The sequence below is a fragment of the Hydrogenophaga sp. genome (assembly GCF_019264445.1).
GTDB lineage: Bacteria > Pseudomonadota > Gammaproteobacteria > Burkholderiales > Burkholderiaceae_C > Hydrogenophaga.
In genome coordinates, this window is record NZ_JAHVAB010000014.1 from 1 (window position 1) to 41541 (window position 41541).

General features: G+C 67.0%; 41 protein-coding genes and 1 pseudogene. 15 read left to right on the forward strand and 27 right to left on the reverse strand.

Annotation, left to right across the window (positions count from 1 at the left end):
* The 8 genes from KXJ60_RS01475 to KXJ60_RS01510 form a co-directional block, all read left to right on the forward strand.
* Positions 1-670: GspL/Epsl periplasmic domain-containing protein (locus KXJ60_RS01475; protein ID WP_291123635.1), on the forward strand; the 670-nt coding region annotated here is incomplete at its 5' end.
* Between the two features lie 2 nt (positions 671-672).
* Positions 673-1203 carry a type II secretion system protein GspM gene (gene gspM / locus KXJ60_RS01480; RefSeq protein ID WP_291123636.1) on the forward strand — a complete coding sequence of 177 codons (531 nt, stop codon included), beginning with the start codon at positions 673-675 and terminating at the stop codon, positions 1201-1203.
* Positions 1200-1994 carry a type II secretion system protein N gene (gene gspN / locus KXJ60_RS01485; protein WP_291123637.1) on the forward strand — a complete coding sequence of 265 codons (795 nt, stop codon included), beginning with the start codon at positions 1200-1202 and terminating at the stop codon, positions 1992-1994. The genes gspM and gspN overlap by 4 nt, the downstream gene beginning before the upstream one ends.
* A gap of 45 nt (positions 1995-2039) precedes the next feature.
* Entirely contained in the window at positions 2040-4235 is a 2196-nt protein-coding gene (gene gspD / locus KXJ60_RS01490; RefSeq protein ID WP_291123638.1) for a type II secretion system secretin GspD, read from the forward strand.
* A 10-nt stretch (positions 4236-4245) separates the two neighbouring features.
* Positions 4246-5688 (forward strand): type II secretion system ATPase GspE, encoded by a 1443-nt coding sequence (gspE, locus tag KXJ60_RS01495; RefSeq protein WP_291123639.1) that lies wholly within the window; start codon positions 4246-4248, stop codon positions 5686-5688.
* A gap of 160 nt (positions 5689-5848) precedes the next feature.
* Complete coding sequence (gene gspF / locus KXJ60_RS01500; RefSeq protein WP_291123640.1) at positions 5849-7078, forward strand: type II secretion system inner membrane protein GspF; 1230 nt, start codon at positions 5849-5851, stop codon at positions 7076-7078.
* A 2-nt stretch (positions 7079-7080) separates the two neighbouring features.
* Complete coding sequence (locus KXJ60_RS01505; protein WP_291123641.1) at positions 7081-7977, forward strand: 5'-nucleotidase; 897 nt, start codon at positions 7081-7083, stop codon at positions 7975-7977.
* A 171-nt stretch (positions 7978-8148) separates the two neighbouring features.
* Positions 8149-9870 (forward strand): ABC transporter ATP-binding protein/permease, encoded by a 1722-nt coding sequence (locus tag KXJ60_RS01510; protein WP_291123674.1) that lies wholly within the window; start codon positions 8149-8151, stop codon positions 9868-9870.
* 102 nt (positions 9871-9972) lie between these two features.
* On the opposite strand, the gene queC is transcribed toward KXJ60_RS01510, so the two are convergent.
* The 13 genes from queC to flgB form a co-directional block, all read right to left on the reverse strand.
* Positions 9973-10725: a 7-cyano-7-deazaguanine synthase QueC gene (gene queC, locus KXJ60_RS01515; RefSeq protein ID WP_291123642.1), complete on the reverse strand. Its 753-nt coding sequence runs from the start codon at positions 10723-10725 to the stop codon at positions 9973-9975.
* A 46-nt stretch (positions 10726-10771) separates the two neighbouring features.
* Positions 10772-11971 (reverse strand): HDOD domain-containing protein, encoded by a 1200-nt coding sequence (locus tag KXJ60_RS01520; RefSeq protein WP_291123643.1) that lies wholly within the window; start codon positions 11969-11971, stop codon positions 10772-10774.
* Positions 11972-11984: 13 nt separating this feature from the next.
* On the reverse strand, positions 11985-13202 hold the full coding sequence (gene flgL, locus KXJ60_RS01525; RefSeq protein ID WP_291123644.1) for a flagellar hook-associated protein FlgL: 1218 nt from the start codon (positions 13200-13202) through the stop codon (positions 11985-11987).
* Positions 13203-13230: 28 nt separating this feature from the next.
* Positions 13231-15144, reverse strand: a complete 1914-nt coding sequence (gene flgK, locus KXJ60_RS01530) for a flagellar hook-associated protein FlgK (protein WP_291123645.1) — start codon at positions 15142-15144, stop codon at positions 13231-13233.
* 12 nt (positions 15145-15156) lie between these two features.
* Positions 15157-16035 carry a flagellar assembly peptidoglycan hydrolase FlgJ gene (gene flgJ, locus KXJ60_RS01535; RefSeq protein WP_291123646.1) on the reverse strand — a complete coding sequence of 293 codons (879 nt, stop codon included), beginning with the start codon at positions 16033-16035 and terminating at the stop codon, positions 15157-15159.
* Between the two features lie 145 nt (positions 16036-16180).
* Positions 16181-17269: a flagellar basal body P-ring protein FlgI gene (locus tag KXJ60_RS01540; RefSeq protein ID WP_291123675.1), complete on the reverse strand. Its 1089-nt coding sequence runs from the start codon at positions 17267-17269 to the stop codon at positions 16181-16183.
* A gap of 90 nt (positions 17270-17359) precedes the next feature.
* Positions 17360-18067, reverse strand: coding sequence for a flagellar basal body L-ring protein FlgH (locus KXJ60_RS01545; RefSeq protein WP_291123647.1), 708 nt, complete (start codon positions 18065-18067; stop codon positions 17360-17362).
* Between the two features lie 110 nt (positions 18068-18177).
* Complete coding sequence (flgG, locus tag KXJ60_RS01550; protein ID WP_291123648.1) at positions 18178-18960, reverse strand: flagellar basal-body rod protein FlgG; 783 nt, start codon at positions 18958-18960, stop codon at positions 18178-18180.
* 25 nt (positions 18961-18985) lie between these two features.
* Positions 18986-19723 carry a flagellar basal-body rod protein FlgF gene (flgF, locus tag KXJ60_RS01555; protein WP_291123649.1) on the reverse strand — a complete coding sequence of 246 codons (738 nt, stop codon included), beginning with the start codon at positions 19721-19723 and terminating at the stop codon, positions 18986-18988.
* A gap of 43 nt (positions 19724-19766) precedes the next feature.
* Positions 19767-20987: a flagellar hook protein FlgE gene (gene flgE, locus KXJ60_RS01560; RefSeq protein WP_291123650.1), complete on the reverse strand. Its 1221-nt coding sequence runs from the start codon at positions 20985-20987 to the stop codon at positions 19767-19769.
* A gap of 56 nt (positions 20988-21043) precedes the next feature.
* Positions 21044-21712, reverse strand: coding sequence for a flagellar hook capping FlgD N-terminal domain-containing protein (locus KXJ60_RS01565; RefSeq protein WP_291123651.1), 669 nt, complete (start codon positions 21710-21712; stop codon positions 21044-21046).
* Between the two features lie 29 nt (positions 21713-21741).
* A complete protein-coding gene (gene flgC, locus KXJ60_RS01570; protein WP_291123652.1) occupies positions 21742-22146 on the reverse strand; it encodes a flagellar basal body rod protein FlgC in 405 nt (134 codons plus the stop codon).
* Positions 22147-22281: 135 nt separating this feature from the next.
* The gene (gene flgB / locus KXJ60_RS01575; protein WP_291123653.1) at positions 22282-22695 is read right to left on the reverse strand and encodes a flagellar basal body rod protein FlgB; all 414 of its coding nucleotides are present in this window, start codon (positions 22693-22695) and stop codon (positions 22282-22284) included.
* A gap of 240 nt (positions 22696-22935) precedes the next feature.
* Here flgB and flgA point away from each other — a divergent pair, with 240 nt between their 5' ends.
* The 5 genes from flgA (at position 22936) to KXJ60_RS01600 (ending at position 25068) form a co-directional block, all read left to right on the forward strand.
* A complete protein-coding gene (flgA, locus tag KXJ60_RS01580) occupies positions 22936-23661 on the forward strand; it encodes a flagellar basal body P-ring formation chaperone FlgA (RefSeq protein ID WP_291123654.1) in 726 nt (241 codons plus the stop codon).
* 131 nt (positions 23662-23792) lie between these two features.
* Positions 23793-24113, forward strand: coding sequence for a flagellar biosynthesis anti-sigma factor FlgM (gene flgM / locus KXJ60_RS01585; RefSeq protein ID WP_291123655.1), 321 nt, complete (start codon positions 23793-23795; stop codon positions 24111-24113).
* A gap of 26 nt (positions 24114-24139) precedes the next feature.
* Positions 24140-24514 carry a hypothetical protein gene (locus KXJ60_RS01590; RefSeq protein WP_291123656.1) on the forward strand — a complete coding sequence of 125 codons (375 nt, stop codon included), beginning with the start codon at positions 24140-24142 and terminating at the stop codon, positions 24512-24514.
* A gap of 148 nt (positions 24515-24662) precedes the next feature.
* Positions 24663-24857 carry a hypothetical protein gene (locus KXJ60_RS01595; RefSeq protein ID WP_291123657.1) on the forward strand — a complete coding sequence of 65 codons (195 nt, stop codon included), beginning with the start codon at positions 24663-24665 and terminating at the stop codon, positions 24855-24857.
* Complete coding sequence (locus tag KXJ60_RS01600) at positions 24844-25068, forward strand: hypothetical protein (protein WP_291123658.1); 225 nt, start codon at positions 24844-24846, stop codon at positions 25066-25068. Before KXJ60_RS01595 ends, KXJ60_RS01600 begins: the two co-directional genes overlap by 14 nt.
* A gap of 67 nt (positions 25069-25135) precedes the next feature.
* Here KXJ60_RS01600 and KXJ60_RS01605 read toward each other — a convergent pair whose 3' ends face one another.
* The 13 genes from KXJ60_RS01605 to flhD form a co-directional block, all read right to left on the reverse strand.
* Positions 25136-26653: a hypothetical protein gene (locus KXJ60_RS01605; protein WP_291123659.1), complete on the reverse strand. Its 1518-nt coding sequence runs from the start codon at positions 26651-26653 to the stop codon at positions 25136-25138.
* A gap of 266 nt (positions 26654-26919) precedes the next feature.
* The gene (locus KXJ60_RS01610; protein WP_291123660.1) at positions 26920-27291 is read right to left on the reverse strand and encodes an ankyrin repeat domain-containing protein; all 372 of its coding nucleotides are present in this window, start codon (positions 27289-27291) and stop codon (positions 26920-26922) included.
* Between the two features lie 97 nt (positions 27292-27388).
* On the reverse strand, positions 27389-28105 hold the full coding sequence (locus KXJ60_RS01615) for an RNA polymerase sigma factor FliA (protein WP_291123661.1): 717 nt from the start codon (positions 28103-28105) through the stop codon (positions 27389-27391).
* Between the two features lie 2 nt (positions 28106-28107).
* Positions 28108-28908, reverse strand: a complete 801-nt coding sequence (locus KXJ60_RS01620) for a hypothetical protein (RefSeq protein ID WP_291123662.1) — start codon at positions 28906-28908, stop codon at positions 28108-28110.
* Positions 28901-30451: a flagellar biosynthesis protein FlhF gene (gene flhF / locus KXJ60_RS01625; RefSeq protein WP_291123663.1), complete on the reverse strand. Its 1551-nt coding sequence runs from the start codon at positions 30449-30451 to the stop codon at positions 28901-28903. Before flhF ends, KXJ60_RS01620 begins: the two co-directional genes overlap by 8 nt.
* Positions 30448-32523 (reverse strand): flagellar biosynthesis protein FlhA, encoded by a 2076-nt coding sequence (flhA, locus tag KXJ60_RS01630; protein ID WP_291123664.1) that lies wholly within the window; start codon positions 32521-32523, stop codon positions 30448-30450. The genes flhF and flhA overlap by 4 nt, the downstream gene beginning before the upstream one ends.
* Positions 32520-33677, reverse strand: a complete 1158-nt coding sequence (flhB, locus tag KXJ60_RS01635) for a flagellar biosynthesis protein FlhB (protein WP_291123665.1) — start codon at positions 33675-33677, stop codon at positions 32520-32522. The genes flhA and flhB overlap by 4 nt, the downstream gene beginning before the upstream one ends.
* Before the next feature lie 234 nt (positions 33678-33911).
* Entirely contained in the window at positions 33912-34538 is a 627-nt protein-coding gene (locus tag KXJ60_RS01640) for a protein phosphatase CheZ (RefSeq protein ID WP_291123666.1), read from the reverse strand.
* A gap of 13 nt (positions 34539-34551) precedes the next feature.
* Entirely contained in the window at positions 34552-34938 is a 387-nt protein-coding gene (gene cheY / locus KXJ60_RS01645; RefSeq protein ID WP_291123667.1) for a chemotaxis response regulator CheY, read from the reverse strand.
* A 48-nt stretch (positions 34939-34986) separates the two neighbouring features.
* Complete coding sequence (gene motB / locus KXJ60_RS01650) at positions 34987-36084, reverse strand: flagellar motor protein MotB (RefSeq protein WP_291123668.1); 1098 nt, start codon at positions 36082-36084, stop codon at positions 34987-34989.
* Positions 36085-36141: 57 nt separating this feature from the next.
* Positions 36142-37002: a flagellar motor stator protein MotA gene (gene motA / locus KXJ60_RS01655; protein WP_291123669.1), complete on the reverse strand. Its 861-nt coding sequence runs from the start codon at positions 37000-37002 to the stop codon at positions 36142-36144.
* 243 nt (positions 37003-37245) lie between these two features.
* The gene (gene flhC, locus KXJ60_RS01660) at positions 37246-37782 is read right to left on the reverse strand and encodes a flagellar transcriptional regulator FlhC (RefSeq protein WP_291123670.1); all 537 of its coding nucleotides are present in this window, start codon (positions 37780-37782) and stop codon (positions 37246-37248) included.
* A gap of 54 nt (positions 37783-37836) precedes the next feature.
* The gene (flhD, locus tag KXJ60_RS01665; protein WP_291123671.1) at positions 37837-38172 is read right to left on the reverse strand and encodes a flagellar transcriptional regulator FlhD; all 336 of its coding nucleotides are present in this window, start codon (positions 38170-38172) and stop codon (positions 37837-37839) included.
* Positions 38173-38677: 505 nt separating this feature from the next.
* Here flhD and KXJ60_RS01670 point away from each other — a divergent pair.
* Positions 38678-39876 (forward strand): annotated as a pseudogene (locus KXJ60_RS01670) (flagellin).
* Positions 39877-40069: 193 nt separating this feature from the next.
* Here KXJ60_RS01670 and KXJ60_RS01675 read toward each other — a convergent pair.
* Complete coding sequence (locus KXJ60_RS01675) at positions 40070-40282, reverse strand: hypothetical protein (RefSeq protein ID WP_291123672.1); 213 nt, start codon at positions 40280-40282, stop codon at positions 40070-40072.
* 16 nt (positions 40283-40298) lie between these two features.
* Here KXJ60_RS01675 and KXJ60_RS01680 point away from each other — a divergent pair, with 16 nt between their 5' ends.
* Positions 40299-41501, forward strand: a complete 1203-nt coding sequence (locus tag KXJ60_RS01680) for a flagellin (RefSeq protein WP_291123673.1) — start codon at positions 40299-40301, stop codon at positions 41499-41501.
* Positions 41502-41541: the final 40 nt, after the last annotated feature.

The window sequence follows — 41541 nt, forward strand, 5'->3', positions numbered from 1 at the left end:
CTCGCCCGGCGAACCGGGCGAGTACGACGTCTGGCTGGCCGACCCGACCGTGGCCGCCCAGGCCGAGCGGGTGTTGCAACAACGGTTCGAGCTGGTGGCCCAGCCCGCCTGGCTCTTGCGCTGCGCCCAGTCCGACTGGAACCTCGCCCAGTTCGACCTCAGCCTCTCGGCGGGCGCCCGGCGCGGCCAACGCCTCAAGCGCAGTTTTCGCCAATGGCGCAACGCGCCCGCCTGGCGACCCGCCCGGTGGGGGCTGGCCGCGCTGGTGGGGGTGCAGCTCGTCGGCCTGAACGCCGCGGCCTGGCACGAACGCAGCGCCCTGGACGCCAAGCAAAAAGCGGTGGTTCAGACGCTGCAGCAGAGTTTTCCGCAAATCACCCTCGTGCTCGATGCGCCGGTGCAGATGCAGCGGGAAGTGGCCCGCCTGCAGCAGGCCAGCGGAGCGCTGTCTGCCGGCGACCTGGAAACCCTGCTCGCCGCCATCGACCAGGCGGCCGCCGGCGATGCGCTGTTGCCCTCTGCGGTGGCCTACAGCACGGGCGAAGGCCGCTTTTCGGGCTGGCGCGCCACCGCAGACCAGCTGCGCGCCCTGCAACAGTCGCTGGAGCGCAGCGGCTGGCGCGTGCGGTTCGACGGCAATGAGCTGGCCCTGCGCCCGCCGGAGTCCTGATCATGGCCACTGCAAGCCCCACCCCTTTTGAAAAACTCACGCTCGCCGTGTCGGTCGCGATGGCGCGCCTGTCCTCGCGCGAGCGCACCGCCGTCACTGTGGCCATCTGGGTGGTGGGCCTGGGCCTCGTGTGGTGGTTCGCGGTGGCGCCGGCCATTGACACGCTGCGCGCTGCCCCGGCGCGCCATGCCCGGCTGGACGCCCAGCTCGGCCAAATGCAACGCCTAGCGGCCACGGCCGAGAGCCTGCGTGGCCAGAACACCGCCCAACCCCCTGGCCGCGACGAGGTGCTGCGCGCGCTCGACACCGCCACCAGCGGACTGGCGGGCACCGGACAGCTCTCCGTGCTGGGGGAGCGCGCCACCCTCACACTGCGCAATACACCGCCCGAGGCCTTGGCCCAGTGGCTCGCCCAGGTGCGCATCAACGCCCGCATGCTGCCGGTGGACAGCCAGATCAACCGGGAACCCGGCAGTCCGGGCTGGAGCGGCACCATCGTGCTCGCAGGGCCCGGACTGGGCAGCACCCCATGAACGCCAACTGGCCCGCCCGACTGGCCTGGCTGAGCGCGGTGCTCGGCCTTCTGGTCGCCCTGATCGTTTTCGCGCCTGCCCGCTGGCTGGCCGACAGCGTGACGTCCGCCACCCGAAACCAGCTGCAACTGGTGAATGCGCGCGGCACCGTCTGGAACGGTCAGGCCGACCTCGTGCTCACCGGCGGCGAAGGCAGCCGCACCCAGACGGCGCTGCCCCAGGGCGTGCAATGGCGCCTGAGGCCACGGCTTGCGTCGGGTGTTCCGGCGCTGGGCTTGCGACTCATGGCGCCGTGCTGCACCCCTGAGCCGGTGGGTCTCACGTTGATCGCCCGACTGGGTGGCGGCGAGGTGCGGGTGGAAGGCACCCGCAGCCAGTGGCCAGCGGAACTGCTCATCGGCCTGGGCACGCCCTGGAACACCCTGCGCGTGGAAGGGCAGCTGGGTCTGCAAACCGCTGGCCTGACGCTGCGCTGGGACCGGGGTCGCGCCAGCCTGCAGGGCGAAGCGGCCATTGAAGCCATGGACGTGGCCTCCCGGCTGTCGCCGCTGCGGCCGCTGGGCAGCTACCGCATGACTCTGCGCGCCGACGCCGATGGCAACACGACCACGCTGGACCTGCAAACCCTCAGCGGTGCGCTCAAATTGCAGGGCGCCGGGCGCTGGGTGGGCGGACGGCTGCGCTTCGAAGGCGCGGCAGAAGCCGCGCCCGAGGCAGAAGCCGCGCTGGGCAACCTGCTCAACATCATGGGCCGCCGGCAGGGCCCACGCTCGCTGCTCAGCATTGGCTAGGCCAGGCGTGCGCCCTTTTTGACCACTTCAAGATACGATCGCCCCATGAAACCGACCCCCCTTTGCGCCACCCCGGGCCGTGCCGCCCACGGCGGCGCACTCACGGCGCTGGCCCTGGCCCTGTGCCTGACCTCGGGCAACGGCATCTCCCAAACCGCACGTGCACCCGCCGGTGCCAGCGAACCTGTGGTGCTGAATTTCGTGGCGGCAGACATCGAATCGGTCGCCCGCACCATGGCCACCATCACGGGGCGCAATGTCGTGGTGGACCCCCGCGTCAAAGGCACCGTCAACCTCGCGACCGAACGCCCGGTCAGCCCCACCGCCGCCCTCAACCAGTTTGCCGCCGTGCTGCGCCTGCAGGGGTTCTCGCTGGTCGACACCGGCGGTCTCTACAAGATCGTGCCCGAGGCCGACGCCAAGCTGCAAGGCAACGTGGTCAGCGCGGGCTCGGTGGCGGCGCTGCCCGCCTCCAACACCGTGGTGACGCAGATCTTCCGCCTCAACCACGAGTCGGCCAACAACCTGGTGCCGGTGTTGCGCCCGCTGATCGGGCCCAACAACACCATCAACGTCAATCCCGGCAACAACTCGCTGGTGATCACCGACTACGCCGACAACCTGCAGCGTATCGGCCGCATCATTGCCACGCTTGACGTGGCGGGCGCCACCGACGTCGAGATCATTCCCCTGAAGCACGCCGTGGCCGTGGACATGGCCGCGCTCGTGGGCCGGCTCATTGACCCGGCCACGGCGGGCGGCACTGCGCAGACGGACCAGTCTTACAAAACCACGCTGGTGGCCGAGCCACGCAGCAACAGCCTGGTGTTGCGCGCCGCAAACCCCGCCCGGCTGGCGCTGGTGCGCTCGCTCGTCGCGCGGCTGGACCAGCCCTCGTCCGACAGCATGAGCGGCAACATCCATGTGGTCTACCTGAAGAACGCGGACGCCACGTCGCTGGCCACCACCCTGCGCGCGGCGCTCGCGGGTGAGTCCACGGGCGGCAGCAGCGGCAGTCTGGGCATCGCCAGCACGAACCGCGTCGCACTGCCCACCGGCGCCACGGCCGCCACCGGCAACAACAGCACCGCCAACGCCGCCACGGCGGCCATCACGCCCAGCGGCTCGCCGTCCACGGGCGGCCAGATCCAGGCCGACCCCGCCACGAACTCGCTCATCATCACCGCGCCCGAGCCACAGTACCGCCAGTTGCGCGCCGTGATCGACCAGCTTGATTCCCGCCGTGCGCAGGTGTACGTCGAGAGCCTGATCGCCGAGGTCAACGCCGAGAAAGCGGCGGAGTTCGGCATTCAGTGGCAAGGCGCGCTGGGCAATTCGGGCGACCGGGTCATTGGCCTGCTGGGCACCAACTTCGGTACTGGTGGCCGCAATATTCTTGACCTCGCACAAGGCAACAGCACGCCGGCCACCGGCCTCAACTTCGGCCTGGCGCGGCGCACCAACGGCGTGTATGTGCTGGGGTTCCTCGCCCGGTTCCTGCAGGAAAACGGCGAGGGAAACATTCTGTCCACCCCCAACCTGCTCACGCTCGACAACGAAGAAGCCAAGATCGTCATTGGCCAGAACGTGCCCTTCGTCACGGGCCAGTTCACCAACACCGGCAGCAACAACGGCTCGGTGAATCCGTTCCAGACGATCGAACGCAAGGACGTGGGCCTGACCCTGCGCGTGAAGCCGCAGATCAGCGAGAACGGCACCATCAAGATGACCATCTTCCAGGAGGTCAGCAACGTGGTGCCCTCCTCGATCAACTCCACCACCGGCCTGATCACCAACAAGCGCACGATCGAATCGAACGTGCTGGTGGAAGACGGCGCGATCGTGGTGCTGGGCGGTCTGCTGCAGGACGAATACGCGGGCAACCAGGAAAAGGTGCCCGGCCTGGGTGACGTGCCGGTGTTCGGCGGCCTGTTCCGCAACGAGACCCGTTCGCGCAAGAAGACCAACCTGATGGTGTTCCTGCGCCCGGTGGTCATGCGCGACGCACGGGACACGAGCAACCTCGCGCTGGACCGCTACGAACTCATGCGCTCGGTGCAGAAGGATTCCCAGCCCAAGCAAAGCGGTGTGCTGGGTGTGAACGAAGCCCCCGTGATGCCGCCGCAGCTGCCACCGCGCACCGCCGTGCCGGGCGATGGCACGGCCCCGGTGCGCTCGCTGGCCGACCCGCAGACCACGCCGCCGGTCAACCCGCCGCCCGTGCCGGCTCCGTTGCGCTGAGGCGGTCGCCGTGAGATACCCGCTGCCCTACGCTTTTGCGCGCGAGCATCACTGGCTCATCGAGGACGACGGCACCACGCTGACGCTGCTGGGCAGCAGCACCCCCGCGGTGGACACCGGCGCACAGACGCGGCGCCTCTCGGCGCTGTCGGAAATCCTGCGCTGCCATGCGGTGAACGACATTCGCTGGGAAAACGGTGAAACGCTGAAGCAGCGCATCAGCGCGGCCTACGCGCAGGGCGAGTCGAGCGCAGCGGCGGTGGTGAGCGAAGTGCAGGGCGACGCCGACCTCTCGCGCATGATGCAGGAGCTGCCCGCCATTGAAGACTTGCTGGAGACGGCCGACGACGCGCCCATCATCCGCATGCTCAACGCGCTGCTCACGCAGGCCGCGCGCGACGGCGCCAGCGACATCCACATCGAGCCCTACGAGCGGCATTCCAGCGTGCGCTTCCGTGTGGACGGCACGCTGCGCGAAGTGGTGCAGCCCAACCGCGCGCTGCACGCGGCGCTGATCTCGCGCCTGAAGATCATGGCCGAGCTCGACATTTCAGAAAAACGCCTGCCGCAGGACGGCCGCATTTCGCTGCGCATCGGCACCCGCGCGGTGGACGTGCGTGTGTCCACGCTGCCCAGCGCCCACGGCGAGCGCGCCGTGCTGCGCCTGCTCGACAAGTCGGAGAGCAAGCTCAGCCTGGAAGCGGTGGGCATGCAGGGCGATGTGCTGGACGCCTTCCGCAAGCTCATCGGCCAACCGCACGGCATCATCCTCGTGACCGGCCCCACCGGCTCGGGCAAGACGACCACGCTCTATGCCGCCCTGCAGCGCCTCGATGCGGGCGCGCAGAACATCATGACGGTGGAAGACCCGATCGAATACGAGCTGCCCGGTGTCGGTCAGACGCAGGTGAATTCGCGCATCGACCTCACCTTTGCCAAGGCCCTGCGCGCCATCCTGCGCCAAGACCCGGACGTGATCATGATCGGCGAGATCCGCGACTTCGAAACCGCGCAAATCGCCATCCAGGCCTCGCTCACCGGCCACCTCGTGCTCGCCACGCTGCACACCAACGACGCGCCCAGCGCCGTCACGCGCCTGACCGACATGGGCGTGGAGCCTTTCCTGCTGAGCTCTTCGCTGTTGGGCGTGCTGGCCCAGCGCCTGGTGCGCAAGCTCTGCCCGCATTGCCGGCGCGAAGACGACAAGCACCAGTGGCATCCGGTGGGCTGCGAGCATTGCAACCACACCGGCTACAAGGGCCGCACCGGCATCTACGAACTCATGGTGGCCGACGACAAGATCCGCGCGCTGATCCACAACCGCGCCGCCGAGAGCAAGGTGTATGTGGCCGCCGAAGCTGCTGGCCTGCGCTCCATGCGCGCCGACGGACAGCGCCTGATCGACATGGGCATCACCTCGCCGGAAGAAGTGATGTCCGTGACCCGGGATTGAGCATGAATCGCCCGCGCGATCTCCCCGGCAAGACGTGTCTCGTGCAGGGCACCAGAGGGTCCGGCTCTGCCGGCCCAAGGGTGCGTCCCCCCTCCCAGCGCCGAAGGCGTGCCAGTGAGGGGGGAAGCCGCGTCAGCGGCGCAGGGGGGAGCCCCTGCTGATGCCTGCCTACACCTTTGAAGCCCTGGATGCCCAGGGCGCCACCCAAAAAGGCCTGATCGACGCCGACACCGCGCGCGCCGCGCGCAGCATGTTGCGCGCGCGGGCGCTGGTGCCGCTGCTGGTGGAGCCAGCCATGGGCGCAACAGGCTCCACGGCGTCGCGGGGCCTCAACATCACGCTCTGGGGCGGTCGCGCATTCAGCGCCACCACGCTGGCGGTGTGGACGCGCCAGCTAGCCGGCCTGGTGTCGGCCGGCCTGCCCCTCGAGCGCGCGCTCGCCGCCCTCACCGAGGAGGCCGAGGACGAGAAACAGCGCAACCTCATGGCCTCGCTGCGCTCCGAGGTCAACGGCGGCTCGCCGTTCGCCCGTGCGCTGGCGCAGCACCCGCGCGAGTTCTCGCCCATCTACACCGGCGTGATCGCCGCCGGCGAGCAAAGCGGCTTGCTGGGCACCGTGCTGGAGCGTCTGGCCGACGACCTCGAAGCGCGCGAAGCGCTCAAGAACAAGATCGTGGCGGCGTCGCTGTACCCGGCCATCGTCACCCTGGTGGCCATCGTCATCGTGGTATTTCTGGTGTCGTACGTGGTGCCGCAGGTGGCCAATGTGTTTGCGGGCAGCAAGCGCGCCCTGCCCTTCCTTACCGTGGTCATGCTCGGCCTGAGCGACTTCGTGCGCAGCTACGGCTGGCTCCTGCTCGGGCTGCTGGCGGCCGGTGCGGGCGCGGTGGTGTTTGCCCGCCGCAACGAAGCGATACGCCTGCGCATGGACGCCGCCTGGCTGCGCCTGCCGCTGGTGGGACGGCTGGCGCGTGGCTACAACGCGGCGCGCTTCTCGGCCACGCTGGCCATGCTGGCGGCAGCGGGCGTGCCCATCTTGCGGGCGCTGCAGACCGCGGCCGAGACGCTCTCCAACCAGGCCATGCGCGCTGACGCGCTGGACACCGTGGTGCTGGTGCGCGAAGGCGCGCCACTGGCTTCGGCGCTGGGCAGCAAGAAGCGCTTTCCGTCGCTCGTGTCCATGTTTGCGCGGCTGGGCGAACAAACCGGCCAGCTGCCCGCCATGCTTGACCGCGCGGCCCGTCAGCTCGGTGAAGAGGTGCAACGCCGCGCCATGCACATGGCCACCATCCTGGAGCCGCTGCTGATCGTCGGCATGGGCCTGGTGGTGATGCTCATCGTGCTGGCGGTGCTGATGCCGATCATTCAGCTCAATCAACTGGTCGGCTGACGATGCCTGTGACGCTTGACGGCAAGCTGGTCGTTGCCATTTCCTCGCGCGCGCTGTTTGACTTCGAGGAAGAGAACCGCCTGTTTGAAACCGGCGACGACCGTGCCTACATGAAGCTGCAGCTGGATCGGCTGGACCAGCCCGCCGCGCCCGGCGTGGCGTTTTCGCTGGTGCACAAGCTGCTGGCCTTCAACGACGCCCAGGCGCAGCGCGTGGAAGTGGTGATTCTGTCCCGCAACGATCCGGTCTCGGGCATGCGCGTGTTCCGCTCGGCGCAGCACTACGGCCTGCCCATTCAGCGCGGCAGTTTCACGCGTGGCCAGCCGCCCTGGCGTTACCTGCGTCCGCTGCGTGCCAACCTGTTCCTCTCCACGCACCTGGCCGACGTGCGCGCCGCGCTCGAAGCCGGTGTGCCCGCTGCGCAGGTGTACCCGCAGTCGGTACACGCCAGCAGCGAACACCCGCACGAAGTGCGCATCGCCTTCGACGGCGACGCGGTGCTGTTCTCGGACGAAGCCGAACGCGTGTACCAGGCGCAAGGGCTCTCGGCCTTCCAGGAGCACGAAGCCACCAAGGCGGCGATGCCGCTGGCCGGCGGTCCCTTCAAGCCCTTGCTGGAGGCGCTGCACCGACTGCAAAGCGAAGGCACGCCGCTCATGCGCGTGCGCACTGCGCTGGTCACGGCGCGCAGCGCGCCGGCCCACGAGCGCGCCATTCGCACGCTGATGGACTGGAACATCGAAGTCGACGAGGCCATGTTCCTCGGCGGCTTGCCCAAAGGCGAATTCCTGCGCGAATTCGAGCCGGACTTTTTCTTTGACGACCAGACCGGCCACATCGAATCGGCCGCGCTGCACGTGCCCGCCGGGCATGTGGCCAGCGGCATCAGCAACGGCTGACGCCGCCTAAGCCCGGCCTCAGCGAAGCGGCTGGGCACCCGCTACGATGCGCCATCCACGGGCGCCGTCCGCGCCCAACCAGCTCAGGGCCTCTCCATGACGACGACTTCCGCCGCCGCACCCCGTCCACCTTCGCTGTGGCCCACGCTCAAGGGCGTTGGCGCCTTTGCCATGCCGTACTTCCAGTCTGAAGAGAAGTGGCGCGCGCGCGGCCTGCTGCTGGCGGTGGTGCTGCTCAACCTGGGCACCGTGTACATGCTGGTGCAGATCAACGAGTGGTACCGCGTGTTCTACGACGCGCTGCAAGCGAAAGACCAGCCGGTGTTCTGGCAGCAGATCGGACGCTTTGGCTGGCTGGCGCTGATCTACATCGTGCTGGCGGTCTACAAGTTCTACCTCACGCAGATCCTGCAGCTGCGCTGGCGCGTCTGGCTCACCGACCACTACATGGGCCGCTGGCTGGCCAACAAGGCCTTCTACCGCATGGAGCTGGCCCGCTACACCGCCGACGAGCACGGCACGCCCGACAACCCGGACCAGCGCATCCAGGAAGACCTGAACCTCTTCACCAGCTACACGGTCTCGCTCTCCATGGGCATGTTCAATGCGCTCATCACGCTGGTGAGCTTCGTGGGCATCCTCTGGACGCTCAGCGGCTCCATCAGCGTGCCGCTGCCGGGGTTCCTGGGCGGCGGCGAGCTGGAGATCGTGGGCTACATGGTGTGGGCCGCGGTGCTGTACTGCGCGGTGGGCAGCGCCATTGCGCACTGGATCGGCCGCCCGCAGGTGCGCCTGAACTTCCAGCAACAGATGCTCGAAGCCAACTTCCGCCACCACATGGTGCGCGTGCGCGAGTACAGCGAATCGATTGCGCTGGACGGCGGCGAGCGCGTCGAGCGCCGCCACCTGGATGTGCGCTTTGCCGACGTGATGAGCAACTACTTCAGCCTCATCCGCAACCAGAAGCAGCTCACCTGGTTCAGCAGCTTCTTCTCGCAGGCGGCCATCATCTTCCCCATGATCGTAGCCGCACCGCGCTACTTCAGCGGCGCCATCCAGCTCGGGCAGCTCATGCAGATCAACTCGGCGTTTGGCCGGGTGCAGGACTCGCTCTCATGGCTGGTCGACAACTACATGTCGCTCGCCGTGTGGAAGGCCACCACCGACCGCCTGATCGGCTTCGAGAAAAGCCTTGCGCACCAGTCGCAAACGCAGGATGCGCTCACCACCACCGAGTCCGCCGCCGGCATCACGGCGCAAGACCTCACCGTGGGCCTGCCCGGTGGCCGCGCACTGCTCGCCGGCGTGGACCTGAACGTGGCGCCCGGCGACACCGTGCTGCTGCACGGCCCATCAGGCAGCGGCAAGTCCAGCCTGTTCCGCGCGCTCTCGGGCATCTGGCCACACGCGCTGGGCTGCGTGGGCCTGCCCAAAGACACCATGTTCATTCCCCAACGGCCCTACTTCCCCGACGGCCGCCTGCGCGACGCGCTGGCCTACCCCGACCCGGCCGAGAAGTACACCGACGACGCGCTGAAGGCAGCGCTTGAGGCCGCCCTGCTGCCCGCGCTGACCGACCAGCTCGACCGCGAAGACGCCTGGAGCCAGAAGCTCTCGGGCGGCGAACGCCAGCGCCTGGCCATCGCGCGCGTGATGCTGAAGAAGCCCGCCTGGGTGCTCGCCGACGAAGCCACCAGCGCGCTCGACGAAGAGGCCGAAGCCACGGTCTACCAGCGCCTGATCGACCGCGTGAAGCAGGCGGGCGGCGCGCTGGTGTCCATCGCCCACCGCTCCACGCTGGCCACCCTGCACCGCACACGCTGGGCGCTGAAGCCGAATGCGGCCACTGGCGCAGATGCAGCCCGCTACCGGCTGGACGTTTCGCAGGACTGAAGCCCGTACGGTTGTCGAAGCCCTTGCAGGCGCACCCTTCGACAGGCTCAGGGCGAACGGAGAGCGGCTAACGGCTAACGGCCAACGGCTAACGGGGAACGCTCACACCACCGGCGCGGCGTAGTTGTCCCACCCCCGCGCTCGCAGTTCGCAGGCCGGGCAGGTGCCGCAGCCGTAGCCCCAGGGGTGGCGGTGTTCGCGGTCGCCGAGGTAGCAGGTGTGGGTGTGTTCGACGATGAGGTCCACAAGCGCGTTGCCGCCGCCCACCAGCAGCGCGTCTTCGCCGAGCTCGTGGGCCAGGCGCCAGGTGGCGGCTTTGTCGATCCACATGAGCGGGGTGTCGATGAGGAAGCGGTGGTCCATGCCGAGCGAGAGCGCCACTTGCAGCGCTTTCATGGTGTCGTCGCGGCAGTCGGGGTAGCCCGAAAAATCGGTTTCGCACACGCCGGTGACGATGACCTGGATGCCGCGCCGGTAGGCCAGCGCTGCGGCCAGCGTGAGGAAGAGCAGGTTGCGCCCGGGCACAAAGGTGTTGGGCAGGCCGCTTTCTTCCATGCGAAAGGCCATGTCGCGCGTGAGCGAGGTTTCGCTCACCTTGCCGAGCACCGCGAGGTCGAGCACGTGGTCTTCACCCAGCCGCTGGGACCACGCGGGGAAGCGGTGGCGCAGTTCGCGCAGCACATTCAGGCGCGCCGTGAGTTCGACGCTGTGGCGCTGGCCGTAGTCAAAGCCGATGGTTTCCACGCGCGGGTAGCGCGCGAGGGCGTGGGCGAGGCAGGTGGTGGAGTCTTGCCCGCCAGAGAACAGCACAAGGGCGCTGGTGTGGTGGGGATGCGAGGGCGGTGCGGAAGTCATGGCAGGGATCGTAGCGCGCCGACCGTGTGCGGCGCGCGGGCGCGCCCTACATCATGCGTTCGGAGCGCGGGCTGGCGTGGTCACGGCTGGTGGCGAGCATGCGGATGAGCGCGCGGTTGGCGTGCTCCAGGCTGACGTCGTGCCGCTGGCAGACGGCGGGCAGGCGGTGCAGCTGGCCGGGCTCGCCTTGGGCGCGCGCCACGTCCAGCAGCGGGTGGTAAGGCCCATCGCGGCGCAGCACGGCGTCGAACACGCGGCCCGAGAGCGGCAGGCGGTTGAGCAGTTCGGCCAGCGGCTGGTGCAGCAGGCGGTCGAGCTGTGAGAGCAGCGCGGTGGTGTAGACCTCGCCGCGCAGGTTGTCTTCGGAGCCGGTGGCCAGCAGGTGCTGGGCGAGGCGCGAGCGCATGACCATGCTGTAGCGCACGGGGTGCAGGTCGGCGTCGGGGCCGTTGCTGGGCATCTGCTCGGTGAGCCAGCGACCGAGTTCCTTGAAGCCCAGCATCATGAGCGCGTGGCGCAGCGAGCCGATTTCGTGTCGTCCGCCAAAGGCCGCCGAATTGACCAGCAGCAGGATGCGGTAGACCAGCACCGGGTCCTGCCGCACGAGGCGTTCGAGGTGTTCGATCGAGCAGTCTTCATCGCCAATGGCCATGAGGATCTGCTGGACCACCGCCGCGTCGTGGTTCAGCGGGTGGTGGCGGTGTGTGTGCAGCACGTCCGCGTCGGGCCAGCCGAGCAGGCCCCAGGCGTTGGCGTCGTCCAGGCACTGGCGCGCCACGGCTTGCGTGGTGACGCCTTCGATCAGCTGGCCCATGAGGCCGGCGGGCACGGGCTCGGCGCCCAGGCGCAGCAGGTTGCGCGCGTCGGCCGGGGCGACCGCCTGGCCGCGCACGGCAGCCAGGTCGGCGTGGCGCAAGAGGCGGTGGCCGCGCTGCGCGGCGGCATTCAGTCGGGCCAGCGTTTCCGGTTGCTCGAACTGCGAGGCCGGCACTTCGAGCCAGGTGTTGTGCACGGGCGGGCACACCAGCGCCTGCTGGAGCACGCGCGGGCTGTCGATGGAGAGGATGAGCACCGGCGCGGTGGCGGGCCAGTCGTCGCCCAGCGCCTGCATGAGGTGGGCGGCATCGACCGACTCGGGGTGCACGGCGCGCACACCCAGGCGCACGGCGGCGAGTTCGCGCGCGCGGTTCCAGACGGGCTCGTAGCCCAACGCGATGCTGTCCAGCACGGTATGGATCGTCAACATGGGGTGGTTGCTGTCAACTGATCGCCTGGAAGAGCGAGAGGCGCTGCACCTGCGCATACGACTTGATGGCCGCTTCGAAGCCGACGCGCTGGGTCTCCAGGTCGGACAGGCCCTTGATCATGTCGAGTTCGGTGAGGCTGGACTGCTCGGCCTTGAGGTCGACCGCGCGGCCTTCCATCTGGTCGTTGAGCGAGTCGGCGCGGTTGAGCCATTCGCCGGCGCGGCCGCGCGCGGCCAGCACGCGGTCGTGGCCGGCGTCCACCTCGGTGATGGCGCGGGCCATGGCCTGGGCCTGGTGGGCGCTCTGGTTGGCGCCGCCGTAGCGCAGCGCGTCGATGGCGCCCTGCACCACCGAAAAGATGTCGGTGGTGGTGGTGACGGGACGCACTTCCACGCGGTCGCCCGCGGCCGGCAGGCCACGCATTTCCAGCGACATGCCGTCGAATTCGATGGACCGGTTGGCCACATAGGGCTGGCCCACATGGCCGGGCACGGGTGTGCCGGTGGTGGCGTTGGTCACGGTGTACTGCATCACGCCGCCCACGTCGGCAAACGTGATGTCGTAGTCGTTGCCGGTGAGCGCGGCGGCGTTGGTCACCTGGCCCATGGTGGTGCTCACGCCACCCGTGTTGGTGTTGGGCAGGTCCACCGTGAAGGTGCCGTTGCCCTGGGGCACGCGCATCCAGATGGCATCGCCGTCGAGCGCGGAAGGCAGCGAGCTGTTGCCGGCTGCGGCCTGGCCGCGCTGGCCACCAAACTGCACGCCGTTGCCGGTGGGACCGTACAGGTCCACGAAAGGCGTGGACGAGCCGCCCAGGCCGCCGTAGAGCGTGCGCCCGGCGTTGTCGGTGCGGTTGGCCACGGCAATGAGTTGTTCGCGCAGGCCTTCGAGCTGCTTGGCCACGTCTTCGCGTTCGCTGTTGGTGAAGGTGGCGTTGCCGGCGGTCACCAGCAGCTCGCGCACCTTCTGCATGAGTTCACCCGATTCGGCCAGGCCGCTCTCGGCCTGCTGCAGGCTGGTCTTGGAGGCTTCGAGCGCGCGCAGGTCGGCGTTGGTGCGCGAGAGGCGGTTGGCAGCGGTCTCGGCCAGCGTGGCGGCCACGGGGTCGTCGCTGGGCTTCATGACCCGCATGCCGGTGGTCACGCGCTCCTGCTGCGCCGACAGCTCGGCCTGGCGGCGCGTCAGCAGGGCAATGGTGTTGTCGTAGCTGTTGGCGGTGGAAACTCGCATGGTGAATCGGTCCTCGGTCTATGTCCGCTCAGCGGCCCACGGTCTGCAGCAGGCTGTCAAAGGTGCTCTGCGCGATCTGAAGGAACTTGGCCGACGCCTGGTAGGCCTGCTGGTACTGCAGCAGGCGCGCGGCTTCCTCGTCCAGGTTGACACCTGCCACGTTGGCGCGGGCGGCCTCGGCCGTGCTGGCGATGTTGCTCGAGAAGTTCGCGGCAAACTGCGCGCCCTGCACGCGCGTGCCGATGTCGGAGAACAGGCTCACATAACCGTCGGCCAGCGGCACGCCGTCGAAGGTGGCGAGGTCGCGCAGGCCCAGCATGCCGTTGCCGTTGCCAGCGTTCTGTGCAATGGAGCCTGCGGGTGCGGCGCCGATGCTGAAAGCGTCGCCCGTGCCGGGGTTGCCACGCAGCGTGAGGCTCCAGCCGTTGAGGGTGATGGGCTCACCCGGGCGGAAGTTGTAGCTGGCAGGCGGCCCGGCGTTGTCGGGTGGCGGGTTGCCCGGGCCCAGGCCGGTGGCGGTGAAGCTGCCATCTGCCAGGAAGGTGATGGTGACCGGATCGGTGAGGTTGGCCGAAGGCGATGAGGCGTACAGGCTCTCCACGCTCAGGCCGCCGGAGTTGGTGGTGCCGGGCGTGACCATCACCGGGCTGGCCGCGGCGAGGCGGTCGGGCGCGCCGATGGCCACTTGCAAGTTGCGCGCAGCGGCTTCGTAGGGGCGCACCAGGAAACGGTCGCCGGCCACGGCGCCGGGGGTGTCGAGGTTGAAGGTCAGGCCATCCACCTCGGCGGGCAGCGCGGGCACGGGTGTGCTGGTGCCGTCCGAGAGGCGGATCACGTTGATGCCGCCGGCTTCGAAGCGCACCTCGTAGTCGGAGGCCACCAGGGCTTGCGGGTTGGCCACGCTGGCGCTCACGCCACCGGTGCCGACGTTTTCGGGCCGGGCCAGGCCGGTCGCGGCTGCTAGCTGGCTGAAGAAGTCCTGGCCAGCATTGCCCTGCAGGTCCACGCCCAGCCGGTGCTGGTTGTTCACGGTGGTGGCCGTGGCCAGCGCCATGCGGCCGAGCAGGTTCTGCGTGTCGACCAGGTCCTCGTTCATGAACTTCATGAGGCCGGCGAGCTCGCCGCCATTCAGCGCCGCATCGGGAATCGGCGTGCTCACGCCGCCCTGCACGAAGGAGACCACCAGGCGCGAAGCGTCGGTGCTGTCGTTGCCGGTGGCCAGGGCGTTGGCGCGCGAGCCGAGCACCAGCGGCTGGCTGCCCGCCACAAACACGCTCACGCTGCCGTCGTCGGCCGCCACGTTGGTGGTCTGCACGTATTTGTTGAGCTCGCCCAGGATCTTGTCGCGCTGGTCGAGCAGGTCGTTGGGCATGTGGCCGCTGCCCTGGCTCTCGGTGATCTTGGTGTTCACCTGGGCAAGATCCTTTGCCAGGCCGTTGATCGTCTTGACCACGCCCTCGGCTTGCTGACGGGTGGTCTGCTGCAGGGAGTCGATGCGGCTGGCGGTGTTGCGCAGGCGCGAGGCGAACTCTTCGCCCTTGGCGATCACCACCGTGCGCGCAGTGAGGTTGCCGGGTGACGACGTCACGTCGGTCCAGGCGTTGAGCATGTCGTTGAGCGCGGTGCCCAGGCCGGCGGCACCGGTGGGGAACGCACTCTCCAGTTGCTGCAGGCGGTCGTAGCGCAGCGCGTCGGCCGCGGCCACGGAGCCGGCCTTCTGCGATTCGCGCGTGAGGTATTCGTTGTGCGAGCGCTCGACGGTGGCGATCTCCATGCCCTTGCCGAAGAAGCCGTTGCCCATCTGCTGGTAGCCCGACGTCTGCTGGATCACGTTCTGGCGCGAATAGCCGGGCGTGTTGACGTTGGCGATGTTGTTGCCGATCACCTGCAGGGCGGCGAGGTTGGCACTGAGCGCTCGGGCGCCGATGTTGAGGGCGGACATGGCGTGCTCTCTTTAGCCCTGCGCCCGCTGGAGCGACAGGGTGGTGTTGATCGCGCGGCTGAGCTTGGCCGCGTATTGGGGGTCGGTCGCGTAGCCCGCCTTCTGCAAGCCTTGGGCAAAGCCCTGCACGGAATGCACCTGGTCCATCACGCCTTCGTAGCGCGGGCTGTTGCCGATCAGGCGGGCGTAGTCGCGGAACGAGTCGGCATACGAGTCGTAGGCGCGGAACTTGGCGGTGACCTTGCGCGGCTCGCCGTTGATGTATTCGGTGGTCGTGATCTCGGCGACCTTGCCCTTCCAGCTGTCGGTGGCCTTGATGCCGAACAGGTTGTGCGAAGGCGAGCCGTCGGCGTGGCGGATCTCGCTGCGGCCCCAGCCGGTTTCGTGGCCGGCCTGGCCGATCATGAAGCTGGCAGGAATGCCCGACTCGCGCGCCACGGTGGCCGCGGCTTCGCTGTGCTGGTCCACAAAGCCGACCTGGCGCGGGCCAGCGCTCACGCGGCCCACGGTGCTCGCGTCTTGCGCGGGCAGCGCGTCGGTGGCGTCGCCCTTGGTGAGACCGCGCGCACTGTCGCCACTCGACATCTGGCGCGAGAGCTGGCGCTCGATCGCCTCCGACAAGCCACCGGGCAGGCCCGAGAGCTGCACGGAGAACTGCTGGTCGAGCAGGTCGTTGCCGAGGTTGCTGCCTTCGCCGTCCATCAGGCCGGACTTCTGCGTGGCTTCGCGCATGCTCTTGATGAGCTCGCGCATGAAGAGCGATTCGAACTGCTTGGCCGCCTCTTTCAGCGCCGCCTTGTCGCCGCCCTTGCCCGCCCCGTAGCGCAGCGCGTTGAGCGCTGTCGGGTCGGCAGCAAGACCTTGCGTGGGCACGGCGTTGGTCGGATTCATGGCCGGACCCTGCCGCGCAAGGCCTTCGACAGGCTCAGGCCGAACGGGCGCAACAGCGCTCGAACGAAGAAACCTCCGTTCGGGCTGAGCCTGTCGAAGCCCTTACCGGGATGCGGGCTCGTGGTCACCAGCGCGCCGTACCACATCAGATCACCTCCAGCTCGGCGTTCATCGCGCCCGATGCCTTGATGGCCTGCAGGATCGCCAGCAGGTCTTGCGGCGTGGCGCCCAGCGAATTCAGCGCGCGCACCACATCGGAGAGCTGCGGTGCGGTGTCGAGCTTGATGAGCGAGCCCTTGTCCTGCGTGATCTGGATGTTGGCCTTCTCGGCCACCACGGTCTGGCCGCCGGTGGACAGCGGATTGGGCTGGCTGATGACGGGGGTGGAGCTGATGCTCACGGAGAGGTTGCCGTGCGAGACCGCGCAGGCGCCCAGCGTCACGGCCTGGTTCATCACGATGGAGCCGGTGCGCGAGTTGATGATCACGCGCGCCATGGGAATGGTGGCGTCCAGGCGGATGTCTTCCACCTTGGCCAGGAAGCTCACGCGCTGGCTGGGGTCGGCGGGTGCGCGCAGGCGCACCACGCGGCCGTCCATGGCGCTGGCCACGCCCGCGCCCATCGCCTTGTTGATGGCGTCGGTCACACGGCTGGCGGTCTGAAAGTCGTTCGAATTCAGGCCAAGGTCGATGGTCTCGCCCAATGCGAAAGGCGTGGCCACCGCGCGCTCCACTTGCGCGCCACCGGGCACGCGGCCGGCGCTCAGGTGGTTGATCTGCACCTTGCTGCCGCCGGCGGATGCGCCGGCACCGCCCACCAGCAGGTTGCCCTGCGCGAGCGCATAGATTTCGCCGTCGGCGCCCTTGAGCGGGGTGGTGATCAGCGTGCCGCCGCGCAGCGACTTGGCGTTGCCCACCGAGGACACGGTCACGTCGATGTTCTGGCCGGGCTGTGCAAAGGCCGGCAGTTGCGCGGTGACCATGACGGCCGCCACGTTCTTGAGCTGCATGTTCGCGCCCGGCGGCAGCGACAGGCCCAGCTGCTGCAGGTAGTTGTTCAGGCTCTGCGTGGTGTAGGGCATCTGCGTGGTCTGGTCGCCCGTGCCGTCCAGCCCCACCACCAGCCCATAGCCGGTGAGCTGGTTGCTGCGCACGCCCTGCACGGCCGCAATTTCCTTGATGCGGATCGCCTGCGCTTGGGCGGGCCACACGGCCAGTGCGCTGCACAACACCATCAAGATTCGGAAGAAGCGGTCGATAGTCATTTCAAGGTTCCAGCAGTTCCCGTGCGGCAGGCGTGATTCATGCGTGGATCATGCTTGGGTTCAGAAAGGCAGAACCGTCAAAAAGAACCGTGCCAACCAGCCAATTGAGAGCGCTTCGCCCTGCTGGCCGCGCCCGCGCGACTCCACGCGCACATTGGCGACCTGCGTGGAGGCCACGGTGTTGCCGGGCCGGATCTGTTTCGGGTCCACCGTGCCGGAGAAGCGCAGCACGTCCACGTTCTGGTTCACACCAATCTGTTTTTCGCCAACCACCAGCAGGTGGCCGTTGGGCAGCACTTCCTGCACCGTGGTGGTGATGGAGCCGGTGAAGGTGTTGGCGTTTTCGGTTTCGCCGCTGCCGGCAAAGTTGTTGGCCGAGTTCGCGCCCACATTGAGCTTGCCCAGCAGCGAGCTGGTGGGGCTCACGAACGGCAAGGCCGACACCCCTCCCGAGACGCTGCCGGTGCGGTCCACCGACGACGACGACTTCTGCGTGGCGCTGATGCGCTCGGTGATCTGCACCGTGAGCGTGTCACCCGGCATGCGCGCGCGCGGGTCTTCGAATGCGGGGCGGTAGCTCACCGCCTGGAACAGGCTGCCGCCGGGCGCCACCGTGACGGCGGCCGCCGCCGCCGGCGCCTGCTGGGCATAGCGCACCGGCTGCGCCGGCGCGAGATCCACCTTGGGCGTGCGCTGCAGGGTTTCGCAACCGCCCAGCAGCAAGGACGATGCAGCCAGCAGGGAGAGCAAGGGTGTTGAGCGTTTCATACAGGGCTTTCGAACGAAGTGCCTCAATCCAGAGGCGCCGCGGAACCGGCTTTGCCGGGCCGCCAGCGCCGCCCCTTGAGGGGTCACGGCCAAAGGCCGTGGCGGGGTGGTCACAGCTGGCTCAGGCGTTGCAGCATCTGGTCCGAGGTTTGAATGGCCTTCGAATTCATCTCGTACGCGCGCTGGGTCTGGATCATGGTCACCAGCTCCTGCACCACGTTGACGTTGGACGACTCGACAAAGCCCTGCATCAGCGAGCCCATGCCGGCCGAACCGGGTGCGGCGTTGATGGGGTTGCCCGAGGCCAGGCTCTCGCGGTAGAGGTTCTGCCCCATCGGCTCCAGGCCGGCGGGGTTGATGAAGCTGGCCAGCTCGATGGTGCCCACGCGCTGCGGCGTGGCGTTGCCCGGCAGCTTGACGGTGACCACACCGTCGGCCGACACGGTGATGCTCTGCGCTTCGGCCGGCACGGTGATGCCGGCTGTGAGCGGGTAGCCGCTGTTGGTGACGATGCGGCCTTGCGCGTCGGGCTTGAAGCTGCCGTCGCGCGTGTAGGCGGTGGTGCCGTCGGGCATCTCGATCTGGAAGAAGCCGTTGCCGTTGACCGCGATGTCCAGCGGGTTGTCCGACTGCTGCATGCTGCCCTGAGAGAAGTTGCGCGAGGTGGCCACCGTGCGCACACCCAGGCCGACTTGCAGGCCGGTGGGCAGCTCGGCCTGCTCGGCCGTGTTGGCGCCCACCTGGCGCAGGTTCTGGTACATCAGGTCTTCAAACACCGCCGTGGCGCGCTTGAAGCCGTTGGTGGAGACGTTGGCCAGGTTGTTCGAAATCACGTCCAGCTGCATCTGCTGTGCCTGCATGCCGGTCTTGGAAATCATCAGCGAATTGATCATGGTGTGCTCCGCAAAGGGGGTGTGATTAGCCGTTCATGCTCAGCAGCTGGCTGGCGGTCTTGTCGTTGGTTTCGCCGTTCTGCAGCATGCGCATCTGCGTCTCGAACTGGCGGGCCACGGCGATCATTCCGATCATGGCCTCCATGGGGTTGACGTTGGAGCCCTCGAGTGCGCCGTCCTGCAGGCGGGCCACGTCGCTGGCGGGCAGCGGGTCGCCCTGGGGGCCACGAAACAGGCCGTCTTCGCTGCGGCGCAGCGGGTTGTCTGCGTCGGGCACGACCATCTTGAGCCGGCCCACGTTCTGCGGCGGTTGTGCACCGATGCTGGCGGTGATGGTGCCGTCGCTGCCGATGTCCACCCGAGCGCCTTCGGGAATCACGATCGGGCCGCCGTCGCCCAGCATGGGCAGGCCCTGAGCGCTCACCAGCGTGCCGTCCTGGTTCACCTCCAGCGCACCGGCGCGCGTGTAGGCCTCGGTGCCGTCCAGACCCTGCACGGCGAAGTAGGCGTTGCCGCGCGCGGCCACGTCGAGCTTGTTGCCGGTGGAGGTGATGGCGCCCGGCAGGTCCGAATGACCGGGCGTGGCTTCCAGCGCAAACACGCGCGTGCTCGCACCGTCGCCGCGCACCGGCACGGCGCGAAAGGTGGAGAGCTCGGCGCGAAACCCCGCGGTGGACACGTTGGCCAGGTTGTTGGCCAACACCTGCTGGCGGTACTGCGCCGCGTTGGCGCCCGTCATCGCGGTGTAGATCATCTTGTCCATGCGGGACTCCTTGACATTTCAAATGGCGCAGCGCGGCGGGGGGTTACCTCATGTTGAGCAGCGTGCTCAACACCTGGTCCTGTGTCTTGATCGTCTGCGCGTTGGCCTGGTAGGCGCGCTGCGCGGTCATCATGTTCACCAGCTCGGCCGTGAGGTCGACGTTGGAGTCTTCCAGCGCCCCTGCGCGGATGCTGCCGAAGTTGCCGGCACCGGGTTCGCCGCGCACCGGTTCGCCAGAGGCAAACGTGGCCGACCAGTTGCCACCGCTCGAAGGCGACAGGCCTTGTGAGTTGCGGAAGTTCACCAGCGCCACCTGGCCGGCGGCGCGCGTCTCGCCGTTCGAATAGCGGCCCGTGACCACGCCGGATTCGTCGATGTTCAGGCCCACGAACTCGCCGGGGAAATAGCCATCCTGGTCCAGGTCGTGGATGGCGAAGTCGGTGCCGAACTGGCTGGCGGCCGTCAGGTCGAGCGTGACGGGGAAGGTCACGGCCGGGTCGTTGGGCGAGGTCAGCGTGATGGTGGGCGGCGGCGTGATGGACGCGGGGTCGATCGTGCCGTCGGCGTTGAAGTTCAGGTTGACCGGGGGTGCCAGGGGCGCGAGCGCGCCACCGTTGACGCTGGCGTACACCTCCCAGGTGTTGTTGGCCGTTTTGGTGAAGGCCAGGCCCACCGGCACTTCCATGCCCTGGGGGTCGTAGGCCACCAGCGAGGTGCCGTAGGTGGTGACCGGCGTGGGCGGCGTGACGCTGGCCGCAATGGGTGCGCGCGCATCCAGGTTGAACTGGGCGACCACACTGCTGGTCTGGCGCGCGGGAATCGGTGCGCCGGTGGGCAGCGTGAGCGGCTGCGCATCAAAGCTCAGGCGGTTGCCATCGGCATCGGTGGGGTAGCCCATGAGCTGGCCACCCTGCTGGTTGATGATGTTGCCCTCGCGGTCCAGCTTGAACATGCCGGCGCGGGTGTAGGCCAGCGTGCCGTTGGGCTGCTGCACTTCAAAGAAGCCGTTGCCGTTGATGGCGAGGTCCAGGTCGTTGCCCGTCACGGTGATGTTGCCCTGCGTGAACATCTGCGAGACGGTGGCCACCGTCACGCCAATGCCCTTGTTGGCTCCGCCGGAGTTGATCGAGCTGGCGTAGAGCTCGGCGAATTCGGCGCGCGAGCTCTTCATGCCGACCGTGTTGGCGTTGGCGATGTTGTGGCCGATCACGTCGAGGTTGCGGCTGGCGCTGTTGAGGCCGGAGAGTCCTTGCTGGAATGCCATGGTGAGGTCCTTCGGGGAGTAAAGCGGGGTGTCTGTAAAGAAAGGGGTTCAGGCGTTCACATGAACGCGAGCACGTCGTTGTAGGCGCGGGTGCTGCCGTTTTCCAGCAGCATGTAGATCGATCCGTTGGAGAAGCTCACGGAGTCGACCGAGAGGCGTTGCAGTGACACGGCATCGACGCGGGTGGCGCCATCGAAGGCGCGCACCTTGAAACCCTTGACCGCAGCCGGGTCGACGCCCTTGGCGTTCGCGTCCCAGCTGAAGCCGTTGAGACCGCCGGAGAGCGCGCCCATCTCAATGGTGTCGAGCACTTCGCCATTGGTGCCCATCACGTCCACCTTCACATCGGTGGTCTTGGCATTGAGCGAGAACGCGGCCTTGCCCTGGCCGTCCTTGAAGGTGAGCGACTCGCCGGGCAGCAAGGCCTCGCGCCCGATGAGCGAGGTGCCTTGCAGCGCGGTGAGCGAGGAGAACTGCGTGGCCATGCCCTTGAGCGTGGCGTTGAGTTCCTGGATGCCGCTGACCGTGTTGATCTGCGCCATCTGGGTCGTCATCTGCGCGTTGTCCATCGGGTTCATCGGGTCCTGGTTGTTGAGCTGCGCCACCAGCAGCTTGAGGAACCGGTCTTGCGAGGCCGCCGGGTCCATGTTGTTCTTGGCGGCGGTGCCGGTGGTGCTCCCGGGCGTGGTGCCCAGGGTGGAGGTGTCGATCGGCTGGATGAACATGGGTCAGGTCCTGTGGAGGTGCGACGGGCTCACTGCCCCATCTGGAGGGTCTTGAGCAACAGCGACTTGGCCGTGTTCATGACCTCGACGTTGTTCTGGTACGAGCGCGAGGCCGAGATCATGTTGACCATCTCCTCGACCGGGTTCACGTTGGCGTGGGTCACGTAGCCATCGGCATCGGCGCTGGGGTGCGTGGGGTTGTGCACGCGGCGCCCGGGGGCATCGCTCTCCACGATGTTCTGCACCTTCACGCCGGCGCTGCCGTCGTTGCCCATGGGCTGCGTCTGGAACAGGATGTGGCGGGCCTTGTAGGTCTGGCCATCGGGCCCGGCCACCGCATCGGCGTTGGCCAGGTTGCTGGCCACCACGTTGAGGCGCTGCGACTGGGCGCTGACCGCACTGCCTGATACACCGAAGATGGAAAACATCGACATAAGTGACTTCCTTTCAACCACGCATCGCGCGAAGTGATGCAGACCAGAAACACCGCGGAACCGGCTTTGCCGGACCGCTGGTGTTGCCCCCCTCGAGGGGGGTGGCGCCGAAGGCGACGCAGGGGGTGTTCATATTTATTGGCCGGTGATAGCGCTGAGCATCGTTTTGACGTGGCCGTTGATGAAGCGCAGCGTGGACTCGTAGCGCACGCTGTTGTCCACGAAGTTGGCGCGTTCGCGGTCGAGGTCGACCGAGTTGCCGTCCTGGCTGGGCTGGGTCTGCACCGTGTAGGCCAGGTCGGGATGGGGTGCACCAGCGCTGGTGGTGCCCAGGCGCATGTGCATCGCGCTGGTCTGGGTCACGCCGGCCGCGCCACCGTTCTGCATGCCCGATGCGTTCTTGAGCGCGGCGGCGAAATCGAAATCGCGCGCCACGTAGCCGGGCGTGTCCGCGTTGGCGATGTTGCTGGCAATCACCTGCTGGCGCTGCGAACGCAACAGCAGGGCATTGGAGTGAAAGTCCAAGCGGCCGGTCATCTGTTCAAGCATCGTCAACTCCAGCGGGGTTTCGGGGCCGGCACAAGCGTCCAGAAGAAGGGCGCCCGATACCGGGGGTTGGAGGAATTATGAAAATCTTGAGGGTCGGCAATGGCCGGAACAAGCGCCGCTTTGCAAGCCATTTCCCGCCTTTGTCCGCCCGGGCCCCGGCCTACAGTGCAGCCCTGAACCCAAGGCCCGCGCCCCCACCGCGCCCGCCTTGAACGCCCGCTCACCCACCGGAGTCCGCCCATGCGACCGACGCTGCACCGACTGCTCGCCGCCTGCGCCCTGGCCCTGCTTTTGCCGGGGCTGGGCGTGGCGCACGCCACCTCGCAAACCGACGAGCTGGAAAAAACCGCCCGCGACTGGCTGCAGCCCGCGCTGGAAGCCGCGGTGCCCCAGGACGCCACCACGCCCCTGCGCACCGAAATCGTCATGGGCTCGCTCGATTCGCGCCTGCGCCTGGCGCCCTGCGCCCGGGTGGAGCCCCACCTGCCGGCGGGCTCGCGCCTGTGGGGCCGCAGCCGCATCGGCCTGCGCTGCCTTGAAGGCAGCTCGCGCTGGAATGTGTATGTGCCCGTCACCATCAAGGCCTTTGGCCCCGCCTGGGTGATCAAGCGCCCGGTGGACGCCGGCGCCACCCTCACTCAAGAAGACGCCGAACTGGTCGAAGTCGACTGGGCGGCCAGCCCGGTCACCGTGCTGGCCCGGGCCGACATGTGGGTCGGCCAGCAAACCGCCTTCGCCCTCACGCCGGGGCTGGCGATCCGCCAGAACATGGTGCGCCCGGCCAAGGCGTTTGCCGCGGGCGACCAGGTGCGGGTCAACAGCAGCGGCAGCGGGTTCAGCATTTCGGTGACAGGCCTGGCGCTCACCGCCGGGCTGGTGGGCCAGTCGGCCCGCATCCGGTTGCCGGGCGGGCGGGTCGTCACCGGTCTGGTGCAGGAAGACCAGACCGTTGAGATGTCGCTGTGAGCCGGACATCCGTACTGGCTCCGCCGGCGTGACGGAATGCCCAAACCGACGCGCAAAAAATGCCTAAAGTCCGTTCAGGTCAGGTCGATAGTTCTCACACATCACCCTGACTACGGGGTTTGGAGCGTGAAATGAAAGTCGATTCGTCACCCGATTCCTATATTGGTTCCGTGGCCGGTGGTCCCCAGAAGGCCGCCGACAAGCCCGCAGCGAGCGCCGAACTGGCGGCCGCCGCAGGCACCCCCACGGCCAAGCCCCAGGGCGTGACCGTCACCCTGTCGCCCTCCACCGTCTCGGCCATGGGCTCGGGCGGCAGCGAGGTCTTCAACAGTGAAAAAGTGGAAGCCATGAAGCAGGCGATTGCCAGCGGCAGCTTCCAGGTCAACGCCGAAGCCATCGCCGACAAGATGCTGGCCAACGCCGCCGAAATGCTCAACGGCGGCCGAGCCTGACCTACCCACCACCACCGGACCTCGCCATGACCTTTGCCGCAACGACCTCCCACCCCTGGATCGGATCGCTGCAGGCCGAGCTCGATGCCTTGCAGGCGGCCCTGCTGCTGGGCGATGCGGCCGGTGTGGAGCGCGCCAGCGCGGCCATGCAGGCGGTGCTCCGGCAAGCGCCACGCGGCGCCGACATGGCCAACCCCGAAAGCCCGCTGCACCGCGACACACAGGTGGCCGCGCAGCGTTTTGCCCAACTTCGCCAGGCTGTGCTGAGGGCCAACGCCCAGAACGAGCGCGCCCTGGGCAGCCTGCTTCCCCAGCAGGCCCTGCAGCGCCAGCCCACCTACGGCCGCATGGTCAAACCCTCATCGCTCGGCGGTGCCGGCCGGGGTTTCCTCTCGGCCTGACGCCCTCTTCCCCCAACGCTCCGGGCCGGCATCTGCCGGCTTTCGCATTTCTGGAGTGCGCCATCTGATAGGTCATTAGCTGACCTGATGCACACAACTTTTCAGCGCTCGGTCTTCTAACATCAGGGTTAACCCTTATATGACCGACATGAACACCCTGATTCACACCGTGTGGACCCGACTGGCGCTGGCCGTCGACCACTTTTTCCAACGCGCGACCCCCGACGCATCGCCCGGGCTGGAGGCCTACCTCAGCACCGCCCAGAGCCTGCACCAGCTCGAAGACATGCAGCGACGCTGGGACCGCGCCCAACGTGGCCTGGCTTCCCATGGCGCACGTTGACCCCGAGACCGACACCATGATCGAACTGCTCAAATCCTATTTCCAGACACCCCAGTTCGCTGCGGGCACCCGCGTGAACCGCCTGCACAAAGGCAGCCTGGACCGCGTGGACGGCCGCGTCGTCGCCCAGACCGAGGCCGGCGTGCTGGTCGAATGGCCACGCAACGGCTGCGGCTGGGAACAACCCGGCGCACTCTGCCAGCAGGGTTGACACCGCGCTGGTGCGCGTTCAAGCACCCGACGCCCGGCCACGCCCGGTCGCCCTCGAGCCGAAACCGCTACCGTGTCGCTTCAGGAGCGGTCGCAGGCAGCGGTGTCGGCACACCCGCTTCTCCCCGCACCTCCTCCACACGCCGGTAAAGACCCAGGCGGTAATGCTCTGAGAGCTTTTCGCCAAAACCGCGGCGAAACAGGCCGGTCTGGACAGGTTCGTCCGGATCGGGAATCTCGCCCAGCTTTTCCCATTCGCCGCCCAGATGCCCGATCCACTGGGCATGGTCGTTGGGGGCGAGCAGCACCACCTTGATCTCGTTGAGCTGCTGCCGGTTGAGCAGCCTGTGCTCGGCGTCGAAGGACTCCACGAAGACCCGCTCGGAATGCAAAAGCGACGCATACCACGCGGCCGACGACACCAGCATCGGCGATGACCGCTGGTTGCCGCTCGACTGGGCCAGCTCGATAACACGGTCATGGGCACGCAGTTCCGCCAGCGAGTGGCCTGAGAGCAACTGCAGCGGGAGGCCCACCAGAAGCGCCGCCACCAGCAGCAGCCCGCGGGAGGCGATCAAACCCAGGGACACCAGGCCGCGGCCGCTGCCAAATGCCTGGCCGTGGTGAGACAACAGCAGACCCAGGGGCAGCAGCAGCATCCAGCTGTAGTAAGTGGGAAAGCGCCCAAGGGCCAGAAACACCGTGGGCACGATCACCACCAGCAACAGCGTGCCCACAAGCAGGCGGCGGTCGGCGGTGGCCTGTTTCACCGAACGGCGAACGATGTCGACGACCAGCACCAAGGTGGCTGCCACCAGCAGATACAGGCTGGGATCTTTGCTGTACGCCCCTGCCTCAATGTCCTTGAGAAAGCGCACCGAACGGAAAAATGGCTCGAAAAGGCCCAGATAGGCATAGATGAGCATCCACAGCCCGGCGCCCATCGAAGCAGCCACCCCAAGGGCGACCAGACCGGGCCGCCAGTCGCTCTGCGCCACCACGAACAGCACGGCCAGCAAGAGCATGAAGAACACGAACACGTGCACGCCGGAGAGCGGGACCAGAAAGGCGCAACCCAAACCCAGCAGACCGCCACGCAGCCACGACCCGCTGCCGCGCGCCATGCCCAGGCACACCAGAGACACCAGCAGGATGCCGGTGGGGTCGTAACGACCCGAGCGGTAGTTGAGCGTGGCGCTGTAGGCAAGAAATGCGATCAGCACGAACAAGGCCTGCCGCATGGCAGAAGGCCTGGGCTGCAACGAGGCTGCCGCCACCAGCAGCACCCACACGGCCAGCGCATATTCCAGCAGACCGAAGGAGCGTGCCTGCAGGATGCCGATGTCATGGACCTTCAGCCAGACCGCGAGCAACAGGGAATGCAGGGGTGCATTGCCGACCCACCACTGCGTCTCGTCCTGGAAGTACCAGGCCCGCGAGTTCATGAATCCCGTCTGGGCCAGATTCCAAGCGGGCTCGACGAACATCACCTCATCGTTCCACACGATCGGGAAGATCTCGATGGTGAAAAGATTCAGCAGCACCAGCGCCAGGATCAGCGCCACCACCCAGCGGTTAACAGCCATCGCATGCTCCCGTGTCGATCCCGTGGCGGAGTGAGACACACGCCCGGCAGGCCGCTCGATGGATGCGTCAGCGGCTGCAGCGCGATCTCAAGACAACCCGAAGCACTCTGAAGTCACGCGCTGTGGCGCGAGAACTCTGATGGATAACTTAAGGTTGCACACATTTTGAGACATTCGCAACAGACTGACAATGCCGTCAATCGCCGAGCGCCAGACGGTGGACGGGCGCGGGTTCGAGCGATCTGCAACGGCTCGCCGTGGTGCGCTCAGCGCAAATACCAGGGCAGCCGATCGCCCAGCACCCTTTGCAGCCAGCCGCCGGCGCGTTGCACGTCGGCCGGGTCGGGGGCTCCCATGGCGCGCAGCCGTTCTTCCACGCGCACCAGCCCCGCCTGGCGTGCCGCCTCCACCGGCGTGAGGCCGTCGAATTCGGAGTGCAGCACCGGGTTTGCACCGTGGTCGAGCAGCAGGTGGGCCGATGCTTCCTGGCGCGCGAGGATGCAGGCCACCAGCGGGGTCGACAGAAACTCCGGGTGCGCGTAGTTGACGTCGACGTCGTTCTTGACGTGGTAACGCAGCAGCTCGATGTGGCCCTCGCACGCTGCGTGAAACAGTTCTTTCCAATCGCCACCGGACATGCTCAACGCTCCTGGGTTGTGTGTCCGTATTTAACCCGCGCACCAGGGCGCATGCCACCCGACCCGACTTCAGTCGGGTGTGCAGCGGGCCGCGGGATCAGTGCGCGCGCAGCTTGGCGCGCAGGCGTGCAATCGACTGGCTGTGCAGCTGGCAGATGCGCGACTCGGTCACGCCCAGCACGGCGGCAATTTCCTTCAGGTTCATGTCGTGCTCGTAGTACATCGACATGATCTGCTGCTCGCGCTCGGGCAGCACCTTGATGGCGGCCACCAGCGCGGTGCGCATGCGGTGGTCCTGCAGCACGGCCGAGGGGTCGGCTTCGTGGTCGCCCATGTGGCGGTCCAGAAATCCGTCTTCGTCGTCGCCACTGCCGCTGATGTCTTCCAGGTACACCAGCTGCGTGCCGCGCACCTTGGCCAGCAGGTGCTGGTAGTCGGCCAGGCTCATGCCCATTTCGGCGGCGATTTCGCTTTCCTTGGGCACGCGGTGCAGCTTCTGCTGCAGGCGGTGCACGGCCTGCTCGATGTCTTTCTGGCTCTTGCGCGAACCGCGCGACATCCAGTCGCCTTCGCGCAGCTCGTCGATCATGGCGCCGCGAATGCGCTGGCTGGCAAAGGTCTCGAACTGCACCCCCTGGGTGGGCTCGAAGCGGGCGATGGCTTCGGTCAGGCCGATCATGCCGACCTGGATCAGGTCGTCGAGCTCCACGCTGGGCGGCAGCTTGGCGATCATGTGGTGGGCCAGGCGGCGCACCAGCGGGCTGTATTTGCGCAACTGGTCGTCCCGGTTGAGGGTGCCTTTGGCGGTGTACATCTTCAGCTCCAGAGAGAGGGGGCCACAGCGGCCGCAGCGTGGCCGGTGTGCGAAGCAGCGGGCAGCAAGCCGTGGTAGCCGTGCGCGGGTGTCGGGCGGGGGCGTTCGATGGCGCTTTCCTGCACGCGCAGGGCCCAGGTGGCCACAGGCCAGCTGTCCAGCGAGAGCCCGAGGTGGCGCTGCGCCGTGTCGGCCACGGTGTTGACCACCGTCTGCAGGGCAGCGGGTGCGGCAAACGACAGTGGCGCCAGCACCGGCGAGAGGCCCGCAGCGTGCAGCACCTTCACCGAGCCATAGGCGTCGATGCTGGACTGCGGCTGTTCAATGACCGGCACCAGCGCGCGGGCACCCAGGCCCGGCAGCAGGCCGGCCAGCGAGAAGGCGGGCGCAAACATCAGCACCACCACACCGGGTGCAAAGGGTGTGAGCAGGCGCGAGAGTGCCATGTGGGCACCGGCCACGTGGGCGGTTTCCTGCAGGGCCTGCAGGCCGGTGGCGCCGGGCATCACGAGCCAGTCGGTGCCGTCCAGGGGGCGCTCCAGGTGAACGATGGAGGGGTCTTGCAGCACGCGCATGAGGCCCAGGTGGGCGCCGTCGTGGCGGTGGCTGTGGCTGGATTCGTGGGCCGAGGCGTCCACGATGACCACCGCACGGCCAGCGGCGGTGAGGCTGGAGGCCAGCATGCACAGCCATTCGTAGGCGCGCGCAGGCTGGGACGGGCTGCACACCGGCATCAGCACGGCGCTGCCCGGGGGCACTTCGCCGCGCAAGCCGGCGGCCTGGTCGAAGCCGGGTTCAAACATGCGAAGCCCCCAGATCGATGCCGCGGGTGGATGCCTGCGAGAAGAAGTAACCCATGTCGGTGGCGTGCGGGTCGTAGGCCGACTTGCCCTGCGTGCCCATGGAGAGGCGAACCAGTGCGGCGGCCTCGGCGTTCTGCCAGTCTTCGGGCACGCGCTGGCCGTTGGCCACTCCGCGCAGCACCACCTGGTGGCGAATGAGGGCGTCCAGTGCCGGGCCGAGCTTGACGGCTTCGTCCACCTTGGAGAGCACCACGCCGTGCAGCGAGCTGGCCTTGAACGAGGTCAGCACTTCGTCGAGCGTGTCGCCGTGCGAGCCGGCGTTGAGCACCAGGGTCTTCTTGACCTTGGGGATGTCGAGCACGTCGAGCATGTCCTGGATGCGCTGGTCGCGCTGGCCCAGGCCGGCGGTGTCGATGATCACCAGGCGCTTGTTGCCCAGCAGGTTGAGCAGGTCCTTGAGCGCGGCGCGGTCGTGCGCCAGATGGGCCACCACACCGAGCATGCGGCCAAAGGCGCGCAGCTGCTCGAAGCCGGAGACGCGGTAGGTGTCCAGCGTGATCAGGCCCACGCTGCCCGCGCCGTACTGCTTGACGCACTGGGCGGCGAGCTTGGCGGCGGTGGTGGTCTTGCCCACACCGGTGGCACCCACGAGCGACACCACACCACCTTCGTCGCACAGGCTGGCACCGGGCGCGGCCACCTTCAGGTTGCGGGTGATCACGTCCATGAGCCAGCGCACGGCTTCGGCGGCACCGGCTTCGGTCGGCACGCGCTCGAGCACGGCGCGCGACATGGCGGGCGAGTAGCCGGCCCGGATCATCTTGAGCATCAGGTTGGACTGGATCGGGTTCTGCTTGGACGAACCGAGCCAGGCCAGCGTGTTGAAGCGCTCTTCGATCATGTCCTTGAGCGCGGAGAGTTCCACCGCCATGCGGCTGTCGCCCTGGCTGGGGAAGCGCGTGGCGGGCTGCGAGTCTTCCCAGGCCGGCTCGGCCGAGCGGGTGCGGATGGGAGCGGGCTGGCGCGCCACGATGGGCTCGGGCTGGTTGAAGCGCTGCACCGGCACGGCAATGGGTTCGGGCTGCGGCATGAACTGGGGTGCAGCGGCCTGAAGCGGTGCGCGGCGCGGCTCGACGGCCGGCTCTGCAGCGGGTGCTGAAACGGACGCAGCGGGCGTGCCGTGCAGGGCTTCGCGGCGCTTGCGCAGCATGCGTTCGCGCACATAGTCCTGGAAGGACAGCGTGCTCATGGCCAGCGTCTCGGTGTCGCTCTGCACCGACTGCGGCGCAGCCATCGAGACCGCAGGCTTGCTGGCGCGGGCCGGTGCGGCTTCGAGGCGCTGCGGGGCGCGTTCTGCAGCGGCGACGACAGGTGCTGCGGCGTGCTCGGCCAGCGAGGCCAGGCTCTCCTCGGCAGCGACCGTCACTTCAAAACCCTCACCGGTGGACCGGGTGGAGAGGATCACGGCACTGTCGCCAAAGGTCCTGCGCGCCTTGTTCATGGCTTCGCGCGAGGTCGGGGCGGTGAAACGCTGGATGTTCATGCTGCAAGTTCTCCAAGGATCGGGCCGATGCGGATCAGGTGGGTTTCAGGAATTTCGCTGTGGGCCAGCACCTGCAGACGCGGCGCGGCGCGGCGCAGCAGGCGGGACATGGCATTGCGAATGGCGTCGGGCACGAGCAGGCAGGCGGGCACGCCTTTTTCTTCCTGCTTGTTGGCGATGTCGGTGGCGGACTTGCTCAGCATCTCGGCCACACCGGGGTCCAGCGCGCCGTTGGCAGCGCCGCTGAGGGCCTGCATCAGCAGGCGCTCCAGGCCGGGTTCGATGGCGATCACTTCCAGCTCTTTCACCGGGCCGTAGATCTGCTGAACGATGGCCGGCGAAAGCGCCATGCGCACGCGGCGCGCCAGCTCGGTCGGGTCGGTGGTGTGGGGGGCGTGCTCGGCCAGCGCTTCGATGATGGTGCGGATGTCGCGCACATGCACAGACTCTTCCAGCAGCAGCTGGAGAACTTTCTGGAAGGTGGCGACAGAAACCATTTTGGGCACGACTTCTTCGATCAATTTGGGGGCCAGGCGGGTGACGTGTTCAACCAGGTCCTGGGTCTCCGTCCGGCTCAGCAACTTGGCGGCCTGGACTTGCATCAAGTGTGAAAGATGCGTCGCCAGCACAGTCTCGGAATCAACCACCGTAAAACCGGCCATTTGCGCGTTCTCACGTTGCTTCTCTTCGATCCAGTGCGCGGGCAGGCCAAAAGCGGGGTCGGTGGTGGGCGTGCCGATCAGCGGGGTGCCGATGCCACCGGGGTCGATGGCCAGGAACATGCCGGGGAACACCTCGCCCTCGCCCACCACCACGCCGCGCAGGGTGATGCGGTAGGCGCTGGGGCGCAGCTCGAGGTTGTCGCGCACGTGCACGGCCGGTGGCAAAAAGCCCACCTCCTGCGCAAACTTCTTGCGCACGCCCTTGATGCGGGTGAGCAGGTCGCCCTGGCGGGTCTTGTCGACCATGGCAATCAGGCGGTAACCCAGCTCCAGGCCCAGCAGGTCGACCGGCTGCAGGTCGTCCCAGGTGGCTTCGCCGTCGCTTTGCACGGCGGGTGCCGGTGCTTCGGGCGCAGGTTTGCTCTGCTCGCGCGCCAGCCAGTACGCCAGGCCGCCCGTGAGGGCCGCAAAGCTCAGGAACACGGCGTGCGGCATGCCCGGCACGATGCCCAGCATGAACAGCACGGCGGCGGTGATCCCCATGACCTTGGGCGAGAGGAACATCTGCTCCATCACCTGCGCGCCGAGGTCTTCGTCCTTGCCCACGCGCGAGACCACCATGGCCGCGGCCACCGAGATCAGCAGGCCGGGAATCTGCGCCACGAGCGCGTCACCCACGGCCAGCAGGATGTAGTTGTCGGCGGCCTGGCCGGCGGAGAGGCCGTGCTGCAGCACGCCGATGATGAAGCCGCCGATGATGTTGATGAACAGGATCAGGATGCCGGCGATGGCGTCGCCGCGCACGAACTTGGAGGCACCGTCCATGGAGCCGAAGAACTCGGCCTCTTCGCCCACTTCGCGGCGGCGGCGCTTGGCCTCTTTCTCGTCGATCAGGCCGGCGTTGAGGTCGGCGTCGATGGCCATCTGCTTGCCGGGCATGGCGTCCAGGGTGAAGCGCGCGCTCACCTCGGCAATGCGCTCCGAGCCCTTGGTGATCACCACGAAGTTGATCACCACCAGGATGGCGAACACGATGAAACCGACCGCGAAGTTGCCGCCAATCAGGAAGTGGCCAAAGGCCTCGATCACCGCGCCGGCCGCGCCCGGGCCGGTGTGGCCTTCGAGCAGCACCACGCGGGTGGAGGCCACGTTGAGCGAGAGGCGCAGCAGCGTGGTGAGCAGCAGCACGGTGGGGAACACCGAGAAGTCCAGCGGGCGCTTCATGTACGCCGCCACCATCATCACCACCAGCGCGAGCGCGATGTTGAGCGTGAAGAAGGTGTCGAGCATCCACGGTGGCAGCGGCAGCACCATCATCGACAACACGGTGATGACCAGCATCGGTGCGGCCAGACCGCCGGCCCAGCTGGCGTTGCGGTTCATCCATTGCTGCAGCGCTTGCAGATTCATACGGCGGCCTCCGGAGCGGATTTCTTGAAGTGCGGATCGAGTTCGGGCGGCACCATGGGCACGGGCTGCTCAGCGGGCATCACGCCCTGCCCCTTCATGGCGGCCTTGATCTGGTAGACGTAAGCCAGCACCTGGGCCACGGCGGTGTAGAGGGCCGAGGGGATCTCGTCGTCGATCTCGGCGTGGGCATACAGCGCACGCGCCAGCATGGGCGACTGCAGCACCGGCACGTTGTGCGCCTTGGCCACGTCGCGGATCTTCATGGCCAGCAGGTCGGCGCCCTTGGCGATCACGCGGGGTGCGGCCATGGAGGCGTCGTCGTAGCGGATGGCCACGGCATAGTGGGTCGGGTTCATCACCACGAGGTCGGCCTTGGGCACGGCGCCCACGCTGTTGCGCTGGGCCATTTCGCGCTGGCGCTGGCGGCGCTGGCCCTTCACATGGGGGTCGCCTTCGGCTTCCTTGTGTTCCTGCTTCACCTCCTGGTGCGACATGCGCATGCGCTGCGCGTGCAGGAATCGCTGCGCCGGAAAATCGATGATGGCCACCACCGTGACCACGAGCAGAAGCAGGCCCACGCCGACCATGAGCCAGTGGCCGAGCTGGCCCAGCCCGGACTCCAGCGGCTGCATCACCAGCGTGCCGAAGGGCTCGACGTGTGAGCGGATGAACTGCCACGCCACCAGGCCAATGACCACGCTGATGAAGGCCAGCTTGGCGGTGTCGAAGAGTTGCTGCTTGCTGAACAGGCGGCCAATGCCCTTGAGCGGGTTGATGCGGCCGATGTCGGGCATGAGCGGCTTGGTGCTGAGGGCCCAGCTGCCCGAGACGAAGGCGGTGAGCAGCACGATGGCCAGCACGGCCACGCCCAGCGGCAGGTAGAGCATGAGGCCCTGCGCGAAGCCGTCCACCAGGCGCTCGGTGGCCATTTCGGGCTTTTGCAGGGACTGGTGGTCAAAGCGCAGCTGGCCTTGCAGGGCGCTGCGCAGTTTCTCGAAGCCCACGGGGGCCAGCGCCACCAGCACCAGGGCGCCGCCGCCGAGCACGGCGAGGTTGGAGAGGTCTCTGGAACGCGGCACCTGGCCGTCTTCGCGCGCCTTCTTCAGGCGGTGCGCGGTGGCGGGTAGGTTCTTGTCCTGGCTGGATGATTCCATGGTGCGGGTTCACTCGATCGGTGCATCCGATTCTGGAATCCGCAGGGAAAAACTAAAGGGCGATAAGACGCGGGGAAGGGGCGCTTTTCTGGCGTGCGGTTTGCGGGGGCGCGGGGACGCCGGGCGCTCTGCTCCGCGGGTGTCCCCCGGCGGCTGGTGCCGCCTCCTCCGTCTATCCCGCTGCGCAGAACGCCCGGCCTCCCCGAGCCGGTGCGTTGCGGGTGCGCTGGCGGCTTAAAAGCCCAAGCTTGCCAACAGATCGTCAACCTGTTTCTGGTCGCTCACCACGTCGGTGCGGCCTTCGGGGTTGACGACCGGGCCGCTGAGCGCTGGCATGTCCACCAGCGCGTGGTCCTGGCCAGGCTGGCCTGCGGGTGCGGACTGCAGCAACAGGCTCAGCAGCTGTTCTTCTATCGTGCCGGCGAGCTGCACCACGCGGCCGATCACCTGGCCGGTGAGGTCGTGGAAGTCCTGCGCCATCATGATGTCGGTCAGGCGTGCGTCGGACTTCTCGCTGAGGTCGACGATGTCCTTCGACCACTCCAGCAGCTCCGGCATGGCGCGCGCCAGGCCCGGCACGCGGGCGATGGTGTCGGCCAGCTGGCGGCCGCGCTCGGCGATCTTCGCCTGCTCGGCCTTGCCTTCGTCCACATGGTTGAGCACCTTTTCAGCGGCTTCGCCCGTCAGGCGTGCGATGTAGGACAGGCGGCTCTGCGCGTCGGGCAGCTGCTCGACCGTGCCCTTGAGTTTGTCGGTGTAGCCCAGCTCCTTGAGCGCGTCGTGCAGCTGGCGCGTGATGGCGCCGAGCTGACGAAACATGTCCGGACTGCCAGAGACTGCGTCTTCTTTTTGTGCGTTCATGGTGCGCGCTCCCTTAGATGCCGAGCTTCTTGAAGATGTTGGCCAGCTTCTCTTCCAGCGTGGCCTTCGTGAAGGGTTTGACGATGTAACCCGCTGCGCCGTTTTGTGCGGCCATCACGATGTCTTCCTTGCGCGCTTCGGCGGTCACCATCAGCACCGGCAGGTGCTTGAGCTTCTCGTCCTTCTTGATCTCGGCCAGCAGCTCGAAGCCGTTCATGTTGGGCATGTTGATGTCCGACACCACGAAGTTGAACGCACCGTTGCGCAGCTTGGCCAGCGCGGCCACGCCGTCCTCGGCCTCGTCGGCGTCGGCATGCCCGATCTCCTTGAGCAGGTTGCGCACGATGCGGCGCATGGTGGAGAAGTCGTCAACGATCAGGAATTTCATCGGGGTGGACATGAAAGCCTCCGTGGGAGGAAAAGATCAAGGGAAAGGAGTGGGCTGCACTCAGCCGCCACTCTGTGAAGGGGATTTCGTCACATCGCGGGAAATCTGAAGCGTGGGCAAGGCGATGCCGGGCGCTGCAGCCTTCGCGGTCGGAGCAGATGGCGCAGCCGCGGCCGGTGCGGCACCGGGCGCTGGCTCGGCGATGGCGGCCACGGCCGCCGGCGCAGCCACTGGCGCAGCGGCGCTGGGCGCTGCGGGGTCGAGCATGGGCATGATCGGCACCGGGCCCGAGCGCGGGAGCATGCGCTCTTCGGCCTCTTGCGTCATCACCACAATGCTGATGCGCCGGTTGATCGGGTCGTTGGGCTGGTCGGCCCGCAGCAGGCGGCTGGAGGCCAGGCCTTCGACGCGGCGCAGTTTGTTGTCGGGCAGGCCACCGGCCACCAGTTCGCGGCGCGAGGCGTTGGCGCGGTCGGCCGAGAGCTCCCAGTTGCTGTAGCCACGGTCGCCGCTGCCGTAGGGTGTTGCATCGGTGTGGCCCGCCAGCGCAATGTGGTTCTCCACGTCGCCCAGGGCGGCCCCGATCTCGCGCAGGATGTCGCGCATGTAGGGCTTCACCAGCGAGCTGCCCGCGTCGAACATCGGGCGGTTGCCCTGGTCGACGATCTGGATGTGCAGGCCATCGGTGGTCTTCTCCAGCTGGATCTGCGAACCGTACTCCGAGAGCTTGGGGTTCTTCTCGATCAGCGTGGTGATCTTGCGTTCGAGCGCGACGATGCGCGCGGCATCGCGGCGCATCGACTCGGCGCGCGCCATCTGCGCGCCCATGAGCTTGGCGGCGCGCTCGGCGTCGCCGCTGTCCATCTGGCCGCTGGACTTGCTGAGGTCGCGCCCGCCGCCGGGCAGGATGCTGCTGCTGTTGCCGGTGCCGGGCCCACCCATCAGGGAAACCTTCACCGGCGACTGAAAATAACTCGCGATGCCTTCGAGCTCGCCCTTGGCCGTGGAGCCCAGCAGCCACATGAGCAGAAAGAAAGCCATCATGGCCGTCACGAAGTCGGCGTAGGCAATCTTCCAGGCGCCACCGTGGGCCGCATGCCCACTCTTCTTGATGCGCTTGATGATGATCGGCTGCAGCTTCTTGCCATCACCGGCCATGCTGACCTCCGGTGGGCTGCGCGCGGCCCTGCGCCAGGTGGGTGTGCATCAGCGGCATCACTTCTTGCCCTTCACGTGCTGCTCCAGCTCGTTGAAGGTCGGCCGCACATCCGACAGCAAGACCTTGCGGCCGAACTCGATAGCGGTGGCCGGGGCGTAGCCCTGCATGCTGGCCAGCAGCGTGGTCTTGATGCACTGGAATTCCTTGCCACTCTCCTCCACCTTCTGCTCCATCAGGCCGCCCAGGGGCTCAAACACGCCGTATGCCAGCAAGATGCCGAGGAAGGTGCCCACCAGCGCGGAGGCGATCATGCCGCCGAGCACCGCAGGCGGCTGGCCCACCGAGCCCATGGTGTTGACCACGCCCAGCACGGCGGCCACGATGCCGAAAGCCGGCAGACCCCCGGCCAGGCGGCCGATGGCGGCCACGGGGGCGTGCGCTTCGTGGTGGTGGGTTTCGATCTCGCTGTCCATGAGCGACTCGATCTCGTGCGCGTTGAGGTTGCCCGAGACCATCATGCGCAGGTAGTCGGTGATGAACTCGACCACGTGGTGGTCGGCGGCGATGGTGGGGTACTTCTTGAACACCGCCGACTCATGCGGGTTCTCCACGTCCTGCTCGATGGCCATCAGGCCTTCCTTGCGCGCCTTCTGAAGAATGTCGAACTGCAGCGCCATCAGCTCCATGTAGCGCGCCTTGGTGTAGCGGCTGCCCTTGAAGCAACCCGCCAGGCCCTTGAACGAGGCCTTCACCACTTTCATCTGGTTGTTGATCAGGAAAGCCCCGATCGCCGCGCCCAGAATCGTCGTCATCTCGAACGGCAACGCCTTGAGCACCACGCCGATGTTGCCGCCGTGAAAGATGTAGACGCCGAAGATGCAAAGCATCGAAACGACAAAACCGATGATGACGAACATGTTCTCGTGCCTGAAAGAGGACGCCGCCCTGGAGTGCGCGCGTGACTTGGAGGGATGTGTTTTCTATCGACCAACTCTAGGGGCGATTGAGGCGACCCATAAACGCGAAATGGACCCGCATCGGGGTCCATTTCAAACGTTGGCCAACAGTGACTTCATCCAGAACACCGCGGAACTGGCTCTGCCAGGCCGCAGGTGTTGCCCCTGAGGGGTGACGCCGCAGGCGGCGCGGGGGGAGTCGAATCAGTGAAGGCGCAGGCCTCCGGCCGTGGCGCCCTTGCCGGCGCGTGCCGGTGGCTGGCACAGGCCGCAGGTGAAGTGGCGGTTTTCGTACGGCTCGGTCACGAAGTGGCCACCGCAGCACGAGCATTTGGTCAGGGTGAGCATGCCGTTGTCGACAAACTTCACCAGGCGCCAGGCGCGGGTCACCGACAGCAGCGGCTCGATGGCGCTGGCCTGCATCTGCTCGCTGTACAGGCGGAAGGCCTTGATGACGGTGTCGATCTCTTCGAGCTCGCTGGTCTTGGAGAGGTACTCGTGGATGTTCAGGAACAGCGACGAGTGGATGTTGGGCTGCCAGGTCAGGAACCAGTCGGTCGAGAAGGGCAGCTGGCCCTTGGACGGCGACTTGCCGGCGACTTCCTTGTACAGGCGCAGCAGGCGTTCGTAGGACAGGGACGTTTCGTACTCCAGAACCTGCAGGCGGGCGCCGAGCTGGATCAGGGCGACGGCGCGCTCGATGTCACGCGACTCGTTGAGGATGCTCTTGCCTGCGGCCATGGTGGACTCCAGAGAAAACGAAAGAGGAAAGAAGAAGAAGGAGAGAGAGGGCGCTCAGTGAGCGGCCATGCTTTCGGCGAAGCGGCCGGCCATCAGGATGCTGGCGTGCAGTTGCGTGGTGGTGGAGTTGTCCACCTTCTTCACGTTGTGGCTGGTCAGCAGGTTCCACACCAGGTCGTCGTCCACACGGAAGCGGCACAGCAGCATGTTGGTCGAAGCGATCTTGAGCAGCTGCGCGGTGGAGAGCATGCCGAGCAGGTCGGCGGCTTCTTCGGTCAGACCCAGGCGGTACAGCGCTTCGGCGCGGTCCTTGCGGATCAGGTTCTGCGCCAGCATGAGGTACGTCAGGTTGGCTTCGCGGATTTCTGCCAGGAGTTGTTCGCTGTCCATGATGTGTTCCTTCTTTCGTTAGGGGCCGCTTGTTGGCGATGTGCTTACATGTGCTGACCCGATGTGTTGAATTGTGTCGATGGGTAAAAAAACTTGAATCAGCAAAACGCTGTGTGACGTGTCAGGTGTGCACCACCGCCTTGTCATCCAAACACCTACAACCAAGGTTCTCAAAGGGAAGTCACCCGTAACGACCTTCTCCACCGGGGTTCAGCACAGGCCCAAATGGTCGAAACAGGGTGTGCGGGCCAACGCCCGGTGGCGATGAACGGGATTGACAAATCCCCGGAAACAAAACCAGCGCTAAAGAAACCGCCAAGGTCTCCGAAATTGAACACAACGGACTTCTAGAAAGGTTCGTCGTCCGGCCAGCAGAGCGGCGAGAAGGCACCACACACGCCAACCCGTTCAGCCCTGCACCGGTCATGGCAGCCAGCCCTCTGGCTGGTGTCGAGATTGGCAGCAATGCCGGATTGCTTTTCAACCATTTTTTTAGGAGTTAGTCATGACCACCATCAACACGAACGTGATGTCGATGAACGCACAGCGCAACCTGATGTCTTCACAGGGTTCGCTGGCCACTTCCATGCAGCGCCTGTCTTCGGGTCTGCGTGTCAACAGCGCCAAGGACGACGCCGCCGGCCTCGCCATTGCAGAGCGCATGAACGCACAGGTCAAAGGCCTGAACGTGGCGGCCCGCAACGCCAACGACGGCATTTCCCTGGCGCAGACCGCTGAAGGCGCGCTGGGCAAGGTCGGCGACATGCTGCAGCGCATGCGTGAACTCTCGGTGCAATCGGCCAACTCCACCAACAGCGCCGACGACCGCAAGGCACTGCAGGCCGAAGTGAAGCAGCTGACCGACGAAATCGACCGCGTGTCGCAGCAGACCTCGTTCAACGGCAAGAAGGTGCTCGACGGCTCCTTCACCGCCGCCAACTTCCAGGTCGGCGCCAACGCCGGCGACAACATCACCATCGGTTCGCTGGCCAACACCACCGCCAACAACCTGAGCACGGTGGCCTATGGCGAAGGTGAAGAAACGGTCGACACGGCCGACATCACCGACTTCGCCACCGCCATCGACGCCGGCACGCTGACCATCACGGTCGGCACGGGCGACGCGGTGGACCTCGGCGCCATCGGCGCCGCCACCTCGGAAACCGGCCGCCTGGGCCAGGTGGTGGAAGCCATCAACCGCAAGACGGGTGAAACCGGCGTGTCCGCCTTCCTGGTGAACAACAACGACGGCACCTTCGACGTGCAATACATGTCGTCCAAGCTGGACGCCGACGGCGCACCCGAAGCCATCGAATTCGCCGGCTTCACCGCCGCTTCCACCGGCCTGGCCGACGACGGCTCCTCCATCGTGGCTGCCACCGACGACCTCACGGGCATCTCCAGCATCGACGTCACCAGCGAAAAGGGCGCCTACATCGCCATGAAGAAGCTCGACGCTGCGCTGGACGAAGTCAACAGCGCCCGCGCCACCCTGGGTGCCGTGCAGAGCCGCTTTGAAAACGCCGTGGCCAACATCAGATCGGTGTGGAAAACCTCTCCGCCTCGCGCGGCCGCATCATGGACGCCGACTTCGCCAAGGAAACCGCGAACCACTCGCGCGCCCAGATCCTGCAGCAGGCCGGCACCGCCATGGTCGCCCAGGCCAACCAGGCTCCGCAGGGCGTGCTGTCCCTGCTGCGTTGATCGGCACGGCTTTCGCAACACAAGGGCCGCACCGCAGGGTGCGGCCATCCCGGGCGGCGGTCGTGGTGAACAACCACCCCGCTGCCCGGGCACTTGTGGGCTGCACACAGCGCATGCCACCCGCGTGCGCTGCGTGCAACCCGACAGGGGGGCATGGTTAACGAATGAATTGCCGTGTTGTTCGCCAGCTTATTCAAGCGATGGACCGCGGCAGGAAATAAAGAATATGGCATGGGCACCGGAATCCCTCTGGGGGGATTTCCAAAGCGCTCGTCGCCGGCCAAGCCATGGCGGCGAAGTGATCAAGCCCTGAGGCCCCGCCGGCATGCAGAAGAGCTCCGGTCATGGCGGCCAGCTTCACGGCTGGCTTGAGGTTGGCAGCGATGCCGGATTGCTTTTCATCCATTCTTTAGGAGTTAGTCATGACCACCATCAACACGAACGTGATGTCGATGAACGCGCAGCGCAACCTGATGTCCTCGCAAGGTTCGCTCGCCACCTCCATGCAGCGCCTGTCTTCGGGCCTGCGTGTCAACAGCGCCAAGGACGACGCCGCCGGCCTCGCCATTGCAGAGCGCATGAACTCCCAGATCAAGGGCCTGAGCGTCGCCGCGCGCAACGCCAACGACGGCATCTCGCTGGCGCAGACCGCTGAAGGCGCGCTGGGCAAGGTCGGCGACATGCTGCAGCGCATGCGCGAACTCTCGGTGCAGGCCGCCAACGCCACCAACAGCGCCGACGACCGCAAAGCGCTGCAGGCCGAAGTGAAGCAGCTCACCGACGAAATCGACCGCGTGTCGCAGCAGACCTCGTTCAACGGCAAGAAGGTGCTCGACGGCTCCTTCACCGCCGCCACCTTCCAGGTCGGCGCGAACGCCGGTGACAACATCACCATCGGCTCGCTGGCCGACACCACCGCCAGCAACCTGAGCAACGTGGCCTATGGCGAACTCACCGAAACGGTCGACACCGCCGACATCACCGACTTCGCCACCGCCATCGACGCCGGCACCCTGACCATCACGGTCGGCACAGGCACTGCGGTGGACCTCGGCGCCATTGGTGCAGCCAACTCGGCCACCACCCGCCTGGGCCAGGTGGTGGAAGCCGTGAACCGCAAGGCGGGTGAAACCGGCGTGTCCGCTTACCTCGTGGACAACAACGACGGCACCTTCGACGTGGAGTTCATGTCCTCCAAGCTCGATGCCGATGGCGTTCCTGAAACCGTCGCTTTCGCCGGCTTCACCGCCGCCACCACCGGCGTGGCCGACGACGGCTCCGGCATCGTGGCCGCCACCGCCGACCTCACGGGCATCTCCAGCATCGACGTGACGACCGAAAAGGGCGCCTACATCGCCATGAAGAAGATCGACAGCGCCCTCGACCAGGTGAACGGCGCGCGCGCCACGCTGGGTGCGGTGCAGAGCCGCTTCGAGAGCGCCGTGGCCAACATCCAGATCGGTGTGGAAAACCTCTCCGCTTCGCGCGGCCGCATCATGGACGCCGACTTCGCCAAGGAAACGGCCAACCTCTCGCGCGCCCAGATCCTGCAACAGGCCGGCACCGCCATGGTGGCGCAGGCCAACCAGGTGCCCCAGGGCGTGCTGTCCCTGCTGCGCTCATGACGCAACAACCGCAACACAAAGGCCGCACCGCGAGGTGTGG

Excerpts from the sequence above, each read along its gene's own strand:
- flgA (WP_291123654.1), top strand. The coding sequence starts at position 22,936 with ATGCGACCGACGCTGCACCGACTGCTCGCCGCCTGCGCCCTGGCCCTG.
- KXJ60_RS01605 (WP_291123659.1), bottom strand. The coding sequence starts at position 26,653 with ATGGCTGTTAACCGCTGGGTGGTGGCGCTGATCCTGGCGCTGGTGCTG.
- KXJ60_RS01610 (WP_291123660.1), bottom strand. The coding sequence starts at position 27,291 with ATGTCCGGTGGCGATTGGAAAGAACTGTTTCACGCAGCGTGCGAGGGC.
- KXJ60_RS01640 (WP_291123666.1), bottom strand. The coding sequence starts at position 34,538 with ATGAACGCACAAAAAGAAGACGCAGTCTCTGGCAGTCCGGACATGTTT.
- flgK (WP_291123645.1), bottom strand. The coding sequence starts at position 15,144 with ATGTCCGCCCTCAACATCGGCGCCCGAGCGCTCAGTGCCAACCTCGCC.
- KXJ60_RS01590 (WP_291123656.1), top strand. The coding sequence starts at position 24,140 with ATGACCTTTGCCGCAACGACCTCCCACCCCTGGATCGGATCGCTGCAG.
- gspF (WP_291123640.1), top strand. The coding sequence starts at position 5,849 with ATGCCTGCCTACACCTTTGAAGCCCTGGATGCCCAGGGCGCCACCCAA.
- flgB (WP_291123653.1), bottom strand. The coding sequence starts at position 22,695 with ATGCTTGAACAGATGACCGGCCGCTTGGACTTTCACTCCAATGCCCTG.
- KXJ60_RS01675 (WP_291123672.1), bottom strand. The coding sequence starts at position 40,282 with ATGGATGAAAAGCAATCCGGCATCGCTGCCAACCTCAAGCCAGCCGTG.
- flgJ (WP_291123646.1), bottom strand. The coding sequence starts at position 16,035 with ATGAATCCGACCAACGCCGTGCCCACGCAAGGTCTTGCTGCCGACCCG.
- KXJ60_RS01565 (WP_291123651.1), bottom strand. The coding sequence starts at position 21,712 with ATGTTCATCCAGCCGATCGACACCTCCACCCTGGGCACCACGCCCGGG.
- KXJ60_RS01595 (WP_291123657.1), top strand. The coding sequence starts at position 24,663 with ATGAACACCCTGATTCACACCGTGTGGACCCGACTGGCGCTGGCCGTC.
- gspD (WP_291123638.1), top strand. The coding sequence starts at position 2,040 with ATGAAACCGACCCCCCTTTGCGCCACCCCGGGCCGTGCCGCCCACGGC.
- gspN (WP_291123637.1), top strand. The coding sequence starts at position 1,200 with ATGAACGCCAACTGGCCCGCCCGACTGGCCTGGCTGAGCGCGGTGCTC.
- flgF (WP_291123649.1), bottom strand. The coding sequence starts at position 19,723 with ATGGACAAGATGATCTACACCGCGATGACGGGCGCCAACGCGGCGCAG.
- flhA (WP_291123664.1), bottom strand. The coding sequence starts at position 32,523 with ATGAATCTGCAAGCGCTGCAGCAATGGATGAACCGCAACGCCAGCTGG.
- KXJ60_RS01540 (WP_291123675.1), bottom strand. The coding sequence starts at position 17,269 with ATGGTGTTGTGCAGCGCACTGGCCGTGTGGCCCGCCCAAGCGCAGGCG.
- KXJ60_RS01600 (WP_291123658.1), top strand. The coding sequence starts at position 24,844 with ATGGCGCACGTTGACCCCGAGACCGACACCATGATCGAACTGCTCAAA.
- flgM (WP_291123655.1), top strand. The coding sequence starts at position 23,793 with ATGAAAGTCGATTCGTCACCCGATTCCTATATTGGTTCCGTGGCCGGT.
- flgE (WP_291123650.1), bottom strand. The coding sequence starts at position 20,987 with ATGGCATTCCAGCAAGGACTCTCCGGCCTCAACAGCGCCAGCCGCAAC.
- KXJ60_RS01520 (WP_291123643.1), bottom strand. The coding sequence starts at position 11,971 with ATGTTGACGATCCATACCGTGCTGGACAGCATCGCGTTGGGCTACGAG.
- KXJ60_RS01505 (WP_291123641.1), top strand. The coding sequence starts at position 7,081 with ATGCCTGTGACGCTTGACGGCAAGCTGGTCGTTGCCATTTCCTCGCGC.
- cheY (WP_291123667.1), bottom strand. The coding sequence starts at position 34,938 with ATGTCCACCCCGATGAAATTCCTGATCGTTGACGACTTCTCCACCATG.
- flgL (WP_291123644.1), bottom strand. The coding sequence starts at position 13,202 with ATGCGAGTTTCCACCGCCAACAGCTACGACAACACCATTGCCCTGCTG.
- KXJ60_RS01620 (WP_291123662.1), bottom strand. The coding sequence starts at position 28,908 with ATGTTTGAACCCGGCTTCGACCAGGCCGCCGGCTTGCGCGGCGAAGTG.
- KXJ60_RS01545 (WP_291123647.1), bottom strand. The coding sequence starts at position 18,067 with ATGAAACGCTCAACACCCTTGCTCTCCCTGCTGGCTGCATCGTCCTTG.
- flhC (WP_291123670.1), bottom strand. The coding sequence starts at position 37,782 with ATGGCCGCAGGCAAGAGCATCCTCAACGAGTCGCGTGACATCGAGCGC.
- flhD (WP_291123671.1), bottom strand. The coding sequence starts at position 38,172 with ATGGACAGCGAACAACTCCTGGCAGAAATCCGCGAAGCCAACCTGACG.
- motB (WP_291123668.1), bottom strand. The coding sequence starts at position 36,084 with ATGGCCGGTGATGGCAAGAAGCTGCAGCCGATCATCATCAAGCGCATC.
- KXJ60_RS01510 (WP_291123674.1), top strand. The coding sequence starts at position 8,149 with ATGCCGTACTTCCAGTCTGAAGAGAAGTGGCGCGCGCGCGGCCTGCTG.
- KXJ60_RS01680 (WP_291123673.1), top strand. The coding sequence starts at position 40,299 with ATGACCACCATCAACACGAACGTGATGTCGATGAACGCGCAGCGCAAC.
- motA (WP_291123669.1), bottom strand. The coding sequence starts at position 37,002 with ATGTTCGTCATCATCGGTTTTGTCGTTTCGATGCTTTGCATCTTCGGC.
- flhB (WP_291123665.1), bottom strand. The coding sequence starts at position 33,677 with ATGGAATCATCCAGCCAGGACAAGAACCTACCCGCCACCGCGCACCGC.
- flgC (WP_291123652.1), bottom strand. The coding sequence starts at position 22,146 with ATGTCGATGTTTTCCATCTTCGGTGTATCAGGCAGTGCGGTCAGCGCC.
- KXJ60_RS01615 (WP_291123661.1), bottom strand. The coding sequence starts at position 28,105 with ATGTACACCGCCAAAGGCACCCTCAACCGGGACGACCAGTTGCGCAAA.
- flhF (WP_291123663.1), bottom strand. The coding sequence starts at position 30,451 with ATGAACATCCAGCGTTTCACCGCCCCGACCTCGCGCGAAGCCATGAAC.
- gspM (WP_291123636.1), top strand. The coding sequence starts at position 673 with ATGGCCACTGCAAGCCCCACCCCTTTTGAAAAACTCACGCTCGCCGTG.
- flgG (WP_291123648.1), bottom strand. The coding sequence starts at position 18,960 with ATGATCAATTCGCTGATGATTTCCAAGACCGGCATGCAGGCACAGCAG.
- queC (WP_291123642.1), bottom strand. The coding sequence starts at position 10,725 with ATGACTTCCGCACCGCCCTCGCATCCCCACCACACCAGCGCCCTTGTG.